The 57128-nt window shown below is 73.7% G+C and carries 48 protein-coding genes and 1 pseudogene (2 of these 49 running past the window's edge); 29 read left to right on the top strand and 20 right to left on the bottom strand.

Going from position 1 to position 57128, the window contains the following annotated elements; all coding sequences use genetic code 11:
• Positions 1-420, bottom strand: a pseudogene (locus O7625_RS02045) (TetR/AcrR family transcriptional regulator) (its annotated part extends 230 nt beyond the left edge of the window); the annotation flags it as partial.
• A 106-nt stretch (positions 421-526) separates the two neighbouring features.
• On the opposite strand from O7625_RS02045, the gene O7625_RS02040 reads away from it, so the two are divergent.
• Positions 527-2113, top strand: a complete 1587-nt coding sequence (locus O7625_RS02040; RefSeq protein WP_282343890.1) for an MDR family MFS transporter — start codon at positions 527-529, stop codon at positions 2111-2113.
• A gap of 166 nt (positions 2114-2279) precedes the next feature.
• Here O7625_RS02040 and O7625_RS02035 read toward each other — a convergent pair whose 3' ends face one another.
• On the bottom strand, positions 2280-4112 hold the full coding sequence (locus O7625_RS02035; RefSeq protein ID WP_282343888.1) for a tetratricopeptide repeat protein: 1833 nt from the start codon (positions 4110-4112) through the stop codon (positions 2280-2282).
• 188 nt (positions 4113-4300) lie between these two features.
• Between O7625_RS02035 and O7625_RS02030 the strand changes: the two genes are divergently transcribed.
• The 5 genes from O7625_RS02030 to O7625_RS02010 all read left to right on the top strand — a co-directional run bounded on the left by O7625_RS02030 (position 4301) and on the right by O7625_RS02010 (position 11343).
• A complete protein-coding gene (locus tag O7625_RS02030) occupies positions 4301-5332 on the top strand; it encodes an SIS domain-containing protein (RefSeq protein ID WP_282346778.1) in 1032 nt (343 codons plus the stop codon).
• Positions 5333-5381: 49 nt separating this feature from the next.
• On the top strand, positions 5382-6905 hold the full coding sequence (locus O7625_RS02025) for a PAS domain-containing sensor histidine kinase (protein WP_282343886.1): 1524 nt from the start codon (positions 5382-5384) through the stop codon (positions 6903-6905).
• 261 nt (positions 6906-7166) lie between these two features.
• Complete coding sequence (locus O7625_RS02020; RefSeq protein WP_282343884.1) at positions 7167-8819, top strand: glycosyltransferase family 2 protein; 1653 nt, start codon at positions 7167-7169, stop codon at positions 8817-8819.
• On the top strand, positions 8816-9811 hold the full coding sequence (locus O7625_RS02015; protein ID WP_282343882.1) for a glycosyl hydrolase: 996 nt from the start codon (positions 8816-8818) through the stop codon (positions 9809-9811). Before O7625_RS02020 ends, O7625_RS02015 begins: the two co-directional genes overlap by 4 nt.
• Complete coding sequence (locus O7625_RS02010; protein ID WP_282343880.1) at positions 9808-11343, top strand: glycosyltransferase family 39 protein; 1536 nt, start codon at positions 9808-9810, stop codon at positions 11341-11343. The genes O7625_RS02015 and O7625_RS02010 overlap by 4 nt, the downstream gene beginning before the upstream one ends.
• 16 nt (positions 11344-11359) lie before the next feature.
• On the opposite strand, the gene O7625_RS02005 is transcribed toward O7625_RS02010, so the two are convergent.
• Positions 11360-13000 carry a glycosyltransferase family 39 protein gene (locus tag O7625_RS02005; protein ID WP_282343878.1) on the bottom strand — a complete coding sequence of 547 codons (1641 nt, stop codon included), beginning with the start codon at positions 12998-13000 and terminating at the stop codon, positions 11360-11362.
• 344 nt (positions 13001-13344) lie between these two features.
• On the opposite strand from O7625_RS02005, the gene O7625_RS02000 reads away from it, so the two are divergent.
• The 4 genes from O7625_RS02000 to O7625_RS01985 all read left to right on the top strand — a co-directional run bounded on the left by O7625_RS02000 (position 13345) and on the right by O7625_RS01985 (position 16866).
• Positions 13345-15066, top strand: coding sequence for a nitrite/sulfite reductase (locus tag O7625_RS02000; RefSeq protein ID WP_282343876.1), 1722 nt, complete (start codon positions 13345-13347; stop codon positions 15064-15066).
• A complete protein-coding gene (locus O7625_RS01995; RefSeq protein ID WP_172898451.1) occupies positions 15063-15221 on the top strand; it encodes an IS1 family transposase in 159 nt (52 codons plus the stop codon). The genes O7625_RS02000 and O7625_RS01995 overlap by 4 nt, the downstream gene beginning before the upstream one ends.
• Entirely contained in the window at positions 15218-15982 is a 765-nt protein-coding gene (locus tag O7625_RS01990; RefSeq protein ID WP_282343875.1) for a phosphoadenylyl-sulfate reductase, read from the top strand. The genes O7625_RS01995 and O7625_RS01990 overlap by 4 nt, the downstream gene beginning before the upstream one ends.
• Before the next feature lie 125 nt (positions 15983-16107).
• Positions 16108-16866: a CbiX/SirB N-terminal domain-containing protein gene (locus O7625_RS01985; RefSeq protein ID WP_282346777.1), complete on the top strand. Its 759-nt coding sequence runs from the start codon at positions 16108-16110 to the stop codon at positions 16864-16866.
• A 132-nt stretch (positions 16867-16998) separates the two neighbouring features.
• On the opposite strand, the gene O7625_RS01980 is transcribed toward O7625_RS01985, so the two are convergent.
• Positions 16999-17256 carry a WhiB family transcriptional regulator gene (locus tag O7625_RS01980; protein WP_067311984.1) on the bottom strand — a complete coding sequence of 86 codons (258 nt, stop codon included), beginning with the start codon at positions 17254-17256 and terminating at the stop codon, positions 16999-17001.
• Positions 17257-17699: 443 nt separating this feature from the next.
• Positions 17700-18650 (bottom strand): diacylglycerol kinase family protein, encoded by a 951-nt coding sequence (locus tag O7625_RS01975; protein WP_282343874.1) that lies wholly within the window; start codon positions 18648-18650, stop codon positions 17700-17702.
• Between the two features lie 42 nt (positions 18651-18692).
• Between O7625_RS01975 and O7625_RS01970 the strand changes: the two genes are divergently transcribed.
• Positions 18693-19082 (top strand): hypothetical protein, encoded by a 390-nt coding sequence (locus O7625_RS01970; protein WP_067311987.1) that lies wholly within the window; start codon positions 18693-18695, stop codon positions 19080-19082.
• A gap of 67 nt (positions 19083-19149) precedes the next feature.
• On the opposite strand, the gene O7625_RS01965 is transcribed toward O7625_RS01970, so the two are convergent.
• The 3 genes from O7625_RS01965 to sodN are packed head-to-tail and all read right to left on the bottom strand — an operon-like array spanning position 19150 to position 20515.
• Positions 19150-19557 carry an ATP-binding protein gene (locus tag O7625_RS01965; protein ID WP_282343872.1) on the bottom strand — a complete coding sequence of 136 codons (408 nt, stop codon included), beginning with the start codon at positions 19555-19557 and terminating at the stop codon, positions 19150-19152.
• A complete protein-coding gene (locus O7625_RS01960) occupies positions 19554-20114 on the bottom strand; it encodes a GNAT family N-acetyltransferase (protein WP_282343870.1) in 561 nt (186 codons plus the stop codon). The genes O7625_RS01965 and O7625_RS01960 overlap by 4 nt, the downstream gene beginning before the upstream one ends.
• Entirely contained in the window at positions 20111-20515 is a 405-nt protein-coding gene (gene sodN / locus O7625_RS01955) for a superoxide dismutase, Ni (protein ID WP_067311955.1), read from the bottom strand. Before sodN ends, O7625_RS01960 begins: the two co-directional genes overlap by 4 nt.
• 84 nt (positions 20516-20599) lie before the next feature.
• Here sodN and O7625_RS01950 point away from each other — a divergent pair, with 84 nt between their 5' ends.
• The 3 genes from O7625_RS01950 (at position 20600) to O7625_RS01940 (ending at position 23316) form a co-directional block, all read left to right on the top strand.
• Positions 20600-20950 carry a S24/S26 family peptidase gene (locus O7625_RS01950; RefSeq protein ID WP_282343869.1) on the top strand — a complete coding sequence of 117 codons (351 nt, stop codon included), beginning with the start codon at positions 20600-20602 and terminating at the stop codon, positions 20948-20950.
• 148 nt (positions 20951-21098) lie between these two features.
• The gene (locus O7625_RS01945; RefSeq protein WP_282343868.1) at positions 21099-22277 is read left to right on the top strand and encodes an NADP-dependent malic enzyme; all 1179 of its coding nucleotides are present in this window, start codon (positions 21099-21101) and stop codon (positions 22275-22277) included.
• Between the two features lie 76 nt (positions 22278-22353).
• Positions 22354-23316, top strand: a complete 963-nt coding sequence (locus O7625_RS01940) for a zinc-binding dehydrogenase (protein WP_282343866.1) — start codon at positions 22354-22356, stop codon at positions 23314-23316.
• Between the two features lie 7 nt (positions 23317-23323).
• On the opposite strand, the gene O7625_RS01935 is transcribed toward O7625_RS01940, so the two are convergent.
• From O7625_RS01935 to pta, 4 genes are all read right to left on the bottom strand, one after another.
• Positions 23324-24286: a chlorophyllase gene (locus O7625_RS01935; protein WP_282343865.1), complete on the bottom strand. Its 963-nt coding sequence runs from the start codon at positions 24284-24286 to the stop codon at positions 23324-23326.
• 106 nt (positions 24287-24392) lie between these two features.
• Positions 24393-25295, bottom strand: a complete 903-nt coding sequence (locus O7625_RS01930) for an alpha/beta hydrolase (RefSeq protein ID WP_282343864.1) — start codon at positions 25293-25295, stop codon at positions 24393-24395.
• 88 nt (positions 25296-25383) lie between these two features.
• Positions 25384-26505 carry an acetate kinase gene (locus O7625_RS01925; protein WP_282343863.1) on the bottom strand — a complete coding sequence of 374 codons (1122 nt, stop codon included), beginning with the start codon at positions 26503-26505 and terminating at the stop codon, positions 25384-25386.
• A complete protein-coding gene (gene pta, locus O7625_RS01920) occupies positions 26502-28577 on the bottom strand; it encodes a phosphate acetyltransferase (RefSeq protein WP_282343862.1) in 2076 nt (691 codons plus the stop codon). The genes O7625_RS01925 and pta overlap by 4 nt, the downstream gene beginning before the upstream one ends.
• Positions 28578-28911: 334 nt before the next feature.
• Here pta and O7625_RS01915 point away from each other — a divergent pair, with 334 nt between their 5' ends.
• Positions 28912-29496 (top strand): hypothetical protein, encoded by a 585-nt coding sequence (locus tag O7625_RS01915; RefSeq protein ID WP_282343860.1) that lies wholly within the window; start codon positions 28912-28914, stop codon positions 29494-29496.
• Complete coding sequence (locus O7625_RS01910; protein WP_282343858.1) at positions 29489-31675, top strand: glycosyltransferase; 2187 nt, start codon at positions 29489-29491, stop codon at positions 31673-31675. The genes O7625_RS01915 and O7625_RS01910 overlap by 8 nt, the downstream gene beginning before the upstream one ends.
• A gap of 147 nt (positions 31676-31822) precedes the next feature.
• On the opposite strand, the gene O7625_RS01905 is transcribed toward O7625_RS01910, so the two are convergent.
• From O7625_RS01905 to O7625_RS01885, 5 genes are all read right to left on the bottom strand, one after another.
• Positions 31823-32002 (bottom strand): DUF6104 family protein, encoded by a 180-nt coding sequence (locus tag O7625_RS01905; RefSeq protein ID WP_088645992.1) that lies wholly within the window; start codon positions 32000-32002, stop codon positions 31823-31825.
• A gap of 501 nt (positions 32003-32503) precedes the next feature.
• A complete protein-coding gene (locus O7625_RS01900) occupies positions 32504-36274 on the bottom strand; it encodes a multifunctional oxoglutarate decarboxylase/oxoglutarate dehydrogenase thiamine pyrophosphate-binding subunit/dihydrolipoyllysine-residue succinyltransferase subunit (protein ID WP_282343856.1) in 3771 nt (1256 codons plus the stop codon).
• Between the two features lie 348 nt (positions 36275-36622).
• Positions 36623-37447: an ABC transporter permease gene (locus O7625_RS01895; protein ID WP_282343854.1), complete on the bottom strand. Its 825-nt coding sequence runs from the start codon at positions 37445-37447 to the stop codon at positions 36623-36625.
• Complete coding sequence (locus tag O7625_RS01890; RefSeq protein ID WP_282343853.1) at positions 37444-38376, bottom strand: ATP-binding cassette domain-containing protein; 933 nt, start codon at positions 38374-38376, stop codon at positions 37444-37446. The genes O7625_RS01895 and O7625_RS01890 overlap by 4 nt, the downstream gene beginning before the upstream one ends.
• 150 nt (positions 38377-38526) lie before the next feature.
• On the bottom strand, positions 38527-39192 hold the full coding sequence (locus O7625_RS01885; RefSeq protein ID WP_282343852.1) for a hypothetical protein: 666 nt from the start codon (positions 39190-39192) through the stop codon (positions 38527-38529).
• Between the two features lie 167 nt (positions 39193-39359).
• Here O7625_RS01885 and O7625_RS01880 point away from each other — a divergent pair, with 167 nt between their 5' ends.
• Positions 39360-40139 (top strand): GNAT family N-acyltransferase, encoded by a 780-nt coding sequence (locus O7625_RS01880; protein ID WP_282343851.1) that lies wholly within the window; start codon positions 39360-39362, stop codon positions 40137-40139.
• A complete protein-coding gene (locus tag O7625_RS01875) occupies positions 40136-41116 on the top strand; it encodes a lysophospholipid acyltransferase family protein (RefSeq protein WP_282343849.1) in 981 nt (326 codons plus the stop codon). Before O7625_RS01880 ends, O7625_RS01875 begins: the two co-directional genes overlap by 4 nt.
• 353 nt (positions 41117-41469) lie before the next feature.
• Here O7625_RS01875 and O7625_RS01870 read toward each other — a convergent pair whose 3' ends face one another.
• Both O7625_RS01870 and O7625_RS01865 read right to left on the bottom strand, forming a co-directional pair.
• Positions 41470-41658 carry a DUF397 domain-containing protein gene (locus O7625_RS01870; RefSeq protein ID WP_282343847.1) on the bottom strand — a complete coding sequence of 63 codons (189 nt, stop codon included), beginning with the start codon at positions 41656-41658 and terminating at the stop codon, positions 41470-41472.
• A complete protein-coding gene (locus tag O7625_RS01865) occupies positions 41649-42416 on the bottom strand; it encodes a DUF5753 domain-containing protein (RefSeq protein ID WP_282343845.1) in 768 nt (255 codons plus the stop codon). The genes O7625_RS01870 and O7625_RS01865 overlap by 10 nt, the downstream gene beginning before the upstream one ends.
• A gap of 252 nt (positions 42417-42668) precedes the next feature.
• On the opposite strand from O7625_RS01865, the gene O7625_RS01860 reads away from it, so the two are divergent.
• The 7 genes from O7625_RS01860 to O7625_RS01830 all read left to right on the top strand — a co-directional run bounded on the left by O7625_RS01860 (position 42669) and on the right by O7625_RS01830 (position 50113).
• Entirely contained in the window at positions 42669-42965 is a 297-nt protein-coding gene (locus O7625_RS01860; RefSeq protein WP_282343843.1) for a flavin reductase, read from the top strand.
• 167 nt (positions 42966-43132) lie between these two features.
• A complete protein-coding gene (locus tag O7625_RS01855) occupies positions 43133-43963 on the top strand; it encodes a DUF4097 family beta strand repeat-containing protein (RefSeq protein WP_282343841.1) in 831 nt (276 codons plus the stop codon).
• Positions 43960-44589 carry a PadR family transcriptional regulator gene (locus O7625_RS01850; RefSeq protein WP_282343839.1) on the top strand — a complete coding sequence of 210 codons (630 nt, stop codon included), beginning with the start codon at positions 43960-43962 and terminating at the stop codon, positions 44587-44589. Before O7625_RS01855 ends, O7625_RS01850 begins: the two co-directional genes overlap by 4 nt.
• A 140-nt stretch (positions 44590-44729) precedes the next feature.
• The gene (locus tag O7625_RS01845; RefSeq protein WP_067312683.1) at positions 44730-45431 is read left to right on the top strand and encodes a response regulator transcription factor; all 702 of its coding nucleotides are present in this window, start codon (positions 44730-44732) and stop codon (positions 45429-45431) included.
• Positions 45428-46981 carry a HAMP domain-containing sensor histidine kinase gene (locus O7625_RS01840; protein WP_282343837.1) on the top strand — a complete coding sequence of 518 codons (1554 nt, stop codon included), beginning with the start codon at positions 45428-45430 and terminating at the stop codon, positions 46979-46981. The genes O7625_RS01845 and O7625_RS01840 overlap by 4 nt, the downstream gene beginning before the upstream one ends.
• Positions 46982-47065: 84 nt before the next feature.
• Positions 47066-48733: a trypsin-like peptidase domain-containing protein gene (locus O7625_RS01835; RefSeq protein ID WP_282343835.1), complete on the top strand. Its 1668-nt coding sequence runs from the start codon at positions 47066-47068 to the stop codon at positions 48731-48733.
• A gap of 318 nt (positions 48734-49051) precedes the next feature.
• Entirely contained in the window at positions 49052-50113 is a 1062-nt protein-coding gene (locus O7625_RS01830; RefSeq protein ID WP_282346776.1) for a glycosyltransferase family 4 protein, read from the top strand.
• A gap of 112 nt (positions 50114-50225) precedes the next feature.
• Here the strand turns inward: O7625_RS01830 and O7625_RS01825 are convergent, their stop codons facing one another.
• Positions 50226-51926, bottom strand: coding sequence for a serine/threonine-protein kinase (locus tag O7625_RS01825; protein ID WP_282343833.1), 1701 nt, complete (start codon positions 51924-51926; stop codon positions 50226-50228).
• A 191-nt stretch (positions 51927-52117) separates the two neighbouring features.
• Here O7625_RS01825 and O7625_RS01820 point away from each other — a divergent pair, with 191 nt between their 5' ends.
• The 4 genes in view from O7625_RS01820 to O7625_RS01805 are tightly spaced (at most 52 nt apart) and all read left to right on the top strand, a layout consistent with a single transcriptional unit that may run on beyond the window.
• A complete protein-coding gene (locus O7625_RS01820) occupies positions 52118-52948 on the top strand; it encodes a patatin-like phospholipase family protein (RefSeq protein WP_282343831.1) in 831 nt (276 codons plus the stop codon).
• A complete protein-coding gene (locus tag O7625_RS01815) occupies positions 52948-53967 on the top strand; it encodes a 1-acyl-sn-glycerol-3-phosphate acyltransferase (RefSeq protein ID WP_282343829.1) in 1020 nt (339 codons plus the stop codon). Before O7625_RS01820 ends, O7625_RS01815 begins: the two co-directional genes overlap by 1 nt.
• Positions 53968-54019: 52 nt before the next feature.
• Positions 54020-54340, top strand: coding sequence for a divalent-cation tolerance protein CutA (cutA, locus tag O7625_RS01810; RefSeq protein ID WP_282343827.1), 321 nt, complete (start codon positions 54020-54022; stop codon positions 54338-54340).
• A 48-nt stretch (positions 54341-54388) separates the two neighbouring features.
• Positions 54389-57128, top strand: the 5' portion of a protein-coding gene (locus tag O7625_RS01805; RefSeq protein ID WP_282343826.1) for a hypothetical protein. The gene runs 1052 nt beyond the window's last position; the window shows 2740 of its 3792 coding nt (coding positions 1-2740); it begins with the start codon at positions 54389-54391; its stop codon lies beyond the right edge, outside the window.

The following is a 57128-nucleotide window of genomic DNA, read 5'->3' as shown; positions in this document are numbered from 1 at the left end:
GTCGTCGCCGAGGCAGATGGCGTCGGCCAGCCGGTACATCCGTTCCCGCATCTGCTGGCCGGCGGTGAGGCTCTTGAGCACCGTCTGGTTCTGCTCGAAGAAGCGCATCACCGGGGGCTGCCCGGCGGCGAACATCGTGTCGGCGTACTGGCTGACCAGGGCACGTCGGGTGGCCCGGGTGGCCGGTTGCCCGTGCGCCCAGTCGATCAGCTCGTCCATCCGGTGCAGCCGGTCCTCGACGTAGCTGTTGACGATCTCCTCTTTGCTCTTGAAGTGGTAGTAGAGGGCGGCCTTGGTCACGCCGAGCCGTTCGGCGATCTCCCGCAGCGAGGTCTTCTCGTAGCCCTGCTCGGTGAAGAGCTCCAGTGCGACGGCCTGGATGCGCTCCCGTGTGCCGCCTGTGCTCTGACTCACCTGCACCACCCAACTCACTTGACGGGCCACTGCTGCCCAACTTACCGTGCGGCTAGTAAGGTGACTAGCCGGGCGGCAAGTAAGTGCGACAGATCTCCGGGGGAGCTTACCCATGACTCAGGAAACTCAGGCGACGGCGAAACCCAACATCAGGGTGGTGCTGTTCGGTCTGATGATCGCGATGATGCTCGCGATGCTCGACAACATGATCGTCAGCACGGCGCTGCCGCGGATCGTCAGCGAGTTCGGCGGCGTCAACCACTTCACCTGGGTGGTCACCGCGTACGTGCTGGGCACCACGGTCTCCACCCCGATCTGGGGCAAGCTGGGCGACCTGTACGGCCGCAAGGCGGTCTTCCTGACCTCGGTGGTCATCTTCCTGATCGGGTCGATGCTCTGCGGGATGTCCGGTTCGGAGCTGCTGGGCGGCACCGGCAACGGGATGGTCGAGCTGATCGCGTTCCGCGCCCTCCAGGGCCTCGGCGCGGGTGGCCTGATGGTCGGCGTGATGGCGATCATCGGCGACCTGGTGCCACCCCGGGAGCGGGGGCGTTACCAGGGCATGATCGCCGGGATCATGGCGGTCGCCATGGTGGCCGGCCCGCTGGTCGGTGGCTTCATCACCGACAACCTCTCCTGGCGCTGGGCGTTCTACGTCAACCTGCCGCTCGGCGGCCTGGCGCTGCTGATCCTGGCCACCACCATGCACCTGCCGAAGTACCGGACCGAGCACAAGATCGACTGGCTGGGTGCGGCCTTGCTCTCCGTCGGCATCACCGCCATCGTGCTGGTCACCACCTGGGGCGGCAACGAGTACGACTGGACCTCCCCGCAGATCCTCGGGCTCGCCGTGCTGGCGGTGGTCAGCCTGATCGTCTTCGGCCTGGTCGAGCGGCGGGTCGTCGAGCCGATCCTGCCGCTGGGCCTGTTCGCCAACCGCAACTTCACGCTGATCTCGGCGATCGCCTTCCTGCTCGGCTTCGCGATGTTCGGCGCGATGAACTTCCTGCCGCTCTACCAGCAGACCGTGCAGGGAGCGTCGGCCACCAACAGCGGCCTGCTCCTGCTCCCGCTGATGTTCGGGATGCTGGTGGTCTCCCTGGTGGTCGGCCGGGCCATCACCAAGACCGGTCGCTACCGGATGTACCCGATCGCCGGCGGCGTGCTGATGGCCGCCGGGATGGCGCTGCTGTCCCGGCTGGAGGTCGACACCGGCAAGGTCGAGACGTCGCTGTACATGCTGGTCCTCGGGGCCGGCATGGGTTTCCTGATGCAGACCTCGATGCTGATCGCGCAGAACAGCGTGGAGCAGAAGGACCTCGGCGCGGCCAGTGGCGCGGCCACCTTCTTCCGGTCGATCGGTGGCTCGTTCGGCATCTCGCTGTTCGGCGCCATCTTCGCCAACCGGCTCGCCGGCTCGACCGCCGGCGGCGCCTTCGGTGGCGGCACCGGCGAGGGCCGGGGGCTGGATCTGGAGAAGCTCGGGGAGCTGCCGGCGCAGGCCCGCGCGGCGGTGCTCGGTGGCCTCTCCGACGCCATCTCACACGTCTTCTTCTGGGCGATGATCATCACGATCGCGGTGCCGGTGCTCGCCTGGTTCATCAGGGAGATCCCGCTCCGTACGGCGAACGACGTCCCGGCGGCGGACGCCACGCCCGAGGAGCAGGCCGAGGTCGCCCTCGGTAAGGCCCCGGTCTGACCGACCCACCCCACCGACCCGTCCGTCGCGGCCGGTCCGCTCCCAGCCGGGGGTGGACCGGCCGCGCGCCGTTCCCGACCCCACCCACTCCATGATCGACTCGCCTGGGCCGAGGTGGCGGCGTTCCGGCGCGGCGGAAACCGCTACCTCGCCTCCCGAGAGCGGATCATGCGGCGCGGCGACGGCGCAGCACGGCGGTGAGGCGACGCCAGGCGCGGGCCAGCCGACCGGGTCGGCCGGTCCGGGCCGGGGCGACGAGCAGCCGGTGGGCCAGCGCGGTGGTGGTCGGATCCACGGCCGGGGTGGCCAGCGCCAGGTGGGCCAGGGAGACGGCGATCGGCACCGGCCGGCCCTGCGCGACGGCCGCCACGTCGGCGAGGCGCTCGGCCACCAGCCCGGCCACGTCGGCGCGTACCTCCGGGTCCACCCAGGCGGCGGTGACCAGCGCGAACAGCGCCGCCTCGGTGATCCAGTCCTCGACGCCCCAGATCAGTTCGACCAGCACCCGGCGGCGGGTCGAGCTGGCCCACGCCTCGTCGGTGCGGTGGTGCAGCAGGCCGAGGCAGGCCCAGACCTGCACGCAGCGCACCCAGAGCGACGGATCCTGGCCGGTGAGCACCCGGCCCAGCGCGGTGGGCGGCGCCTCGGGCGGGTGCACCAGCAGGCCCAGCAGGTCGGCCAGCTCCAGGGTGGCCAGCCCGACCGCCGCGTCGTACGCGGCCGGCGGGTGTGGCCACGCCGGGTGGGCGAGCTGGCGTACCCGATCGGCGGCGGCGGTGGACGGGGTCGGCAGGGTCGGCGCGGCGGTGGTGCCGTCGTAGCGCCAGAGCCGGCACTCGGTGGCCCGGCGCGGCTCCCGCGGATCCGGGTCGGCGACCCCGGTCACCTCGACGTAGAGGCCGGGCACGGCGGCGGTGACGGTCCGCATCGCGCTCGGCGGCTCCAGCGTGTCGAGGTGGACCGCCGCGTCGGGGAGGCCGTCGGCGGCGAGCGCCCGGCGCAGCGCGTCGACCATCGCGCCGGTGGCCGGGGTGACCTGCCCCAGCCAGGGTCGGCTTCGGCAGGATTCGGCGAGGTCGGTGTGCTCGTGGCTGTCGTCGGGGTGGTCCCGGGTGAAGTCGGCCAGGGCGACCAGGTGGTCGACGTCGCCGTCGCGCAGGAAGCGCAGCCGGTGCGCGGTGTGCACCGCGCAGTCGAAGGTCGGGTCGCGGGCCAGCGCCCGGTCGATCCAGTCGAGGGCCTGGTCGAGCCGGCCGTGGTCGGCCAGGGTGCCGGCGATGTCCGCGTAGACGGCGAGGTCGTCGGGGTCGTGCCCGACGGCCCGTTCCAGCGCGGCCAGGGCCTCCCGGGTCCGGCCGGCGCTGCGGTACGCGTACCCGAGCCAGACCTCGCCGAGCTTGGACGGCGCGAGGCGTACCCCCCGGCTGGCCCAGGTGACCGCCAGGGTGACCTCGCCGAGCCGCCGGGCCAGCGCGGACGCCGCGCCGAGCAGGAGGGCGTGCCGGGGGTACGCGGCGACCGCGTGCCGGGCGAGGGTGAGGTAGGGCTGTAGCGGCGCCCGCCCGATCCGGGGCACCGGGTCCGGCGCGGCGGCGCAGACCTGCATCAGGATCCGGGCGCACCGGTCCGGATCGAGCCGGCCGGCGAGCTCGGGATCGGTCACCCAGGGCACTGCGGCCCAGTCGACGCCGGGCGCGTGACCGGTGGCGGCGACCAGCAGGTCGAGCCCTTCGGCCGGGCGGCCGGCGGCGGCGAGCAGGTGGGCGCGGGCGACCACGGCCCCGACGTGTGCGCGCTGGCCGAGCGGGAAGAGGTCGAGGTCCCCGCCGGAGGCGGCGGCGATCCGGGTGAGCGTCTCGTGCGTGTCGGGCAGGGTCGGTGCCAGCACCAGCGCGGCGGCGAGGTGGTCGGCGGCGTGGGTCAGGTCGCCCTCGTCGAGGGCGAGCCGGGCGAGGGCGAGTTCCTCCGCCGCGGTCAGCGCGGGTGGCTCCTCCGACACGTCGGCCTCTCGCTCGCAGGGGGTTGCCAGGGCTGGGCAAGCGTAGGGGATGCCGGCAACATGTGTGGATCTTCTGCGCGTTACTGCTCACATGGATGGTAAGGGCGACTGGATCGTGCAAGAATGAACATGAATTGCGCGTCGATCGCGCAGCGAGAGGAGTCCCCGTGACACAGCCAGGGGCCGGGATGGCCGCCGACATCGACGAGCAGCCGGCCGGTTACGCCCGCCTGCTCTCCGCCGGGCACGCCGGGGAGATCGCCCGGGTCGCGGCGGCCGTCGCGCGCCGCCGCCCCCGGCACGTGGTGTTCACCGCCCGGGGCACCTCGGACCACGCCGCCCTCTACGGGGCGTACCTCACCGAGATCCGGCTCGGGCTGCCCGCCGGCCTCGCCTCGCCCAGCGCGGTCACCGTCTACGGCGCCCGCCCCGACCTGTCCGGGGCGCTGGTGGTCGGGGTCAGCCAGAGCGGCGGCTCACCCGACCTCACCGAGGTGCTGCGCACCGCCCGCGAGGCCGGGGCGCTCACCCTGGCGGTCACCAACGCCCCCGACTCGCCGCTGGCCCGGGCCGCCGAGCTGAGCGTGGACATCGCCGCCGGGCACGAGCGGGCGGTCGCCGCGACCAAGACGTACACCGCCGAGCTGCTCGCCCTGCTGCTGCTGGTGGAGGGGATCCGGGCCGGCGACGGCGTGCTGCCGGCCGACCAGCGGGCCGCCCTGGAGCGCCTGCCCGAGCTGGCCGAGCGGACCCTCGCCGACCCCACCCCGACCCAGCTCGCCCCGCGCTACCGGTTCGCCGGTCAGCTCGTCACCACCGGCCGGGGGTACGCCTACCCGACCGCCCGGGAGGCGGCGCTGAAGCTGATGGAGACCTCCTACCTGCCGGCGCTCGCCTTCTCCGGCGCCGACCTGCTGCACGGTCCGCTGGCGATGACCGACCCGGACGTTCCGGTGCTGGCCGTGGTCGGCTCCGGCCCCGGCGGCCGGTCCATGGGCGAGGTGCTGCCCCGACTCGGCGAGCGGCGGGCCGACGTGGTGGTGGTCGGCTCGGCCGAGGTCGAGGGGGCCACCCGGATGGCGGTGCCCGAGGTCGACGAGCGGTACGCCCCGCTGCTGGACATCCTGCCCCTGCAGCGCCTCGCGCTGGCCCTGGCGCTGGCCCGGGGCGAGGACCCGGACGCCCCACGCGGCCTGAAGAAGGTCACCGCGACGATGTGACCGGTCGGCCAGCGGGACGGGACACCGGCGGCCGTGGCACGCTGTGTCCGTGTCCACGCTGCGCGACCTCGCCGAGGAGCACACCAAGCTCCGCCCGGCCGACATCGACCACCTGCACCGGATCGCCGGCGACTGGCAGTTGCTGTCCGACCTGTCCTTTGCCGACCTGCTGCTGTGGGTGCCGGTGGACGACGACGGCACGTTCCTCTGCGTCGCCCAGGTCCGCCCGACGACCGCGCCGACGGCCTACCTGGACGACCAGGTGGGGCGGATCGTGGGCGGGCCGGAGGTGGCCCACCTGGAGGTGGCGTACCGGCAGGGCCGGATCTGGCGGGAGGGCGACCCGGTCTGGTACGGCGACGTGCCGGCCCGGCACGAGGCGATCCCGGTCCGGCTGCGCACCGCCGAGGGGGAGGCCGGCGAGGTGATCGCGGTGGTCGGCCGGGACACCAACCTGTCCACCGCCCGCACCCCCAGCCAGCTGGAGCTGAACTACCTCACCACCGCCGACGACCTGGCCCAGATGATCGCCGACGGCACCTTCCCGCCGCCCCGGCACCCGGGCGAGACCACGTCCGCGCCCCGGGTCGGCGACGGGCTGGTCCGGCTCGACGCGGGCGGCAAGGTCACCTACGCCAGCCCGAACGCGCAGTCGGCGTACCGCCGGTTGGGTTACGCCTCCCACCTGGTGGGCGAGGATCTGGCCAAGCTGCACCGCCGGCTGGCCAGCGATCCGCTGGACGGCACCGAGGCGGCCAACGGCATCCTCGCCGCGCTGCGCGGCGAGGGGCCGCCGCGCCGGGAGATCGACGCCCGGGGGGCGACCATGCTCACCCGTGCCCTGCCGCTGATGCCCGCCGGGGTGCCGATCGGCGCGCTGGTCCTGGTCCGCGACATCACCGAGGTACGCCGCCGCGACCGGGCCCTGATCACCAAGGACGCCACCATCCGGGAGATCCACCACCGGGTGAAGAACAACCTGCAGACCGTCGCCGCGCTGCTGCGCCTGCAGGCCCGCCGGGTGTCGATGCCGGAGGCCCGGGTCGCCCTGGAGGAGTCGGTACGCCGGGTCGCCTCCATCGCCCTGGTGCACGAGACGCTCTCCATGTCCAGCGACGAGGCGGTCGAGTTCGACGGGATCGTCGACCGGGTGGCGAGCGCGGCGACCGAGGTGGCCGCGACCGAGGTGAGCGTCGGGATGCGCCGGACCGGCAGTTTCGGGGTGCTGCCCGCCGAGATCGCCACCTCGCTGGTGATGGTGCTCAACGAGCTGCTGCTCAACGCGGTCGAGCACGGCTTCCCACCGGTCGAGGAGGGCGGCGAGGCGGCCGAGCCGGACGTCCGGCCGGAGGTGGTCGTCTCGGCGCACCGGCAGCGCAAGCAGTTGCACGTCTCGGTGACCGACAACGGGCGCGGGCTGCCGGCCGAGTTCGACGCCGACCGGGGCGGGCGGCTCGGGCTCCAGATCGTCCGGGCGCTGGTCACCGGGGAGCTGCGCGGCAGCATCGAGCTGCGCCCCGGTCCGACCGGCGGCACCGAGGCGGTGCTGGTGCTCCCGCTGGCCAAGGTCTGAGCCGGGCCGCCCGACGGCCCGGTTGCCCGCCGGTGACGCCGGGATGAAGGTGAGTGGACTGACGTGCGATCTGCGGTCCGATACGCCTTTCAGGCGATTCGCGGGCATTGACACCATGCGGCCGACTGAATAGTTTTCTAGCTTCACCACCAAGCAGACACGGCCAGTTCACCGTGCCCGGCTTCCCTGGACGCGTCCGGCGACATCCCGCTCGCCCTGTCAGGGGAGTGCCTGCGGCCGGCGGACGGGGGAGACGAAGCGATGACCTCACCGCCTGCGGTCGATCCGGCCGCGGTGCTGTCGCCGACCGCGGAGTTCCGGGTTCCGCGCCAGGTCTCGAAGTGGACCCCCCGCAAACCCTCCGACGCGACGCACCGGCCCGCGTACGCCCCGGTGCCGCTGCCGCCGACCGACGCCGAGCTGGTCTCCTACCGCAAGCGGCGGCTGGCCGCGCTGATGGTGCCGTCGCTGGTCAGCTTCGGTTGCCTGATCACCAGCCAGCTGCTCTTCGTCCGGCTCACCCCGTGGCTCTGGCTGCTCGCCCCGCTGCTGTTCTTCACCATCGCCTACTACCTCGTCTCGCTGGCGGTCAACCTCTTCACCCCGGGCTTCGACCTGGCCCGCCACCAGGAGCTGGTCCGTACCTGGCGACCGGCCCGCTACCCGAGCGTCGACGTCTTCCTGCCGGTCTGCGGTGAGCCCGCGCACGTGCTGCGCAACACCTGGGAGCACGTCCGGGCGATGGGCCGCCACTACCGGGGCGAGGTGACCGTCTACGTGCTCGACGACTCGCCCAACGAGGCGATGGAACGGATGGCGCTCGCCTTCGGCTTCGTCTACCAGCGGCGACCCAACCGGGGCTGGTTCAAGAAGGCCGGCAACATGCGGTACGCCTTCGAACGCACCATGAGCGACTTCATCCTGGTGCTGGACGCCGACTTCGTCCCCCGTGCGGACATGCTCGACCAGATGCTGCCCTGGTTCGACGCCGAGCCGCAGGCGGGCATCGTGCAGTCGCCGCAGTACTTCCGGGTGCACCTGGGGCAGACCTGGGTGGAGCGCGGGGCCGGCGCGGTGCAGGAGCTGTTCTACCGGTCGGTGCAGGTGTCCCGGCAGGCCCACGACTCGGCGATCTGTGTGGGCAGCTGCGCCGTCTACCGCCGCGACGCGCTGTTCTCCATCGGCGGGTCCACCCTGATCGAGCACTCCGAGGACGTGCACACCGGCTTCGACCTGCGGATGAAGGGGTGGAACCTGCGCTACGTCCCGGTCGTGCTGGCCGCCGGGTTGTGCCCGTCGGACGTGGACTCGTTCTTCACCCAGCAGTACCGCTGGTGCGCCGGCTCGATGAGCCTGCTCGGGTCGCGGAAGTTCTGGTCGACGAAGCTGCGGCTGCGGGCCCGGCTCAGCTACGTCTCCGGGTTCTGCTACTACCTGCACACCGGGCTGTTCACCTTCGTCGCGCCGGTCATCCCGGTGCTGATGCTGACCGCGTTCGCGCATCAGATCGCGCTCGCCAACTACCTGCTGATCCTGCCCAGCGTGGTCTACAACATGGTCATCTTCCCGCTCTGGCACCGCAGCCGCTACCGCCTGGAGAGCTGGACGGTCAAGATGATCTACGGCTGGGCGCACGCCTTCGCCATCATCGACATCGTCCGGGGCCGGCGGATGGGCTGGCAGCCCACCGGCGGCACCGCCAAGAAGAGCAAGACCCGGCGGCTGTGGACCGGCATGACGGTCTGGACCGCCGGCACCGGGCTGGTCTGGGCCGGCGTCGCCGGCTGGCGGATGCTCGTCGAACCGGAACCGTGGATCTTCGTACCGGCCCTGCTCAGCGCCGTGTTCTACCTGGCCGTCGTCGGGCAGGCGCTGCTGGTCGACCCGGCACGCGACGTCGAGGTCGTGCGGTGAGGACGAAATACCTGGTCACCTTCCTGCTGGTGCTCGCGCTGGCCTTCACCGAGTTCGCCGTGCTGCGCCGGGTCGACATCACCGTCGCCGGGTCGGTCGGCGGACCGGGCGGGGCCGCCGCCGAGGAGCCGGTCCCGGCGTACGACGTCACCGCGCTGAAGGCGCCGAAGGGCAGGTACCTCGGCGTCACCGTGGCCGGCGGCGCGGAGATGGAGCTGGTCCGCAAGTTCGCCGCGGAGACCGGCAAGCCCCCGAACCTGGTGGCGATCTTCGAGAGCTTCGACGACAGGTTCGCCGCCAGCGAGGTCCGCGAGCTGCACCAGTACGGCGCGCTGGCGGTGATCCGCTGGGAGCCGTACGACGTGCCGCTGCGGGACATCGCCGCCGGTAAGCACGACGCGTACGTCAAGGAGTTCGCCGCCGCCGTCCGCACCCTCAACCTGCCGATCGCCCTCACCTTCGCCCACGAGATGAACGGGCACTGGTACTCCTGGGGGACGAAGCAGACCAGGGCCGCCGAGTACGTCGCCGCCTGGCGGCACCTGCACGACATCTTCACCCAGCAGGGCGCCACCAACGTGATCTGGACCTGGACCCCGAACGTCGTCAACTACCTGCGCAAGGTCAGCATCAGGGCGCTCTACCCCGGGGACGCCTACGTCGACTGGGTGGGCATGGACGGCTACTACACCAACCGGGGGCCCAAGACGTTCCAGGACCTCTTCGTCCCGACGATCACCCAGATCCGCACCTTCACCCGGCGTCCGCTGCTGATCGTGGAGACCGGGGCCGAACCGGGCAGCCGGCGACCCGCCCAGATCACCGACCTGCTCACCAACGTGGCCCGGCGCAAGGACCTGCTGGGGGTGGCGTACTTCAACATCAACGGCTCCGGGAAGTGGAACATCGACCGGGACGACGCGGCGCTGCGCGCGTTCCGCCGCTCCGCCGCGAAGGACACCTTCGGGTTCGACATCCGGACCGCGAAGTGACCGCGCCGACGATCCAGTGGACCGGGCGGGCCGACCCGGCGGAGGTCACCGGCCGGGCGGCGCCGGTGCGGGCCGGGGGCCGGGGCGGCTGGTGGGCGCTGCTGCCGACCGTCGTCGCGCTCGGCCTGGGCTGGTGGCGGCTGGACGCCCGGGACCTGTGGAACGACGAGCTGGTCACCTGGCACGTCACGTCGCTGTCGGTCGAGCAGTTCCGGATGCTGGTCGGCAACATCGACCTGGTGCACGCCGGCTACTACCTGGTCATGTCGGCGCTGACCACGGTGACCGGGGACTCGACGACCGCCCTGCGGCTGCCCTCGGTGCTCGCGGTCGGGCTCACCGCCGGGCTGGTCACCCTGATCGGCCGGCGGCTCTTCGACACCCCGGTCGGGGTGCTGGCCGGGCTGGTCCTCGCCCTGCTGCCCACCGTCTCCCGGTACGCCCAGGAGGCCCGGTCGTACGCGCTGGTCACCCTGGCGGCGGTGGCGGCCACCTGGCTCTTCCTACGCGCGGTGGACCGGCCGACCCGGGGCCGCTGGTGGGCGTACGGCGTGCTGCTGGTGCTGGTCGGCTGGCTGCACTTCGTCGCGTTGCTGGTGCTGCCCGCGCACCTGTTCCACCTGTGGCGGTCGGTGCGCGGCGAGGAACCGCGCTGGCGGTGGGCGGCGTCCACCGCGATCGCCGGGCTGTTCGTCCTGCCGGTGCTGATCCTCGGCAGCCGGCAGTCCGGGCAGATCTCCTGGGTGGAGAACGACGCCGACGCCGTGCTCCGCTTCCTGGCCAACCTGACCGGCACCACTGCCGTGCTGGCGCTGGTCGCGGCGCTCGCCGTGCTCGCGGTGGCGGTGGCCGGGGCCGACCGGCGGGCCACGGTGCTGATGCTGCTGGTCTGGGCGGTGCTGCCCCCGGTCGCGGGCTACCTGACCTACAGCGTGGTGCACCTCTTCCTGGCCCGGTACTTCCTGTTCACCGCCCCGGCCTGGGCGCTGCTCGCGGCGTTCGCGGTCTGCCGCACCGCGCGGCTGGCCACCCGGGATTGGTTGCCGGCCGCCTGGCTGGCCGGGGCGCTGGTGCTGCTGCCGGTGCTGGCCTGGCAGACCCTGCCGGCCCAGGAGCGGGTGCGGTCCAACGAGGCCGACGGGCAGCCCCACTACCTCGACGCGGTGCGCTACCTGGGTAAACAGGTCAAGCCGGGCGACGGGGTGGCGTACAACGACGGGTTCGGCGGCTCCAGTGACGTGGCCCGCAAGGCCACCGACTACGGCCTGCGCGACCAGGCGCGTCCCCGGGACGTCTTCGTGGCCGTGCCGGCCCGGCAGACCGGTTGGCTGACCGCCCGCGAGTGCCGGGAACCGCTGCCCTGCCTCGGCGACACCAGGCGGATCTGGCTGGTGGAGACCGGGCACCTCGACGACCCGCTGGCCGGTCTGCCGCCGGCCCGGGAGGCGCTGCTGCGGCAGCGTTTCCTGATCCGGCACGTCGAGCGGTTCGACCGGGTCCGGGTGGTCCTGCTGGAGCGCAAACCGGCCTGACCGGCAACGGCGCCGGTCAGCCTCGGCGGACGAGCAGCGCCACGGTCACCCCCGGCCGGGGCCGGACCTGGGCGACGGCGAAGCCGGCCCGCAGCGCCTCGCCGCTCGCCCCGGGCACCGCGGCGAGCGGGTCGTCACGTCGCCCGGCTACCACCAGCCAGACCCGGTCGACGCCGGCCAGGCACTCGGCGGGTCGGGCGCACTCGCCGACCCACAGGTCGGCCCGCTCCCGTCGTCCCTCGGTGACCAGGACGTCCCGGGGGTGGACCCCGCCGGCCGGGTCGCCGGCCGTCCGGGCCAGGTGGTAGTCGACCCCCAGGTCGAGGAAGAGCCAGCCGTCGCGCGGGGCGTAGACCACCGCGTCACCGGGCCGCTGGCCGGCGGCGATCACCGCCGCCGCCCCCCGGTAGTCGACGGTGGCGCTGCGCGGCCAGCCGTGACCGTGCCGTACCGCGGCCTGGTCCGGCAGTCCGAGCAGCCCGGCCAGCGCCACCACCGCCAGCCCCGCGCCGGCCGCCGGCCGCCACCCCGTCGGCGGCGGCCCGGTCGGCACCGGCCCTGTCGGCCCCGGCCCCGGCGGTCCCGGCGGCGGCCCAGGCGGGCCGGGCGAGGGTCGGGCCGCCGGGGTCGGCCCGGCCAGGGCGGCACCGGCGAGCAGGCAGCCGAAGGGCACCGTGAAGAACAGGTAGCGCGGCACCCACAGCGGCACGGCCAGCGCGGCGACGAAGAGCAGCAGCACCGGCAGCAGCGCACAGACCCCGGGCAGCAGGCCGCGCCGCCCCGAGCGGGCCGCCCCGAGCGCGGCGAGCCCGACCAGCATCCCGCCCACCACACCGCTCTGCGCCAGGCCGCCGGGCAGGGCCGCGAGGTCCGCCGGCCGGGCCGGGGCGATCCAGTCGAGTTGGTGCGACCGCTGTCCCGCTGCGGTGACCAGCAGTGGTGTCAGCAGCAGGACGGCGACCAGCACGGCCAGCGCCCAGCCGGCCGACTGGCGGTCCCGCCACCGCGGGGTGCCCCCGCCGGGCTGGCCCGGCTCGGCCGTCCCGCCCGGGCGGGCGGGGTCGGCCGCCGGTCGGCCGGTCAGCACCGCCACGGCGTGCGCGGCGACCAGGCCCAGGGCGAGCAGGTGCGCCAGGCCGAGACCGGCCACCGCCGCCGCGTAACCGGCCCAGCGCCACCGGCCGGGGCGGTCCAGCGCGCGGACCAGCAGCACGGTGGCCAGCACGGCGAGGAGGGTGACCAGCGCGTACGGCCGGGCCTCCTGCGCGTACCGGGAGGTGCCCGGGAGGACGGCGAAGAGCAGGCCGGCGAGCAGGCCGGCAGCCGACCCGAACAACCGTCGACCGAGTACGGCGGTGAGGCCGGCCGCCGCCGCCATGGCCAGCACCGAGGGCAGCCGCAGCGCCGCCTCGGAGTCGCCGGCCAGCCCCGTCCAGGCGTGCACCGACAGGTAGTACGGGCCGCTCGCCGCGTCGATGGTGCGGGTGAGCCGCAGCAGGTCCCCGACCGGTCGGGTGGCCGCGCTCCAGGTGGCCAGCTCGTCGCGCCAGAGCTGGGCCCGGCCGATCCCGTAGCCGCCGACGAGCAGGGTGGCCAGCAGCGGGACCAGCCAGACCAGCGCCCGCGACAATCCCGCCGAATACCTCTTTCCGGACATTGCGCCCACTGATCGAGGATTCCACACCCGGTGGCGACGGTCACGGCGGGGATGCGGCCCGTGATGTGGGATGCCGCACCTAGTCATTGGCCGGTCTCCGGTGGGTGTGGGAGCATAGGCCCATGACCGCCGCTGTCGTCCGCCGCTTCGTGGCCCGCCGCCACGTCGACTACGGCCGCGTACGCAGCGCGCTCTGTCCGGCCTACTGACGACGCCCGACCCATCCGTCTCGGGCGCGCACTCCGCGCCGGCCGTTCCGACACCGTTGTCCTCGGCCCTCCCAGGGCACAGCCGCCGCGCCCGCGCTCCCACGAGGCACCGCAGAGACAACGGAGGACGCCGCGATGGCGGTCAGCAGCACCCCGGCCCGCCCCGGGAACCCGACGCCCACCGCCGGCCCCGTCACCCGTGCCCCCCGTCGTCCCCGTGGCGAAGGACAGTGGGCACTCGGGCACCGCGAGCCGCTCAACCCCAACGAGCGGATCAAGAAGGACGACGACCCGCTGAACGTGCGGGCCCGGATCGAGAACATCTACGCCCACGGCGGGTTCGCCTCCATCGACCCGCAGGACCTGCGCGGCCGGTTCCGCTGGTGGGGCCTCTACACCCAGCGCAAGGCCGGCATCGACGGCGGGCGCACCGCCGTGCTGGAGCCGCACGAGCTGGAGGACGAGTTCTTCATGCTCCGGGTCCGGGTCGACGGCGGTCAGCTCTCGCTGGCCCAGCTCCGGGTGATCGCCGACATCTCCCGGGAGTTCGCCCGGGACACCGCCGACATCACCGACCGGCAGAACATCCAGTACCACTGGATCCGGGTCGAGGACATGCCGGAGATCTGGCGTCGGCTGGAGTCGGTCGGCCTGCAGACCACCGAGGCCTGCGGCGACTGCCCCCGGATCGTGCTCGGCAGCCCGGTCGCCGGGGTGTCCGAGGACGAGGTGCTCGACCCGACCCCCGCGCTCGACGAGATCGTCCGCCGGTACGTCGGCGACAAGGCGTACTCGAACCTGCCCCGCAAGTTCAAGACCACGATCTCCTGGCTGGTCGACACCCCGTACGAGGCGAACGACATCGCCTTCCTCGGGGTCGAGCACCCGGAGCACGGCCCCGGCTTCGACGTCTGGGTCGGCGGTGGCCTCTCCACCAACCCGATGCTGGCCAAGCGGCTCGGTGTCTGGGTGCCGCTGGCCGAGGTTCCGGACGTCTGGGCGGGCGTGGTCGGCATCTTCCGCGACTACGGCTACCGCCGGCTGCGCAACCGGGCCCGGTTGAAGTTCCTGGTCGCCGACTGGGGCGTGGCGAAGTTCCGCGAGGTGCTGGAGAAGGAGTACCTCGGACGCACCCTGCTCGACGGCCCCGCCCCGCAACTGCCCGACAAGCCGGTCGACCACATCGGCGTGCACCGGCAGCGCGACGGGCGCAACTACGTCGGGGCCGCCCCGGTGGTCGGGCGGGTCTCCGGCGGGCAGCTCGCCAAGCTCGCCGACGTGGTCGAGGCGCACGGCAGCGACCGGGTACGGCTCACCCCGTACCAGAAGCTGCTGGTGCTGGACGTGCCGTCGGAGCGGACCGAGTCCCTGGTCGACGAGCTGCGCGGGATCGGTCTGGAGGCCCGGCCGTCGGCGTGGCGGCGCGGCACCATGGCCTGCACCGGGATCGAGTTCTGCAAGCTGGCCATCGTCGAGACCAAGGCGCGCGGCGAGGAGCTGGTGGCCCGGCTGGAGGAGCGGCTGCGCGACTTCGACGCGGACATCTCCATCCACCTCAACGGCTGCCCGAACGCCTGCGCCCGCACCCAGGTCGCCGACATCGGCCTCAAGGGTCAGCTGGTGGTCGGCCCGGACGGCCAGCAGGTGGAGGGCTTCCAGGTGCACCTGGGCGGCGGGCTGGGCATGGCCCAGGGACAGACCGCCGGGTTCGGCCGCAAGCTGCGCGGCCTGAAGACCACCGCCGACGAGCTTCCCGAGTACGTGGAACGACTGGCCCGCCGCTACCTGGCCGGCCGGACCGAGGGCGAGACGTTCGCCAACTGGGTGATCAGGGTCGACGAGGAGGAACTCCGATGAGCGAAACCCGATCCGCGCCGCTGCACTGCCCGTACTGCGGCGAAGAGGACCTGCGACCGAACGAGGCCGGACACGGCGCCTGGGAGTGCCACGCCTGCGCCCGGGTCTTCACCGTGAAGTTCAACGGCCTGCTCAGCCGGGCGGTGGCCCGATGACCGGCCTGCTCTCCGCCACCGATCTGGGTCTGGTCGGCCCCGGCGGGCCGGTGTCGGCCGATCCGGCCCGCCGGGACCGGGCCGAGCTGCGGGCGTTGGCCGAGCGGGCCGGCCGTGAGCTGGAGGGCGCTCCGGCGCTGGAGATCGCCCGCTGGGCGGCCGACACCTTCGGCGACCGGCTCTGCGTGACCAGCTCGATGGCCGACGCCGTGCTCGCCCACCTGGTGTCCCGGGTGGCTCCCGGCGTGGACGTGGTCTTCCTGGACACCGGGCTGCACTTCCCGGAGACGCTGCGGGTCCGTGACGAGGTGGCCCGCCGGCTGCCGGTGAACGTCCGGTCGATCCGGCCCCGGCAGACCGTCGGCCAGCAGGACGGCGAGTACGGCCCCCGGCTGTTCAACCGCTCGCCGGACGACTGCTGCCAGCTGCGCAAGGTCGAGCCGCTGGAGCGCGCCCTGTCCGGGTACGACGCCTGGGCCGCCGGGCTGCGCCGGGACGAGTCGCCGACCCGGGCGAACACGCCGGTGGTCACCTTCGACCCCCGGCGCGGCAAGGTGAAGGTGAACCCGATCGCCGCCTGGTCCCAGGCCGACGTGGACTCCTACGTCTCCCGCTACGACATCCCGGTCAACGAGCTGCTCAGCCGGGGCTACGGCTCGATCGGCTGCTGGCCCTGCACCCGTCGGACCAAGGCGGGGGAGGACCCGCGCGCCGGCCGGTGGGCCATGTTCGAGAAGACCGAGTGCGGGCTGCACGTCTGACCGGGCCGGAACACGTCCCGGCGACCGGCGCGGTGACTGCCGTACCGGCCGCCGGGCCGGCGCTACCCGGCTCCGGCGTGCCGGTGGTGCCCGACTGCGGCGGGTCGGTGGCACCCGACTCCGGCGTGCCGGTGGTGCCCCGTTCCGGCGTGCCGGTGGTGCTGGTGGCGCACGGCAGCCGCGATCCGCGCGCGGCGGCGGCGACCCGGGCGCTGGCCCGGGCCGTCGAGGCGGCCCGTCCCGGTACCCCGGTGCTGCCCAGTTGGCTGGACCACACCGATCCGGGGCCGACGGAGGTACTGCGAGGGCTGGCCGCCACCGGTCACCGTACGGCGGTGGTGGTGCCGCTGCTGCTCACCGCCGCGTACCACCGGCGGGTGGACGTCCCGGCGGCGGTGGCAGCCGCCCGGGAGGCCGCGCCGGAGCTGACGGTACGGGTGACCGACGTGCTCGGACCGGCCGACGGCACGGTGGACGCCGGGCTGCTGGCCGGGCTGGGTCACCGGCTGGCCGAGGCGGGTCCGGGACACGTCGACGCGCTGGTGCTGGCGGCGGCGGGGACCAGGGACGCGCGGGCGCGTGGTTCGGTGGGGCGGGTCGCCGCCGCCCTCTCCGCCGGGTTCGGGGTGCCCTGCACGGTGGCGTACGCCTCGGCCGCCCCACCGGTGGCCGGGGTGGCGGTGACCCGGTGGCGCGCGGCGGGCGCCCGGCGGGTGGCGGTGTGCGCCTACTTCCTCGCCCCGGGGCTCTTCCACGACGCGGTGGTGACGGCGGCCCGGCGGGCGGGTGCGGTGGCTGTCAGTGCGCCGCTGAACGACTCGCCGGACCTCGTGGACCTGGTGCTGCGGCGGGTCGACGCGACGGTCGGCGACAACCGGGAGTAACTGCGCCAGTATTACTGTGCGTGAATGTTCCGCCACGCGCACCGGTCGGGTTGCGGTAACGGAGAGTAGAGAATGCGGAACGCCCCGGCAGGGTGGACCCGGCCGGGGCGAACAGCGTGTGGGATCGGTTTTTCAGGCGGAGTGAGCGCGCAGCACCCGGAGACCGCCACGGCGCTTGACCGCGCGGCGCTCCTCTTCGCTCATCCCGCCCCAGACGCCGGCGTCCTGACCGGACTCCAGTGCCCACTGAAGGCACTGGTCGGTCACGGAGCAGCGCCGGCAGACGGCCTTGGCCTGCTCGACCTGCAGGACAGCCGGACCGGACGTCCCGATCGGGAAGAACAGCTCCGGGTCCTCGTCGCGGCAGACGGCATTGTGACGCCAGTCCATGGCGGCAACACTCCTCATTCTGGATGGGCGGCAGATAACGCTGGTGCTTTTCTTATATCCGTCCGCAGTGCCAATCGTGACGGTTCGCGTACGACTATTCAGCATTGCGTGAGCAGACTCGTTCAGCGCCTGGGCCTGCTGGAAAAGCTCGGCCCGCCGAGCGTATCCAGGCAATGTCCCGGTAACTCAAGTTCGCTTGTGAATACTTTCACGAACGAACGCGATGTCAAGGGGTGACGCGCGGAAAAACTCCGCTCGGTGAGCAAGCTCACGACCCTTTTGTCCGTTTTCCGGGCTTCCCCGTTACCCGGCGTACCACAGTCGAGGATCAATATAGTACAGTCCGCGTGACATTGCTGACATTTCCGGCACTACCTCCTCGGTGTGGCGGCCACCGCGCCGCGCGGTGTCCCGACCGCTCGACCTAGGGCGTTACCCGAGACCTAACAGATTACTCTCAGTGCGCCGGAAACGGAGGTGAATCTGACTTTGTGTCGCTCGCCGAGGTAGTCCCCGTCCAGCTGGAAGGCCTGCGGACGGGCCGAGACCAGCGTGAACTCCTCCAGATCGTGCAGTCGGAGCACCTGCTTGCCGTGCGGGTCGGGGTGTCGGGACAGGAGCTGGGTCACTGTGCGTGTTGTGCTGGCGACGCGTAGCTGACGAAGTGCCAGCACGTCCAGCCCGAGATCGAACGACGCCTCCGGGTTCGGGTTGACCTCCCGGTCGCCCAGGTACGTCCACGGCGCGGTGTTCTGGATGATCACCGTGCCCAGCTCGCCCTCGGCCGACTCGCCGGGCCGCTCCAGGCTGATCGCCGGATGACGGCGGTGCGCGCCGAGGAAGTAGTGGCTCAGGGTGGACCGGAAGTAGAGCGACGGTGACGACACCCGTCCCCGCCGCCGGGCCTGCTCCACCCGGTTGATCACCGCGGCGTCCAGGCCGAAGCCGGCGCAGAAGGTGAAGTAGCGGTCGTCGGCCCGGCCCAGCCCGATCGTCCGGGACCGGCCCAGCCGCAACCCCTCCAGGATCATGCTGGTGCCGTCCGCCCACTCCCGGGGCAGGCCGAGGGCGCGGGCGAAGACGTTGGTGGAGCCGCCCGGCACGGTGGCCAGCGCCGGCAGCCGATCCGCCGGGGAGCCACCGGTGCGGATCGTCGGTGGCTCGGCGGTCATCAGGCCGTTGACCACCTCGTTGACCGTGCCGTCACCACCCAGGGTGACCACCAGGTCGACGCCCTCCTGGGCGGCCTCCCGAGCCAGGTCGGTGGCGTGACCCCGGCGACGGGTGTACCGCACCGACAGGTCTACTTGGCTGCGCAGTGCCCGGACCAGGACGTCCCGGCTGCGTTCGCTGGTGGTGGTGGCCTTCGGATTGACCACCAGGACGGCCCGCATGGCCGGCACTTTACGTGATGGGGCAGCGGTATCGTGGCCCGCGTGACGATCGACTCCGCGCCGGTTCCCGACACCCTGCGGTGGGCGGTACGCCTGCTGCGGGCCGAAGCGGTCGCCCTGGCGCTGCTCTCCGGATGGCTGGTCTGGGCCGACCTCACCGCCACCAAGACCGACCTCGTCTCGGCACTCTTCGTGACCGGCTTCGCCGTTGCCGGTGCCGTCGCCCTCTGGGCGCTGGGCGGGGCGCTGACCCGCCGTCGGGCCGGTGCCCGGGCCCCGGCGATGGTGCTGGAGCTGATGCTGCTGCCGGTCGGCTGGTTCATGGTCTCCGGCGGGCTGGGCTGGCTCGGCGTACCCCTGATGGCGCTCGGCCTCGGTGTCTGCGCGCTGCTGGTCAGCCCGCCCACCACCCGGGCGCTGGGCTTCGACTGACCCTCGGTCACCGGCCCGGAACGGCCGGGCGGCCGGGGGTCAGTAACCGCCGGAGCGGCGGCGGGGGTCAGTAGCCGCCGGAGCGGCGGGTGAGCAGCGAGATGGTGGCCCGCCCGTCGGCCGATTCGGCCGCCGCCGAGGTGGTCAGCGCGGTGAGCACCTTCCAGGCGAACGAGGACTCGCCCGGCAGGGCCGCGCCGCGCACGGTGGGCACCGTCACCTCGACGGTCAGCGCGTCCTCGGTGACCGAGAAACGGCACTCCAGCTCGGCGTCGCGGGTGGCGATGGCGAGCAGCATGGCGCACGCCTCGTCGACCGCGATCCGCAGATCCTCGATCTCGTCGAGAGCGAACTGGAGGCGGGCCGCGAGCCCCGCCGTGGCGGTGCGCAGCACGCCCAGGTAGCCGCCGTCGGCGGGCACGGTGAGGTGCACGACGTCGTCGTCGGTCGCTGGCTGGCCGGTCAGTTGAGTCACGCCTCATCCCCCCGGTCCGGGACTCTACCCGGCCGGGCCGACACGTGCGTGGCCGCCGTCACCCCGCGCCCGGCGAGGCCGCGCAGGGCCGCTCCACTGAGCCGGTACGGCACCCACTCGGTCATCGGATCGGCGTCGATCGAGGCGTAGAACCGGGCGGCCGGATTCCAGTGGATCATGGACCAGTCCAGCCGCTGGTAGCCGCGCTCCACACAGATCCCGGCGAGCGCGGCGAGCAGCGCCCGGCCCGCCCCGGTGCCCCGGTGGGCCGGGCGGACGTACAGGTCCTCCAGGTAGATGCCGTGCACGCCGGCCCAGGTGGAGAAGTTGAGGAACCACAGGGCGAAGCCGACCGGCCGGTCGTCGTCGTCCACCGCGACGTGACCGAACAGGGCCGGAGCCGGACCGAACAGGGCCCGGTCGAGCTGCGCCACGGTGAGCAGGCACTGGTCGGCGGCCCGCTCGTAGTCGGCCAGTTCGTGCACCATCGTGACGACGGCCGGCACGTCCCCGGGACGTGCCGGCCGGATCGCCGGTGCCGTGGCGGGCAGGGTCACGCCTGCTTGGTCTCCCAGAAGATCTTGGAGATCTCGTCGATCTTCTGGAGCAGCTCGTCGGCCTTGGCCGGGTCGGTCGCGCCCTTGGCGCCGGCCGCGCCGGCGGCCTTGGTGGCCTCGTTGAAGAGCTGGTGCAGGTGCGGGTACTTCTCGAAGTGCGCCGGCTTGAAGTAGTCGGTCCAGAGCACCCACAGGTGGTGCTTGACCAGGTCGGCGCGCTGCTCCTTGATCAGGATGGCCCGGGTGCGGAACTCCGGGTCGGTGTTCGCCTGGTACTTCTCGCAGATCATTTTGACCGACTCGGCCTCGATCCGGGCCTGGGCCGGGTCGTACACGCCGCACGGCAGGTCGCAGTGGGCGCTGGCGGTCACACGGGGCGAGAGGATGCGGGCAAGTCGCATCAGGGTCCTCCATGGGATGTTTGCGATGATCCGAGACGACACTACTCCTGAGGACGTCCCCGGCAGGGGCGGAGGGGAAACCTCGTGACGGTCGGCGGGCCCGGTTCCCTCCCACGGCTGCGTGCCCCGGTCACCGCCGTCGGCGTCGTCGGCCCGTCCATGTCGCCGACGCTGCGCCACGGCGACGCCGTGCTGGTCCGCCGGGGTGGCCGACCGGTCCGCCCCGGCGACGTGGTGGTGGCCGTTTTCCGCAGCCGCCCGGAGCTGCTGGTGGTCAAGCGCGCGATCCGTCGGCAGGGCGACGGTTGGTGGTTGCGCGGTGACAACGAGTTCGGCACCGACGACTCCCGGGCGTACGGGGTGGCCGACGTGCTGGGTCGGGTGGTGTTCCGCTACTGGCCCCGCCCCGGCCGGCTGCCGGCGGTGTCGATATGACCCTCCTCACATGCGGCACCGGTGGGCTGACTATGCTCGGGAGGTGCCCGGGTGACCCCCGTACCGCGTACCCGCGTGTCGCCGCTCCGCCTCACCTCGCGCCATCGCGCCGGCCGCTCCGTCTGCTTCGACAGATCCTGGAGTCACCATGTCCGCATCCACAGTGGATTCCGCCGATCCCGTCTTCCGACTGCACCGCGGCGGCAAGCTGGCCGTCACCTCGACGGTGCCGCTGACCACCCGCGAGGACCTCTCCCTCGCGTACACCCCGGGGGTGGCCCGGGTGTGCGAGGCTATCGCCGCCGACCCGGCCCTGGTCGACGACTACACCTGGGTGTCGCACACCGTCGCGGTCGTCACCGACGGCTCCGCCGTGCTCGGCCTCGGCAACATCGGCCCGCGCGCGGCGCTGCCGGTGATGGAGGGCAAGGCGGTGCTGTTCAAGCAGTTCGCCGACGTGGACGCGGTGCCGATCTGTCTGGACACCCAGGACGTCGACGAGATCGTGGCCACGGTGCGCGCCCTCGGCCCGTCGTTCGGCGGGATCAACCTGGAGGACATCAGCGCCCCCCGCTGCTTCGAGGTGGAGCGGCAGCTCGACGAGGCGCTGCCCATCCCGGTCTTCCACGACGACCAGCACGGGACCGCGATCGTGGTGCTCGCCGCGCTGCGCAACGCGGCCACCCTGCTCCACCGCAAGCTCGGCGACCTGCGGGTGACGGTCAGCGGGGCCGGTGCCGCCGGGATCGCGGTCACCCGCATGCTGGTCGCCGGGGGAGTGGACCCGGAGCAGGTGGTGGTCTGCGACTCCCGGGGCATCATCGGCCGGCACCGGTCCGATCTGACCGAGACCAAGGCGCACCTGGCCGGGACCACCAACGCCCAGGGCCGCCGGGGCGACGTCACCGAGGCGCTGCGCGGCGCGGACGTGCTGATCGGCGTCTCCGGCGGGCGGATCGACGAGGCGGCGGTCGCCGGGATGGCCCCCGGGGGGATCGTCTTCGCCCTGGCCAACCCGACCCCGGAGGTGGACCCGGCGGTGGCCGCCCGGTACGCGGCGGTGGTCGCCACCGGGCGCAGCGACCATCCCAACCAGATCAACAACGTGCTCGCCTTCCCCGGGGTGTTCCGGGGCGCGCTGGACGCCCGGGCCACCCGGATCACCGACGGGATGAAGGTGGCCGCCGCCGACGCGATCGCCGGGGTGGTCGCCGGGTCGCTCAGCGCGGACGCCGTCGTGCCGTCCCCGCTCGACCCCCGGGTCGCCCCGGCGGTGGCGGCGGCGGTCGCCGGAGCCGCCCGCCACGACGGCGTGGCCCGCGCCTGAGCCGGCGGCGGATCGGCGTCGCCGGCCGGACAGTGGCCGGCCGGAACCCTTCGTGAACGATCGTTCCGCTGTTACGGTGCGGATCATGCGTGCCGCCTATGCCTCCCGGTTCGACGCCGACAACCCGCTCGCCGCGCTCACCGTCGGCGACCGTCCCGAGCCCGCCCACCCGGACGACGACTGGGTGACCGTGCAGGTCCGGGCCAGCTCGCTCAACCACCACGACCTGTGGTCGCTGCGCGGGGTGGGGCTCGCCGACGGCCAGCTGCCGATGATCCTCGGCTGCGACGCGGTCGGCACCGACCCGGACGGCAACGAGGTGGTCGTCTACCCGGTGCTGCCCACCCCGGGCGACCCGCGTGGCGTCTCCATCCTCTCCGAGCACTACCAGGGCACCCTCGCCGAGCGGGTGGCCGTACCCCGGATGAACCTGCTGCCGCTGCCGACCGGCCTGTCGGCGACCGACGCGGCCTGCCTGCCGACCGCCTGGCTCACCGCCTGGCGGATGCTCACCACCCGCGGCCGGGTCGCCGACGGCGAGTCGGTGCTGGTGCAGGGGGCCGGCGGCGGCGTCGCCACCGCGGCGGTCGCGCTCGGCGTGGCGCTGGGCAAGCGGGTGTACGCCACCAGCCGCGACGCCGGCAAGCGGGAGCGCATCGCCGCGCTGGGGGCGACCGCGGTGGAGCCCGGCGCCCGGCTGCCGGAGCGGGTCGACGTGGTGATCGAGACGATCGGCGCGGCCACCTTCGACCACTCGTTGAAGTCGGCCGCTCCGCTGGCCCGGATCGTGGTCGCCGGGGCGACCTCCGGGCACCTGCCGGCGGTGAACCTGCGGCGGGTCTTCGCCATGCAGCTGGAGATCCTCGGCACCTCGATGGGCACCCCGGACGAGCTGACCGAGCTGCTCGCGTTCTGCGCCGAGCACGAGGTGCGCCCGCTGGTGGACAGCGTGGTCCCGTTCAGCCGGGTGGCCGACGCCTTCGCCCGGCTGCACTCCGGTGACGTCTTCGGCAAGGTCGTCGTCGACCACACCGCCTGACCAGGGGTCAGAGCCGGTCGTCGAGGGTGGCGATGTCACCCCGGGCCGCCGAGACGGGGAGCCGGCCCTTGGCGGCCTCGTCGCCGTAGAGGGACCAGCGGAGGAACTCGATCGTGGTGTCGGAGACCACCCGCAGGGCCGCCCCGTCGCCGAGCAGCGCGCGGCCGTGGTCGCCCCGGGGCAGGCTGAGCATCGCCTTCGGCCAGGGCACCGCGTCGTAGGCGGCCTTGCCGGCGGCGTAGTCGACCACCTCGTCGGCCCGGCCGTGCACGAAGAGCTGCGGGGCGGCGGTCCCGGCGAAGGCGGTGCCCACCCCCAGCCCCGTCCCGGCGAGCACCACCCCGGCGCGCAGCCGCTCGTCCCGCCCGGTGGTGAACAGGCCGATGGTGGTCACCCCGCCGGCCGAGTGCCCCGCCGCCGCCACCCGGTCGGTGGCGAGCCGGCCGCGCAGCGGGTCACCGGCCCGCGCGTCCAGCGCGAGCACCTTGTCAAGTACGTACGACACGTCGGCGGGCTGGTTGAGCACGTCGAGGACGCTGCCGTCGGTGCCCTTGCCGGTGTGCGGGAAGGTCGGCGCGGCCACCACGAAACCGGCCGCCGCCCAGCGGGTCAGCAGCGCCTGGTAGTCGGTCGGCCGGCCGTCCAGGCCGTGGCTGAACGCCACCACCGGGAACCGTCCGGTGGCCACCGTCGCGTCGCGCTGCGCCGCCGCACCGGCTCCGCCCCGGGCCGGGTACCAGAGGGTCACCGGCAGCGGGCGGTCGCCGCCCCGGTTCAGCTTGAGCTGTCGTACGCCGACCGCGAACGCCTCGGCCGGCGCCGTGCCGGCGGGCACGCGTGGAGCCGGCGTGGTGGCCTTCGGTGGCGTCGGCGGTGCCGCGGTGGGGGCGGGAGCCGGCGTCGAGCAGCCGGCGAGGCCGCCGACGAGCAGCGCGGCGGTCAGCAGGACCGGGGTACGGCGACGGAACATGAACCCGATTGTGCCCTGCCGGCCGGAGCACCCGGCCGGCTACGGCCCGTCGCGGCCCGGCAGAATGCCCCGGTCGCTACCCGGTCGACACCCGGCCGGGCGGCGGTCACGGTGCCGGGCCGGCCAGCCGGTCGTCGAAGGTGGCGACGCCGGGTCGGGCGGCGTCGGCGCGCAGCCGGCGGCCGGCGTCCCGGTCGTCGTAGAGGGTCCAGCGGAGGAAGTCGGTGGTGGCGGCGAGGACCTGGTCGAAGCCGGGCCGGCCCGGGGTCAGGTACTCGCCGTGGCCCTGCCCGAGCAGGCCGAGGAACGCCTTCGGGCCGGTCGCCCGCCGGTAGCCGGCCTGCCCGACGGTCAACGGCACCACCGGGTCGGCGGTGCCGTGCACGAAGAGCAGCGGGGCGGCCGGGCCGGCGAAGGCCCCGGCCAGCCCGCCCCCGGCGATGATCACACCGGAGCGCAGCCGGGCCGGGTGGCCGGAGGTGAACATGCCGGCGGTGGTGAAGCCGCCCGCCGAGTGGCCGGTCGCGGCGAACCGGCCGACGTCCAGGTGCCCGGCCAGCGGGTCACCGGCGCGGGCGTCCAGCCGGACCAGGTGCCGGATCAGCCGCCAGGCGTCGGCGGGCTGGTTGCGGACGTCGGCGCGGCTGAACCGGGTCGCCCGCCGGCTGGTGTACGGGTAGGCCGGCGCGGCCACCACGAATCCGGCGGCGGCCCACCGGGTGGCCAGTGCGGCGTGCAACTCGGGCAGGCTGAGCAGGCCGTGGCTGTGCACCACCACCGGGAACCGGCCCGGGGCGACCCTGCCGCGTTCGGTCGGGTACCACAGCGTCACCGGCAGCGGGCGCGGCCCGGTCGGGTCGACGGTGAGGGTGCGGACCGCGACCGGCCGGGCCTGGTCCGGGGCATGCCGGGCCGGCGGCGGTGGCGGTGGCTCGGTGGCGGCGGTGGCCGGGGCGCAGCCGGCGAGCGACGCGGCCAGCAGCACGACGCACAGCCGCCTCACCCCCATCCCCCGACGGTAGGTGGTCGGTGGCCCGTCCCGGCCCGGCCGTCCGGACCGATGGTGGTCACCACCCCGGTCGGTCCGCCTCCACCGGTCAGTCCCTGCCGGACAGCACCGCGTGGGTCTGCCGGGCGATCTCCCGCTCCTCGTCGGTGCCGACCACGCAGACGCTGACCGCCGCGCCGGCCGGGGAGATCACCCGGTCGCCGGTGCCGGCGTTGCGCTCCGGGTCGACGGCGATGCCGAGCCGGTCCAGCCCGGCCAGGGCGGCGGCCCGCACCTCGGGGGAGTGCTCGCCCACCCCGGCGGTGAAGGTGATCGCGTCCGCCCCGCCCAGCAGCGCGTGGTACGCCCCGACGTAGCCGGTGATCCGCCGGCAGTAGACGGCGAAGGCGAGGACGGCGGCGGGATCCCCGGCGGCCCGGCGGGACTGCACCTCCCGCATGTCGTTGGCCCCGGTCAGCCCGAGCAGCCCGCTGCGGTGGTTGAGCAGATCGTCGATCTCGTCGACGCCCATCCCGCCCTCGCGGCGCAGGTGGAAGATCACCGTCGGGTCGAGGTCCCCGCTGCGGGTGCCCATCACCAGCCCCTCCAGCGGTGACATCCCCATCGAGGTGGCCACGCTGCGGCCACCGTCCACCGCGCAGGCGCTCGCCCCGTTGCCCAGGTGCAGGCTGATCGTGCGCAGCCGGTGGTACGGCCGGTCGAGCAGCTCGGCGGTGCGCCGCGACACGTACCCGTGGGAGGTGCCGTGGAAGCCGTACCGCCGGATGTCGTGGCGGCGGGCGGTGTCCAGGTCGATGGCGTAGGTGGCGGCGGCCTCGGGCAGGGTGTGGTGGAACGCGGTGTCGAAGACCGCCACCTGGGCGACGTCCGGCAGCAGCTCCCGGGTGACCGCGATGCCGGCCAGGTTGGCCGGGTTGTGCAGCGGAGCCAGCGGCACCAGCTCGCCGATGGCGGCGAAGACCGCGTCGTCGATCCGGACCGGCGCGCTGAACCGCCGGCCGCCGTGCACCACCCGGTGCCCCACGGCGGTCAGCCCGGTCAGGTCGAGCCGGCCGAGGACGTCCCGGACGGCGGTGGCGTGGTCGGCCGGTCCCCGGCCCGGCTCACCGACCCGCTCGACGGTGCCGGAGTCGACGGTCGACCCCCCGGAGTAGAGCCGGTACTTGACCGACGACGATCCGCAGTTGAGCACCAGCACCCGGTCGGTCACGACCCCTCCTCCGGCGATCCGGCCGCCTGGATGGCGGTGATTGCCACCGTGTTGACGATGTCGGCGACCTTCGCGCCCCGGGACAGGTCGTTGACCGGCCGGCGCAGGCCCTGCATCACCGGCCCGACGGCCACCGCCCCCGCCGACCGCTGCACCGCCTTGTAGGTGTTGTTGCCGGTGTTGAGGTCCGGGAAGACGAACACGGTGGCCCGGCCGGCGACCGTGCTCTGCGGCAGCTTCGTCGCCGCGACCTGCGGGTCGATCGCCGCGTCGTACTGGATCGGCCCCTCGACCAGCAGGTCGGGCCGGCGCTCGCGGACCAGCCTGGTGGCGGCGGCGACCTTCTCCACGTCGGCCCCCGCGCCGGAGTCCCCGGTCGAGTACGACAGCATCGCCACCCGGGGTTCGATGCCGAACCGGGCCGCCGTGTCGGCCGAGGAGATGGCGATGTCGGCGAGCTGGGCGGCGTCCGGGTCGGGGTTGACCGCGCAGTCGCCGTAGACGAGCACCCGGTCGGCGAGCAGCATGAAGAAGACGCTCGACGCCACCGAGACACCCGGCACGGTACGGATGATCTCGAAGGCGGGGCGGATGGTGGCGGCGGTGGTGTGGGTGGCCCCGGAGACCATCCCGTCGGCGTGCCCGGTGGCCACCATCATGGTGCCGAAGTAGTTGGGCTGGGCCACGATGTCGTGCGCCAGCTCGACGGTGACGCCGCGGTGGGCGCGCAGCGCCGCGTACCGGGTGGCGAACTCGTCCCGCCAGGCGCTGCCGGCCGGGTCGACCACCTGCGCGCCGGTCAGGTCGATGCCCAGCTCACGGGTGCGGCGGGCCACGTCGTCCGGGCGGCCGAGCAGGGTCAGGTCGGCCACCCCCCGGCGGAGCAGGATCTCGGTCGCCCGCAGGATCCGCTCGTCGGTGCCCTCCGGCAGCACCAGCCGGCGGCGGTCGGCGCGGGCCCGGTCGATCAGGTCGTACTCGAACATCAGCGGGGTGACCCGCTCGGAGCGGCTGACCCGCAGCCGGCGGGCCAGGTCGACGGTGTCCACGTGACCCTCGAACGCGCCGAGGGCGGCCTCCACCTTGCGCGGGTTGGCCGGGCCGGGCCGGCCCTCGATGTGGCTGGACGCCTCGACCGTGTCGTAGCTGTCGCTGGTCACCGAGAGCACGGCGAAGCCGGTGTTGAGCCGTTCGACCAGGCGCATGACCCGGGGGTCGGGCTGCTCGCCGAGGGTGAGCACCACCCCGGCCAGCGAGACCTGACCGGCGACGTGCGCGGTGCTCGCCGCGACCAGCAGGTCGGCCCGGTCGCCGGGGGTGATCACCAGGGCGCCCTCGGTCAGGTGGTCGAGCAGGATCGGCACGTGTGCCGCGCCGACCACGTAGTCGAGCACGTCCCGGCCGAGGGCGGCGTCGTCCCCGGCCAGCAGGGTCGCGTCGAGGGCCGCCGCCACCTCGGCCACCGTCGGCGCGGACACGCTCGGCACCTCCGGGATGGCGTACGCGGGGACCGGCAGCTCCGGCAGGGTCAGCGCCCCGGTCACCCGGTTGGCGATCACCGCCAGCACCGTCGCGCCCAGGTCGGCCAGATCGTGGTACGCCCCCCGCGCGGCGGCCGTGATCGCCTCCGGCTGCTGCCCGAAGCCGTCCACCACCGGCACCACCACGCTGCCGAACTCGGTGGCCAGCCGGGCGTTGAAGGCCAGTTCCCGGGGGCCGGCGGTGTCCCCGCCGTCGGCGAAGTCGCTGCCCACCACGATCACCGCCGGGCAGCGTCGTTCGACCGCCCGGTACCGCTCGACGATCCGGGAGATCAGCTCCTCCCGTCGTCCGTCGGCGACCAGGGCCGCCGCCTCGGCGTACGTCACGCCGGTCAGGTCGGCCTCGGGCAGCTCGATCCGGTAGCGGTCGTGCAGCAGGGCGAGGATCGGGTCGGGGCCGGCGTCGGAGACCAGCGGTCGGAACACGCCGATCCGTTCGACCTGCCGGGAGAGGAGTTCCGCGAGGCCGAGGGCGATGGTCGACTTACCCCCGCCGGACCCCACGCTGGTCAGGTAGACGCTGCGGGCCACGCCCCCACCCTAGAAGATCAGGTCGCGCCCCGCCCGGGACCTTCGCCCCGAACCGGCGCGGCCCGACGGTGCCGGCCCGGTGCGGGCCAGACGGTGCCGGTCCGGTGCGACCCGACGGGGCCGGCCCGGTGGGCGTCAGCGGGACGGCGAGCGTCCGCCAGTGCGACCCGAGTCTCATTAGTGGGACAGGCTAGGAGCTGAGTGATCCTCGTGCCTAGACTCGCATCCTATGGCTGCCGACCGTCTGAGCAGGGAAAATGCACACTCCGGGAAATCGAAGCCGGCAGGTGCAATCGGCGGTCAGTCTGCTGCTGATCCACATTGTATCGACGGCGTGACGGAATTCGATGGGCCGACCGTGGTGATCAGCCGCGCCGACGGCCCCACCGCGACGATCGCCGCCGTCACCCCACCGACCCCGGTGTTCGTCGACCCCAGCGGCCGACGCCACTCCCGGCTGCGCTGGTTCGCGTACGCCCTCGGGCTGGTGGGCCTGATCTACACCGGGCTGGTGGGCGTCAGCTTCGCGGGCGGCATCGCGCCGCACGCGGTGCTCCCCTTCGTCGACGAGGTGGCGCAGCCCGAACGGTCGCCGGCACCGTCGGCCGAGGCGACCACCCGCGCTCCCGCCGCCACCGCCGTCGCGCCGCCGACCGTCGCCTCCCGGCGGCCGGCGGCGGGCACCCCCGCCGCCGTCCCGGTCACCCCGTCCACGGTCCGCTCCACCGGCACCCCGTCGCCGTCCCCGAGCGCCAGCCGGTCGCCGAGCCGCAGCCCGGCCACCGGATCGGCCTCGCCCCGGCCGACCCGGCCCGTCCCGACGACCACGACGCCGCCGGCACCGGAGCCGACGGACGAGCCGCCGACCCTGCCCGACCCGGTGCCCGGCGGGGGCGACGGCGGACGCGTCGATGGGTGAGCCGCCCGTCCGGGTGGGACGCCGTCGCGTGGTCGGGTCGGCCCGACGCCGCCGGGCGGTGCCACCACCGAGCTGGATCCTGCTCGGCACGGTGCTGTCGCTGCTGGCCGGCGTGCTGCTCGTCGGCGCGTACGCCAACGCGTCCTTCGCTCCGGACCGCCGGCAGAGCACCGGCGGGCAGCGGGAGGTGCCCACCTCGGTGGTGACCGGGGGGCCGATCATCAGCGCCAGCAGCGAGATGGTCCGCTCCTACCGGCTGCCGCCGCGCACCATCGCGTTGACCTTCGACGACGGCCCCGACCCGGTCTGGACCCGCGAGGTGCTGCGGGTCCTGGACACCCACCAGGTCAAGGGGACGTTCTTCGTGCTGGGGTCGCAGGTCGCCCGGCACCCCGGGGTGGCCCGGGAACTGGCCGACGGCGGGCACCAGCTCGGTGTGCACACCTTCACCCACCCCGACCTCGCCGAGCTGCCCGGCTGGCGGCAGCGCCTGGAGTACGCCCAGACCCAGCTCGCCGTGGCCAGCGCCACCGGCCTGCGGACCTCGCTGGTGCGGTTCCCCTACTCCTCGCACCCGGGGGCGATCGACAACCGGGACTGGCCGGTGCTCACCGCCGCCGGTGACCTGGGCTACCTGACGTTCCTCAACGACACCGACAGCCAGGACTGGTCGCTGCCCGGGGTGGACCGGATCATCGAGAACGCGGCCCCGGAGGGCGACTCCGGTGCGGTCACCCTCTGGCACGACGCCGGTGGCGACCGGTCGCAGACCGTCGCCGCCCTCGACCGGTTCATCCCGATGATGAAGCAGCGGGGATACCGGTTCGTCACCGCCACGGAGGGGCTGAACCTCGCCTTCGCCGCCGCCGGGGTGGACCACCGGGTGGACGCCGCCGTGCCCGCCTCCGCCGCCGACCGGTGGCGCGGCCGGATGCTGATCTGGGCGGTGCAGGGCGCCGACGACATGCTGACCGTGTTCGGCGGGCTCTTCGTCGTCGTCGGCCTGCTCACCGTCGGCCGTACGTTCGTGCTGTTCGTGCTGGCCGGGCGGCACGCCCGCCGTCGACGGCGCAGGGACTGGAGCTGGGGGCCACCGGTCACCGCCCCGGTCTCGGTGATCGTCCCGGCCTACAACGAGAAGGAGGGGATCGCCGCCGCGGTCCGCTCGCTGGCCGGTGGCGACCACCCGGGCGGGATCGAGGTGGTCGTCGTCGACGACGGCTCCACCGACGGCACCGCCGACATCGTGGACGCGCTCGGCCTGCCCAACGTCCGGGTCGTCCGCAAGCCCAACGGCGGCAAGCCCAGCGCCCTGAACACCGGTCTGGCGCTGGCCCGCCACGACCTGGTCGTGATGGTCGACGGGGACACCGTCTTCGAGCCCGACGCGGTCCGCCGGCTGGTGCAGCCCTTCGCCGACCCGCAGGTGGGCGCGGTGGCCGGCAACGTCAAGGTCGGCAACCGGCGCAGCCTGATCGCCAAGTGGCAGCACATCGAGTACGTCATCGGGTTCAACCTGGACCGGCGGCTCTACGAGACGCTGCGCTGCATGTCGACGGTGCCGGGCGCGATCGGCGGGTTCCGGCGGGAGGCGCTGCGCTACGCCGGGGGGATGACCGACGACACCCTGGCCGAGGACACCGACATCACCATCGCCCTGGGCCGGGCCGGCTGGAAGGTGGTCTACGAGGAGACCGCCCGCGCCTGGACGGAGGCCCCGGCGACCATCGGTCAGCTCTGGAAGCAGCGCTACCGGTGGAGCTACGGCACCATGCAGGCGATGTGGAAGCACCGCCGCTCGGTGTTCGACCGGGGCGCGTCCGGCCGGTTCACCCGGCGGTGCATGCTCTTCCTCAGCCTCTTCGGGGTGCTGCTGCCCCTGCTCGCCCCGGTGATCGACCTGCTGGCCCTGTACGGCCTGTTCTTCCTCGACCGTCAGGCCACGGCGGTGGCCTGGCTGGCCATGCTCGGGGTGCAGACCGCCACCGCCGTGGTGGCGTTCCGGCTGGACCGGGAGAAGCTGGGGGTGCTCTGGGTGCTGCCCCTGCAACAGTTCGTCTACCGGCAGCTGATGTATTTGGTGCTGGTCCAGGCGGTGGTCACCGCGGTGACCGGGGGCCGGCTGGGCTGGCAGAAGCTCCGTCGCACCGGCCTGGAACCGGCCGTCCGCAGTGGCTGACCCGTAGGGGGTTGCCGTGGGCGGTCCCGGCCAGCGGTACGCCCGACGGTACGCCGTGGACGGTCCCGGCCAGTGGGTAGGCCGTGGGCGGTGCCGGGCGGGCGGTACGCCGTGGGCGGTCCCGGCCGGTGGTACGCCCGGCCGGGATCAGTCCTCGTCGAGGTCGTCGAGGCGGGCCAGCCAGGTGGCGAAGCGCTCGACCGGCGTCTCGAACTCGGGGTTGAGGTCGACGAAGTCGCGCAGCCGCTCGCCGAGCCACTCCAGGGTGACCTGCTCGTCGCCCCGGCGCTGCACCAGCTCCTCGATCCCACGATCGGTGAAGTACATCGTGCCTCCTCACTGCTGAGTTCCGGGCCTCGGGCCAACCCGGAAGTGGACATGATCCCTCCCGCTCGGGACCGCTTCGCCACCCGGGTGGCGAAGCGGTCCCGACCGGTCACCCTGCACCATCCGCCACGTCCACGGCGCAGCGGGTTCGGTCCGTGACGGGGGAGAACCGTCGGAGGCGGCCTTTGACGCCACCCGCTGTGCCCACCGCGCAGCGGGTTCGGCCCTTTCGGGGAGAGTTGTTGTCGCTGGGGCGACAACAACTCTCCCCGAAGGTGTGGTCCGTGCCGACCGCTGCGCGGGGGAGCCTCGCCCGGTGCGGTGCGGTGCGGTGCGGTGCGGTGCGGTGCGGTGCGGTGCGGCGGTGCGGCGGTGCAGGGCAGGGCAGGGCGGTGTGGGGCGGGGCGGCACGGGACGGCCAGGGCTGGGCGGGGCGGCAGGGGACGGCCCGCGCCCCGGGGAGGGGCGCGGGCCGGGTGGATCGAGTCGGGACGGTCGCGGTCAGGGGCGGGGGAGGGCGGCGTCGATCAGCGCGGTCTGCTCCACCTCGTGCATCTTGGCCGAGCCGACCGCCGGGGCGGCGGCGGCGGGCCGGGAGATGCGGCGCAGCCGGACGTCGGCCAGGTGCTCCAGCAGGTTGAGCGCGACGAAGCTCCACGCCCCCTGGTTGGCCGGCTCCTCCTGCACCCAGGCGAAGTCCTCCGCGTTGGGGTACGCCGCCAGCGCGGCCCGGATCTCCTGCACCGGCAGCGGGTAGAGCTGTTCGAGCCGGACGATCGCGGTGTCGGTGACCCCCCGCTCCTGCCGAGCCTGGAAGAGGTCGTAGTAGACCTTGCCGGAGCAGAGCAGCACCCGCTTGACCTGCTCGGGCGCGGGCGCGGCGGTGTCGGCGAGCACCGGGGCGAAGGTGCCGGTGGTGAAGTCCTCCACCGGGCTGACGCAGAGCTTGTGCCGCAGCAGCGACTTCGGCGTGAAGACCACCAGCGGCTTGCGCTTCGGCGACAGGGCCTGGCGACGCAGCAGGTGGAAGTAGTTGGCCGGGGTGGTCGGGATGGCCACCCGCATGTTGTCCTCGGCGCACATCTGGAGGAACCGCTCGGGGCGGCCGGAGGTGTGGTCCGGACCCTGTCCCTCGTGGCCGTGCGGCAGCAGCAGGGTGACCGCGGAGCGCTGGCCCCACTTCACCTCGCCGGACGAGATGAACTCGTCGATCACCGACTGGGCGCCGTTGACGAAGTCGCCGAACTGGGCCTCCCAGCAGACCAGCGCGTTGACGTTCTCCACCGAGTAGCCGTACTCGAAGCCCATCGCGGCGTACTCGCTGAGCAGCGAGTCGTGTACGAAGAACCGGGACCGCTCGCCGTCGGCGGTGAGCGACTTGAGCGGGAGGTGGTCCTCGCCGGTCTTCGCGTCGACGATCGAGGCGTGCCGCTGGACGAAGGTGCCCCGGCGGGAGTCCTGACCGGCGAGCCGGACGGTGATCCCGTCGTGCAGCAGCGAGCCGAACGCGATGATCTCGCCGTACCCCCAGTCGATGTTGCCCTCGACGGACATCTTGGCCCGCCGGTCGAGCAACTGCTGGATCCGCTTGTGCGGGGTGAAGCCCTCGGGCAGGTTGACGTGCGCCTCGCCGATCGCCTTGACCACGGCGGCGTCGGTGGCGGTCTCCACCTGCGGCTCCGGCTGGTCCTCGGGGCTCGGCCGGCTCACCTGGCGGGGGGTGGTGGCGGCGTCCCGGGTGGCCTTGAAGACCCGCTCCAGCTGCGCCTGGTAGTCGCGGAGCAGCTCCTCGGCGTCCTCGACGGTGATGTCGCCCCGGCCGATCAGCTCCTCGGTGTAGAGCTTGCGGACTGAACGCTTCGAGTCGATGATCTTGTACATCTGGGGGTTGGACATCGACGGGTCGTCGCCCTCGTTGTGCCCGCGCCGGCGGTAGCAGACCATGTCGATCACGACGTCCTTGTTGAACGCCTGCCGGTACTCGAAGGCCAGCCGGGCGACCCGCACGACGGTCTCCGGGTCGTCGCCGTTGACGTGGAAGATCGGTGCCTGGATCATCCGGGCCACGTCGGTGCTGTAGAGGCTGGACCGGCTGTACTCCGGCGCGGTGGTGAAGCCGACCTGGTTGTTGACCACCACGTGCACGGTGCCGCCGGTGCGGTAGCCGCGCAGCTGGGAGAGGTTGAGCGTCTCGGCGACCACGCCCTGGCCGGCGAAGGCGGCGTCACCGTGCACCGCCAGCGGCAGCACGGTGTAGCCCTCCAGCTTGAGGTCGATCCGGTCCTGCTTGGCCCGGACGATCCCCTCCAGCACCGGGTCCACCGCCTCCAGGTGCGACGGGTTCGCCACCACCGAGACCTTGACCGAGTGGTCGCCGTCCGGGGTGGTGAACTTGCCGTTCTGGCCGAGGTGGTACTTCACGTCGCCGGAGCCCTGGGTGGAGCGCGGGTCGAGGTGGCCCTCGAACTCCGAGAAGATCTTCTCGTACGGCTTGCCGACGATGTTGGCCAGCACGTTGAGCCGGCCCCGGTGGGCCATGCCGATGACGACCTCGTCCAGCCCGTCCTCGGCGGACGCCTCCAGCACCTCGCCGAGCAGCGGGATCAGCGACTCGCCGCCCTCCAGCGAGAACCGCTTCTGGCCGACGTACTTGGTCTGCAGGAAGGTCTCGAACGCCTCGGCGGCGTTGAGCCGGTTGAGCACGTGCTTCTGCTCGTCGGCGGCCGGCTTCTCGTAGCGGCGCTCGATCCGCTCCTGGATCCAGCGGCGCTCCTCCGGGTCCTGGATGTGCATGTACTCGATGCCGAGCCGCCGGCAGTACGAGTCGCGCAGCACGCCGAGGATCTCGCGTAGCTTCATCCGCTGCTTGCCGGCGAAGCCGTTGACCGGGAAGGTGCGGTCCAGGTCCCACAGGGTCAGCCCGTGCTGGAGGACGTCCAGGTCGGGGTGCTTGCGGATGGCGAACTCCAGCGGGTCGGTGTCGGCCATCAGGTGGCCCCGGACCCGGTATGCGTGGATCAGCTCGTGCACCCGCGCGGTCTTGTTGATCTGGCCCTCGGAGTCGACGGCCACGTCCCGCACCCAGCGCACCGGCTCGTACGGGATGCGCAACGAGGTGAAGATCTGGTCGTAGAAGCCGCGCTCGCCGAGCATCAGCTCGTGCATGACCTTGAGGAACTCGCCGGACTGCGCGCCCTGGATGATCCGGTGGTCGTAGGTGCTGGTCAGCGTGATGATCTTGCTGACCGCCAGTTCGGCCAGGGTCGCCTCGCTCATCCCCTGGTACGGCGCGGGGTACTCCATCGCGCCGACCCCGATGATCGCGCTCTGCCCCTGCATCAGCCGGGGGATGGAGTGGACCGTGCCGATGCCGCCCGGGTTGGTCAGCGAGATCGTCGTGCCGGCGTAGTCCTCCATGGTCAGCTCGTTACGGCGGGCCCGCCGGACCACGTCCTCGTACGCCTGCCAGAACTGCCGGAAGTCCATCTGCTCGCAGCCCTTGATGGACGGCACCACCAGGTTGCGGGTGCCGTCGGGCTTGGTCAGGTCGATGGCGATGCCCAGGTTGACGTGCTCCGGGCGGACCATCGCCGGCTTGCCGTCGACCTCGGCGAAGGAGTTGTTCAGCTCCGGGTGCTCCACCACGGCCCGGATCAGCGCGTACCCGATCAGGTGGGTGAAGCTGACCTTGCCGCCGCGCCCCCGGGCGAGGTGGTTGTTGATCACGATGCGGTTGTCGACCAGCAGCTTGGCCGGGACGGCGCGCACGCTGGTGGCGGTCGGGACCGAGAGCGAGGCGTCCATGTTCTGCACGATCCGGGCGGCCACCCCCCGCAGCGGCGTGGTGCCGGCGGCGCTGGCCGTCGGGGCCTTCGCCGCCGGCTTGGCCGGGGCGGGCTTGGCGGTCGTGGCCGGCTTCGCGGTCGCGGCGGGCTTCGCGCTGGTGGCCGGCTTGGCCGGGGCGGCCTTCGCGGTCGTGGTCGCCTTCGTGGTCGCGGTCGGCTTGGCGCCGGCCGCCGGTGCGGCCGGCTGCTCCGGGGCGGCGGCCGGCTGCTGCGGCTCGGCCGGCTCCGGTGTGGCGGCCGGCGTGCCCCTACCCTCGGCCGGGCGCGGGGTCGTGGTGCCGGGGCGGTAGTCGGCGAAGAAGTCGTGCCAGGCCGAGTCGACGCTCGATGGGTCGGCGAGGTAGCGCTGGTACATCTCCTCGACGATCCACTCGTTCGGGCCGAAACCCGCCAGTGGGTTCTCCTGCGAAGTCTGCTGGGTCGACACGGCCGGTAATCGCCTCTTTCACGCGGGTTTGTGTGTCACGCGGTGTCCGCCGTCGTCCGGAAGTGCGCGTGGGCGGGGGACGGCTCCCAGGCTACGCCGTGAGATTACGGTAGGCATTTCCACCTCCGTTGGGTGGCCGGATTCACAGAAGATGCCAGAAGTCAATCACCTCTTCGTGTCCTGTCGACTCCGGGGCGGAGCGGGGTCCGGGATGCCGGACCGGCACCGGGTCGGCCGGCGGCACCCCGGACACCCGCCGCAGCCCGGACACCCGCGGCACCCCGGACAGCGGCCGGCCCGGCGCGACAGTCGTCACGCCGGGCCGGCACGGTCCGCGGGCGGGTCGGGTCAGGAGATGTCCCGCCGCCGCATGGTGAGCGTGCCGATCGCGCCGGCCACCACCGCGTACCCGATCAGGACCACCGCACCCGCCCAGCGCGGCGGGTTGCCCGGGATCTCGGTCCCGCTGACCATCAGCGACGACGCCAGCGACGGCACCAGCACCTGGAGGTCGTTGATCCAGTCGCCCCACCGGGCGGCCAGGATGCTGATCGCGATGGCCGCGCCGACCGCGCCGCCCAGGTAGAGCAGGATGCCGGTGACCGTGGCGCCGATCTGGCTGCGGATCAGCACCCCGATCCCGACGCCGAGCACCGACCAGAGCAGGTAGGCCAGGCCGTTGAGCGCGGTGGCCCGCCAGACCGCGCCGCTGCCGAGCTGGGATCCCAGGTCGACGCTGTTCATCACCAGGGCACCGAAGGGCAGGTTGAACAGGGTGGTGACCAGCCAGAACAGCACGGCCAGAATGGCCGCGGCGGCCAGCTTGGCCAGCATCACCGCAGTGCGGTGCGGCACGGTGAGGAAGGTGGTGGTGACCGTCTGGTGGAAGAACTCGCTGGTCACCACGATGATGCCGAGCAGCATCACGATCATCAGACCGAAGAACTGCCCGTTGGTGTAGACGTTGGCGGCGAGGCTGTCCACCGACTGTGCGGCCTGGATCTGGTCGGCCTGGTCGGCCGGCACGTCACCGAAGGTGTTGCTGGCCAGCGCGTCGGTCTGCAACCAGTTGATCAGGGCGGTCAGCGCCCACAACGGCAGCGTGATCAGCCCGAAGATCCACCAGGTGCTGGTGGTACGGATCTTCAGCAGCTCGGATCGGACCAGGTTCATCGGATGCCCGCCTTCCCGGCCGTCAGCTCCAGGAAGACCCGTTCCAGGTCGGGCCGTTCCGGGGTCAGTTCGTGCAGCTCGACCTTCGCGGCCAGCGCGGCCCGGCCGATCGCCGGGGCCTCCAGCCCGCTGACCAGCAGCACGCCGTGCTCGTCGGTCTCCACCGTCGCGGACTGCTCGCGCAGCGCCACGGCCAACTCCTCGGCCTGCGGGGTGCGTACCCGCACCCGGCCGCCCTGCGCCATCGAGCCGAGCACCTGCTCCACCGGCCCCTGCCGGATCAGCTTGCCGGCCGCGATGATCACCACGTCGTCGGCGAGGAGCTGCATCTCGGAGAGCAGGTGGCTGGAGACCAGCACCGTGCGCCCCTCGTGGGCCAGCCCCTTGAGGAAGCCCCGCATCCAGCGGATGCCCTCCGGGTCGAGACCGTTGGCCGGCTCGTCGAGGATCAGCACCCGGGGGTCACCGAGCATCGCGGCGGCGATGCCGAGCCGCTGCTTCATGCCCAGCGAGTAGCCCTTGAACTTGCGCTTCGCCGCCGGGGTGAGCCCGACCAGGGCCAACGCCTCGTCGGCCCGGCTCCTGGGCAGACCGGCCGCCGCGCAGATCACCCGCAGGTGGTTGATGCCGGTACGCCCCTTGTGCGCGCTGGACGCCTCCAGCACCGCGCCCACGTGCCGCAGCGGGTCGGTCAGGTCGGCGTACCGCTGGCCGCCGATGGTCGCCGTGCCACCGCTCGGGGTGACCAGGTTCAGCAGCATCCGCAGGGTGGTCGTCTTGCCTGCCCCGTTCGGGCCGAGGAAGCCGGTCACCCGACCGGACTCGACCGTGAAGGACAGGTTGTCGACCGCCCGTACGTTCTTGTACTGCTTGGTCAACCCGGACACGACGATCTGGCCGGTGCTGGGGCTCCACTGCCCGTCGGACATCGTTCTCCTCCCGTGCGGCGGCGCGTCGCGCGCCGCATCCTGCGGCGCCGTTGCGGAACGCGCCGCTGCCAGCCTGGCTGGTCAGGTCAAGTTACGCCATCAGCCCCGGTCGGTAAGTCGTACTCCGCCTCAGGCAGGAGCGGGTCGTCCTCAGGGACGAGGCGTGGGCGGCAGCGCGACCCAGGTGGCGCGGGCCCGGCCGAGCAGCCGGCCGGTGCCGTCGTAGAGGCTGGTGTGCACCACCGCCAGGCGTCCCTCGGCGCTGACCACCGCCCCGGTGACCACGCACTCCTCACCCGGCCCGGGTAGCGCGTCGAGGGTCACCGCGATCCGGCCCAGCACGTACGGCCGGCCGGGAGCGATCACCGCCCAGCCGCCGGGGCAGTCCAGCGCCGCCCAGACCGTCGGCGCGGTCACCCGCGTCGGCGTCCGCCACGCCGCGGCCGTCCGGCCGTCCGGCAGCCGGCCGGGGAAGATCCGCAGGCCGTCCGGGTGCTCCGGGCCGCAGACGTAACAGCCGGGGAAGGGGTGGTCGCGCAGGCCCGGGTAGCCGGCCGAGGCGGCGCGCGCGGTCGCCGGGTCGACCGGGGAGACCGGGGCGGGCGGGTCGCCGGCCGGGCGCACCTCGGCGACCAGCTGCCCGTCCGGGTCGTACACGTCGCCGTCGGTGAGGGTGAGCGGGGTGTCCAGCGGCGGCGGGCGACGCAGCGTCACCTCGACGGGCCGGTCCGGGTCGTACGCCCCGGCGAAGACTCCGGCGCTCCAGCCGCCGTTGCCCGAGCCGGGCGGCCCGTTGTACCGGGATTCGACGATCATCGCCCCTCCACTGCCTCATCGTCCGACCCCGGGACGGCCGGACGCCCGCAGGCAGCCTCGCACGTGCCCACGCAGGTCACCCTGGCGGGCCGGTCCGCCGACCGGCGTTCACCGGATCGACACCCGTCCCCGGGCACCCGGCAACCCGGGGCACCTACACAGGTCTCATGGCTGTTCTGCATGCCGCTGGCGCACCCCTGACGACCAGTGGATACACCCTGCTGATCGCCGACGACCCGAACCAGGTCGCGGCCGCGCAACGCCTGCGCCACGAGGTGTTCGCCACCGAACTCGGCGCGACCCTGCGCCCGGGCGTCGCCGGACTCGACGCCGACGACCTCGACGTCCACTGCGACCACCTGATCGTCCGGGAGGAGCGCACCGGCGCGGTGGTCGGCACCTACCGGCTGCTGCCACCGGGCCGGACCGACCGCCGGTACGCCGCCGGTGAGTTCGACCTGACCGCGCTGGACCCGCTGCGCGACCTGCTGGTCGAGACGGGTCGCTCCTGCGTCCACCCGGACCACCGCTCCGGCGCGGTGATCAACCTGATGTGGGCCGGGCTGACCCGCTACCTGCACCTGCGCGGCTCCAACTGGCTCGGCGGCTGCGCCTCGGTGCCGGTCGACGACGGCGGCCGGGCCGCGGCGGAGGCGTGGGCGCTGGCCCGGGCCGGGCAGCTCGCGCCGCCACTGCTGCGGGTCCGCCCGCTGCGGCCCTGGTTCGCCGAGCCGGGCGCGGCGGCTGCGGAGACCGCCGTCGGGGATTCCGCCGGCCGGGCGCGGATCCCGTCCCTGCTGCGCGGTTACCTGCGGCTCGGCGCGTGGATCGCCGGTGAGCCGGCGTACGACCCGGATTTCCGCTGCGCGGACTTCTACGTGCTCTTCTCGCTGGACCGGATGAACCCGCGCTACCTGCGGCACTTCCTGGGCGGGGCGGCGCGGTGAGCGCCGAGTTGTGGCGGCCGACCGCCGGCTGTGGCCCGGCCTGCCTGCCCGGGGTCCGGCGGGCGCAGGTGTCGCCGGCCCGCCGGGTGGCCCGGCTGCTGGGGGTGCTCGGCATGGTGCTGGTCGGGGCTGGCATGGTCGTCCTGCTGCCGGTGCTGCCGGCGGCGGAGCGGGCGGCGGTGGTCCGGGGCTGGGCGCGGGGGACCGCCGGGGCGCTCGGGGTGCGGCTGGCGGTGCGCGGCCGGCTGCCCCGGCGACGGGCGCTGCTGGTCGCCAACCACGTCTCCTGGCTGGACATCCTCGCGGTGCTGGCGGTCGCGCCGGCCCGGCTGCTGGCCAAGCGGGAGGTCCGGCGCTGGCCGGTGCTGGGGCTGCTGGCCCGTGCCGGCGGCGCGCTCTTCGTCGACCGGTCGCGGCCCCGGGACCTGCCGCACACGGTGGCCCGGATCGCGGCCACCCTGCGGGCCGGTCACCCGGTCGCCGTCTTCCCCGAGGGTACGACCTGGTGCGGCGTCGTGCCGTCGGCCGACTGCCGGCCGCGCCGGGGGTTCCGCCCGGCGGCCTTCCAGGCGGCGATCGACGCCGGGGCGCCGGTGGTGCCGCTGCGGATCAGCTACCGCTCTGCTACCACCGGGGCGACGACCACCACCGCCGCCTTCCTCGGCGACGAGACCCTGTGGCGCTCGGTGCGGCGGGTGCTGGCCGCCCGGGACCTGGTGGTCGACGTCGCGGTGACCGCCGCCCTGCACCCTGCCCCCGGCGCGGACCGCCGGTTGCTGGCCCGGACCGCCGAGTCGGCCGTGCACCTGCTCCCGCCCCGCCCGGTCGCCAGCCGTCCCACCCTGACCGCCGTCGGCCCGGTGGGCGTGACTGGCCCGGTAGGCGTGCCCGGTTCGGTGGGCGTGCCTGGTTCGGTGGCCGTGCCTGGTTCGGTGGGCGTGCCGGCCGCCGGGGCGGGGCTCGGCCTGGCCGCCTGAGGGACCGCCGAGGTGTGGCGGGCCGTCGGGCGGGTGCTGATGATCGCTCACCGGTGGGCGGGACGGGCCGGCAGCCCGGAGACGGCCCTTCCCGCTCCGTTACGCAAGGTGCCCCCCACAGAGATCAACGGGCCAGCGGAAGGTCACAACCTTTCCCACTCAGTTACGCAAGGTGACCCCGACAGGTCTACTTCCGCGCGAGGGCGGTATGACGCTGTGGCATATATATGACGGACAGGAATACTCGTTCGCCGGAGTGAGGCTCCCCCTGCCGACTACGGGTCAGGCCGCCGGGAGGAAAACGCAAGGGACCACCCGCCAGCGTGCCGGGAGGTCCCTTCAGCGTTGGTCGGTCAGGACCGCTTGGTGAATCCGAGGAAGGAGCGCCAGGTCTCCGGGTCGAAGGCCAGGACCGGGCCGGTCGGGTCCTTGCTGTCGCGGACGGCCACGACGCCGGCCAGGTTGTCGGCCACCTCGACGCAATCGCCGCCGTTGTTGCCGCTCTTGGTGCTCTTGCGCCACTGCGCGCCGGTCAGGTCCATGACGTCGCCGCTTCTCTGATGAGTTCCAGGGATTGCGCTCGGGAAAAAGCCTCGCCGCGAACGCACTCCCATCGTCGTTCAAGCGTAGCAATGTCCTCTGTCCGCTGAAGGATCTGCGCAGGGGCCTGGCTGTCGACGTGTGCCAGTCGCGTGCCGTCCGGCATTTCAGCGACGATGAAGGGTCCGCCGAGCCCGGGGTAGATGCCGGCAGAGGAGGGCACCACGTAGAGCTGGATCGACGGCATCGCCGCGCAGGTGGCCAGGTGGTGGAGCTGTTCCGCCATCAAGGCGCGATCGGCGGCGGCGGTACGGCGTAGCGCGGACTCGTCCACGATCGCGATGAGCAGGGGCGCGCGTTCACGGGTCAGGATCGCTTGTCGGGCCAAGCGGGCGGATACCAGGTCGTCCACCTCGGTGGGGGTGAGGGCCTCCCAGGCCAGCGTCGCTCGGGCGTACGCCTCGGTCTGGAGCAGGCCAGGTATCCAGGCGAGTTGGAAGGCGCGCAATGCGACGGCCTCGCGTTCCACGTCGACCCACCGACGGAACCATGCTGGTTCTCGCCGTTTGAGTACGTCCGGCCACAGGTGTTCCACCTCGCGACCGAGGATCGATGCGACCTGGGCGCGGTGGCGTGTCTGCGGGATACGTCCGGGGTTCGCCCACTTGGCTGCTGTCTTCGGGTCGACGCCGATCTGGGCTGCGAGGCTGTCTGCGGTCTGGCCCGTCGCCGCCATCGCCTCGACCACCGCGTGGTTCATCCGTTGCCTTCCTGAAACGTCCTGAACGTCTACAGAAGATAGTGCAACGCTGTGTGATGGTTCCACAACCCTCGGCAAGGTGTGTGGAGAGCGGCGCGGTCGGTGGAGGTGGAACCCGGCGACCGCGTACGTCGGGGTTGGTTCCGCACCGTGGGGTGTCGGGGTCGACTTCGCGGGGGCCGCTCCTCTCCCTCACGAGGAGCGTCCCCCTTTCCCGTCGCGCGAGGAGGTCGAGATGGTGGTTCCGGTGACATGGTGGAGGTTGCGAAGGGTTGGCGGGGCGGGGGTGTGGTGATGGTGGTGCGTCCGCCGGTTCCGCACGTGGCGATGCGTCCGTTGTGGCGGTGTCGTAACTGTGGTGGGGAGTGGCCGTGTCAGCCGGCCAAGCTCGCGTTGCTCACCGAGTACCGGGGTGACCGGATGTCGTTGCTGATCTATCTCGGCACCCTGATGCACGAGGCGACGAACCAGCTCGCCCAGCTCCATCCGGCGCACCCGCCGACCGGGATGACCGAGCGCTTCCTGTCCTGGGCCAGAGCCCGGCGCTGACCGGCTCCGGCCCGTTGCGTACCCCGGTCGGGGCGGTGGCCGGCGGGGTGCGCGGGCCGGACGGGTTCACGACTCGCGACAGTCTTGTTCTATCGCGATGTATCGCGTTACGATTCCTTCGTGCAGTGGCGCGGCCAGTCGGCCGCGACCCATCGAGGGGAGTCGCCATGACCAACTGGACGGTCGACAGACCACAGCAACTCACCATGGAGGAGCCGGTCACCCAGCTCGACGTACGACTGGTCACCGGTCGGCTCAACGTGGTCGGCACCGACGGCCCGGCCCGGGTCGACGTCACCCGGGTCAGCAGCCGGCCGGTCATCGTCGAACACCGCGACGGCGTACTCCGGGTCGGCCACGAGCGCCACCCCCGCTGGCCCGGCTTCCTCTGGTGGCTCGGCCAGCTCGGTCGCCGGTTCCGGGCCGAGGTGTCCATCGCCGTCCCGGCCGACATCGCGGTCAACCTCAACCTGGTCGACGGCGCGCTGGTCGCCTCCGGGCTGGTCAACGACACCAACGTCAACGTCACCTCCGGGCAGATCACCCTGATGGGCCTGGCCGGGCGCACCAACGCGCGGATCGTCTCCGGCCCGGTCGAGGCGCTCGGGGTCACCGGTGACCTGACCCTGGACACGGTCTCCGGTGAGGTGACCCTCGCCGAGAGCTCGGCGGGCCGGGTGCACGCCAACACCATCTCCGGGGCGATCACCTGCGACCTGGACAACCCCCGGCGCAGCGAGATCCGGCTCAGCACCATCTCCGGGCCGATCACCGTACGGGTCCGCGAGGACAGCGACCTCGCCGTCCACCTGCACACCGCCTCCGGCCGGATCACCAGCGGCTTTCCCCAGATCTGCGGTGGGATCGGCGCCGGCCCGGTCAAGGACAGCCACGGGGTGCTCGGCGCGGGCGCGGGTAAGCTCTGGGCGTCCGCCACCTCCGGCAGCATCGCGCTGCTCGCCCGGCCGGTGGACGACGACCTGGAGGAGCTGCCGTGACCGCCGTGTTCAGTCACGGGCGGCTCCGGCTCTATCTGCTCCGGCTGCTCGACGACGGCCCCAAGCACGGCTACGAGCTGATCCGGCTGCTGGAGGAGCGCTTCCTCGGCCACTACGTCCCCAGCGCCGGCACCATCTATCCCCGGCTGCAACGGCTGGAGGCCGACGGCCTGGTCACCCACACCGCCGCCGGGGGCCGCAAGGTCTACGAGATCACCGGGGCGGGGCGGGCCGAGCTGCGCCAGCGCGCCGACGAGGTGACCACCCTGGAATCCGACATCACCGCCTCGGTGGAGGATCTCTCCGCCCTGGCCGGGGAGATCCAGACCGAGGTACGCGGCTCGGTGCGCGACCTCAAACGCGAACTGCGCGAGGCCACCCGGCAGACCCGGCAGACCCGCTGGGACCGGTCGGCCCCCACCCCGCAGCCCCACCCGGCGGCCCCCACCCCGCCGACGCGCCCCGCCGACTCCCCGCTGCTGGCGGAGTTCGACCGGCGGCTGGCCGAGTTCACCGTCGAGGTCGGGTCGCTGGTCCGGGCCGGACGGCTCAGCGACACCCAGCTCCGTACCGCGATCCGGGTCCTCGACGGCGCGTTGGACGGGCTGAGCCGGCTGCTGCGCTGACGGCCACGCGTCGCGGGCACCGCCCCGGTCGCCGGCCGTCGCCCCGGTCGCCGGCTACGACCGGGGCGCCGGACGGCTTCACAGGAATTTTGCAGGAACCGTCCAGCGCCGCCGCAGCGACGTCACGGATGATGGCCAGCATGGCCGCTACCCAGACCGAGGCGCGACTGCTCGTCGTCGAGGACGATCCCAACATCCTCGAACTGCTCTCTGCCAGCCTCCGCTTCGCGGGGTTCGACGTGGCGACCGCCACCAACGGCAGCGCGGCCCTGCACGCGGCCAAGGACCACCGCCCCGACCTGGTGGTGCTCGACGTGATGCTGCCCGACCTCGACGGCTTCGAGGTCATCCGGATGCTCCGGGAGGGCGGCACGCGTACCCCGGTGGTGTTCCTGACCGCCCGGGACGCCACCGACGACAAGATCCGTGGGCTGACCCTGGGTGGTGACGACTACGTCACCAAGCCGTTCAGCCTGGAGGAGCTGACCGCCCGGATCCGGGCGGTGCTGCGGCGTACGGCCACCGGCGAGCACGCCCCGTCCCGGCTCACCTTCGCCGACCTGGAGCTGGACGAGGAGACCCACGAGGTGCACCGGGCCGGCCAGCGGGTGCAGCTCTCGCCGACCGAGTTCAAGCTGCTGCGCTACCTGATGCTCAACGCCAACCGGGTGCTGTCCAAGGCGCAGATCCTCGACCACGTGTGGAACTACGATTTCCGGGGCGACGACAACATCGTCGAGTCCTACATCTCCTACCTGCGCCGCAAGGTGGACAACACCCAGCCCCGCCTGATCCACACCCTGCGTGGCGTCGGCTACGTCCTGCGCAAGCCGGCGGCGTGAGCCCGCTCGACGAGGCGAAAGGGCGGATCCGGAGCGTCCCGCTGCGGGTGAAGCTGGTCGCGGCGGTCCTCACCCTCGTCGCCGTCGCGCTGGTGGTGATCAGCTCGCTGACCACGTACTTCCTGCGTGAGTACCTGATCGGGCAGGTCGACGGGGAGCTGCAGTCGGCCAGCGTCCAGGTCGGTCGGCAGCTGCCCAACCTGGAGGCCGGGCTGGTCAGGGCGACCCTGCCCACCGACTACGTCGTGGCGCTCGGCGACGGGGACAGCTCCCGGTTCATCGGTTACGACCCGGCGCTCGAACCGGACGACCTGCCACCGATCCCCGCCGACGCGGCCGGTTTCCGCAGCGCGGAGGGCGAACCGTTCACGGTCCGGTCCCAGGACGGCCGGGAACGGTGGCGGATGCTCTACCGGGCACTCCCCGACGGCCGGGTGCTCGCCGTCGGGCAGCACCTCACCGACGTCGACCTGGCCGTCAAGCGGCTGATCTGGATAGACATGCTGGTCGGCGGGGCGGTGCTGATCCTGCTCGCCTCGATCGGCGCGGCCATCGTGCGGACCAGCCTGAAACCGCTGGTGGAGATCGAACGGACCGCCGCCGCGATCGCCGGTGGTGACCTGACCCGTCGGGTGCCCGACCCGGAGGAGGGGCAGGAGTGCGCCACCTCCGAGCTGGGCCGGCTCTCCCGGGCATTGAACGCGATGCTGGCCCAGATCGAGGCCGCCTTCACCGCCCGCGCCGCCTCCGAGATGGCGGCCCGGACGGCGGAGGCCGGTGCCCGGGACGCGGCCGACGCCGCGCTGGCGTCCGAGGCCCGCGCCCGGCGGTCGGAGGAGCGGATGCGGCAGTTCGTCGCGGACGCCTCGCACGAACTGCGGACCCCGCTGACCACCATCCGGGGCTTCGCCGAGCTGTACCGGCAGGGTGCGGCCCGTGCCCCGGAGCAGACCGCCGACCTGCTGCGCCGCATCGAGGACGAGGCGTCCCGGATGGGGCTGCTGGTGGAGGACCTGCTACTGCTCGCCCGGCTGGACCGGGAGCGCCCGCTGTCGCTCGCCCCGGTGGAGCTGCCGGTGCTCGCCTCCGACGCGGTCGAGGCGGCCCGGGTGGTCGCCCCGCAACGGCGCATCGAGCTGGAGATCGCCCCGGGATCCGGCCCGCTGGTGGTGCACGCCGACGACGCCCGGCTGCGGCAGGTGATCGGCAACCTGATGACCAACGCGCTGACCCACACCCCACCCGAGGCGTCGGTGACCCTGCGGCTGCGGTCGGAGACCGGGCACCTGGCCGTGATCGAGGTGGCGGACACCGGCCCGGGGCTCGCCCCGGAGCAGGCCGAGCGGGTCTTCGAGCGGTTCTACCGGGCCGACGCGGCCCGGACCCGGCGGGCCAGCGGAATCACCAGCACCGGCCTGGGGCTGGCCATCGTCGCCGCGCTGGTCACCGCGCACCAGGGCACGGTGGAGGTGGACGAGACGCCGGGTGGCGGGGCGACCTTCCGGGTCCGGCTGCCGCTGCTGCCCGAGCCCGACGGTGACGCCGAGTGAGGTTCCGCCGGTAGCGGTGTGACTTTCAGAAAACTTCCAGGCAGGATCCAGGCTGGTGACAGTGCTGCGGGGAAAACTAGGGTCATGACCGAGTTCGAGACCGACCCGCAGCGTCGGCCGGCTGCCACCGACGCCGAGCCGTCGCACCCCTCCGCCGAGCCGTCCCGCGCCGCGCGCGGCGAGTCCGACACCACCCCCACCACCGCCGGCACCGAGCAGGCCGGCAGCGGATCGCCGTACGCGCCGCCGCAGTCGTCGTCGCCGTACGCGCCGCCCGCGTACCCGCAGTCCTCGTACCAGTCGGGTGGCCAGGGCTACCGGCCCGGCTATCCGGCGTCCACCGGCTACCCGGGTTACCCGCAGGCGGGCCCGTACCCGTCGGCCGGTAACCCCCAGCCCGGCCAGCAGCAGCCCGGCTCCGGGTGGTCCGCCGGGCAGTCCGGCCAGCACCACCCCGGCACGTCGGGTCAGCCGGGTGCCGGCACGTCGTCCGCGGGTTACCCGGGTCAGCCCGGTGCCGGCACGTCGTCCGCCGGTTACCCGGGTCAGCCGGGTGCCGGCGGCACCGGGCAGCCGGGCGTCGGTTACCCGGGCCAGCACGGTCAGCCGTCCGCCGGGTATCCCGGGTCGGCCGGTCCCGGCGGCCCGCAGCACCCCGGCCCGCAGCAGCCGTGGGCTCCCGCCCCCGCGCCGCAGGCCGGCAGGGTGGCCAAGTTCGTCGGCGCCGGGGTGGCGGTCTTCGCCCTGATGCTCGGCTCCGGTGTGGCCGGCGGCGCGCTGGCCCTGGCGGTGGACGGCGACCGGGGCGGCATCACCCGCACCTACTCCGCCGCGCCGGTGATCAACAGCGCCGATCTTCCCAAGATCGCGGCGTCGGTCCAGGACAGCGTCGTCTCGATCATCACCGACAACGGTGAGGGGTCGGGCGTGATCCTCAGCTCCGACGGCTTCGTGCTGACCAACAACCACGTGGTCGCCTCCGCCTCCGGGGACGCCGTCCGGGTGGTCTTCGCCAACGGCAAGTCCGCCCCGGCCAAGATCGTCGGTACCGATCCGAAGACCGACCTCGCGGTGGTCCAGACCAGCGGCATCAGCGACCTCAAGGCGGCGAAGTTCGGCGACAGCGACGCCATGCAGGTGGGTGACCAGGTGCTCGCCCTGGGCAGCCCGCTCGGCCTCCAGGGTTCGGTGACCGCCGGCATCCTCAGCGCCCGGGACCGCACCATCCAGGCCGGCAGCGGCAACAGCCCGCAGCAGTCCCCGCAGGGCGGTGCCAGCTCGATCGCCGGCCTGCTCCAGACCGACGCCCCGATCAACCCGGGCAACTCCGGTGGCGCGCTGGTCAACACCCGGGGCGAGGTGATCGGCATCAACACCGCCATCGCCACCGCCGGGCAGGGCAGCACCGGCAACATCGGGGTCGGCTTCGCCATCCCGAGCAACAAGGCCAAGGACGTCGCCGAGAAGCTCCAACGGGGCGAGAAGATCAGCCACCCGTCCCTCGGCGTCAGCGTCAACGCGGCCGAGGACGGCGGAGCCCTGGTCGCCGCCGTCACCGGGGGCAGCGCCGCCGAGAAGGCCGGCATCCAGCGGGGCGACGTGATCACCAAGTTCGGGGACAAGGTGATCAACGACTCCAACGATCTGGTCGGCGCGGTGCAGGCCGGCAAGGTGGGCGACCGGGTCCAGGTGACCTACAAGCGAAATGGTGCCGAGGCGACCGCAACCGTGACGCTCGCCGAAACGTCATAGCCATCAGACCTGCCTCCTCCGGGGCGGCGGGCGGCGGAGCCAAGGGGGTTGGCTCCACCGCCCGCCGCCCTTCTTCCTGCCCGGGGTGCCCCACCCCGGGCAGGCGCGTCCCGCCCGGAGTGGCGGCCGGGCGTATCCGGTCCGGGGGGCCGCCGGGCGCGTCCCGCGGGGGGTGGCCCGGCCGGCCGGGCGCGTTTGACCGCCCGGTCGACGGGAAATCGCCGCCGGTCCCGCTTCACCGGGACGACGGGAGGATCCGTGACCGTGACCCACCGCCTGTCGGAGCGGCCGCCGCCGGAGCGACCGTTGCGGATAGCGATGCTGGTTCCGCCGTGGCTGTCGGTGCCGCCACCCGGGTACGGCGGGCTCGAACAGGTGGTGCACGGACTGGTGGACGCGCTCGTCGGGCACGGCCACGAGGTGACCCTCTTCGGCGCCGGACGGCAGCACGGGACGGCTGCCGAGTACGTCTGGACGATCGACGAGCTGCAGTACGACCGGCTGGGCGAGTCGCTGCCCGAACTGGCCCACCTGGCGCGCGTCCGGCAGTTGATCTCCGCTGCCGACTTCGACGTGATCCACGACCACACCACGATCGGGCCGCTGATCGCCGGCCGGCGCGCGGTGCCCACCGTGGCCACCGTGCACGGCAACCCGGTCGGGGAGTACGGGGCGGTGCTCGGCGACACCGACCACGGGGTGGGCCTGGTGGCGATCTCGCACGCCCAACGCCGGGCCAACCCCGGCCTGCCCTGGGTGGGCACCGTGCACAACGCCCTGGACGGCCGGGACGTACCGGCCAAGCGGGAACCCGGTCGCGGCCCGGTGCTCTGGCTGGCCCGGTTCAGCCCGGACAAGGGTCCGGACCTGGCGATCCGGGCGTGCCGGGCGGCGGGGTTGCCGCTCACCCTGGCGGGCAAGTGCAACGAGCCCGCCGAGCGCCAGCACTTCGCCGAGGCGGTCCAGCCGATGCTGGGTGAGGACGTCGACGTGATCCTGAACGCGGACCGGGAGGCGACGCTGCGGCTGCTGGTCGACGCCCGGTGTCTGATCATGCCGATCCAGTGGGAGGAGCCGTTCGGCATGGTGATGGTGGAGGCCATGGCGACCGGTACGCCGGTGGTGGCGCTGCGCCGGGGCGCGGTGCCGGAGGTGGTGGTCGACGGGGTGACCGGGCTGATCTGTGACGGTGCCGAGGAGCTGCCGGCGGCGCTGCGCGAGGTGGACCGGCTCGACCCGGCGGCCTGCGTCGCGCACGTCGCCGAGAACTTCTCCACCGAGCGGATGGCGCGCGGCTACGAGGCGATCTACCGGGCCGTGGCGCACTCGGCCCGCCGCCCCCACCACACCACCGGGTCCGTCCCGCTGCGCACCCGCTGACCGACCGCCGGGCGGCCGGAGGAGCACCCGGGCCGGTGGGCGCACCCGGGCCGGCGGGCGGCCGGTGACGGCAGCGCCACGGCCGGCGGGTCGACCCGGGTGGCGTGGGGGGTCAGGTGGTGGTCGCGGCGAGGTCCCGGGCGGCGGATTCGAGCTGGCGGCCGTACGTCGCGGTGATGCCGCCCTCGTCGACCCGCCGGGTGACCTTCTCCCGGAGCGCGACCGCCTGGGCGGGCACGTCCGGGCTCCCCGCGGCGGCGGCGCGGGTCAGGTTGGCCAGTACGTTGCGCAGGTCGATACCGACGTCCTCGCGGATCTCACCGGTGCGGACCCCGTCGTCGACCAGCCGGCGCATCCGGTCGGCCGCCTCGGTCAGCCCACCGGCGCCCTGCCCGCCGTCCGGGGTCGACGTGGTGCGGGGTGGCGTGGGCGTGCCGGTGGCCCGGCGGGGCGCCGGTGGCGGGGTGGGGTCCGCCGGTGGCTGGGTGCGCGGTGGTGGCGGTTCGGTCGTCGGGCTCTCGGTGGGCCGGGCGACCGGCGGGGTGTGGGTTCCCGGCTCCAGGAGCGGGGCGAGCAGCAGGACCGCCGCGACCGTGAACACGACCAGTGCACCCACCGCCACCAGCGGCCGCCGCGACGGTGGCAACTCCGGCTCGGGGGGCGGGCCGCCGTCACCGGCACCGCCCGCGCGGCCGGTGGGCCGACCGCCGCCCACCACCCCGACACCCGCCGTCGCGTTGCCCGTGGCCCGGTCGCCGGCCCCGCCGGCCCCCGCGACACCGCCGCGCCCCGCCCCGGTACCGGCTGTCGTGCCGGCACCGGGGCCGGCCGCCGGCACGGCACCGGCGTCCGCCGCGACCCGGGCGGTGGCGGTGGTCCGGGCGCCCGTGCCGGCTGCCGCGGCCCCCGGCGCGCCGGGTGGACCGGCGAGCGCCGGCAGGCTGACCGTCGGGGAGAGCATGGTGGCCGCCTGCGGGTCGCCCGGCAGCAGTTGGTCGCGGAGCGCGGTGGCGACCTGGTGCGCGGTCGGCCGTTCGTGCGGATCCCGGGCCAGGCAGCGCAGGCAGACGTCGACCACCAGCGGCGGCAGCCCCGGTACGCCGTCCAGCGACAGCGGTGTCTCGTCGGTGATCGCGGCGGCGAGCTGTTCCCAGGTCTCCGCCGGGTAGGGCGGCTGGCCGGTCAGCGTCTCGTAGAGCAGCACCCCGAGGGAGTAGACGTCGGTCGACGGCTGGGCCGGTGCGCCGTCCAACCGCTCCGGTGCCACGTACGCCGGGGTGCCGAAGGTGCCCCCGTCCTCGTCGTCGTCGGGGGTGCCGACCTGGGTGGCGATGCCGAAGTCCAGCACCTTCGCGCCGACCCTGGTCATCATGACGTTCGCCGGGGTGATGTCCCGGTGCACGATGCCCAGCCGGTGCGCCGCCGCCAGCGCCTCGGCCACCTGGGCGCCCACCTCGACCGCCTCCGGCCAGGGCAGCGGCCCCTCGGAGAGCCGGTGCTCCAGCTCCTCGCCGGTGAGCAGCTCCATCACCACGAACGAGGTGATCTCGCCGTCCGGGGCGAGCGCCTCGCCGTAGTCGTGCACCGCTGTCACGTGCGGGTGGACCAGTTGCGCGGCGGAACGTGCCTCCTCGCGGACCATGTCGCGGAACCGGGCGTCGGCGGCCAGCGACGGCGCGAGCACCTTGACCGCGACGACCCGGTCGAGCACCTCGTCGCGGGCCCGCCAGATCACCGACATCCCGCCGGCCCCGATCCTGTCGAGGAGCCGGTACCTGCGGGCCAGCAACCTACCGGCGTTCAGGGTTGCCATCAGTGTTCGCACCTGCCTGAGGGTCGGGGTGGTGTCAGGTTGCGGGAATGTGTCCTCACTGTCAACGGTTGTCCAGTTGCCCGGTGACCCTGTGCGACGGACTGTGTTCCCACCGCCACACGGCGGCGGTCCGGGTCGGCGGCCAGCGGCTGCGCCGCAGGTGCGGGCGGCGGCGTGCCAGGATGAACGGCATGAGTGGCGGTCCGGTGGCGTTCGTGCTCGGCGGCGGGGGAGTGCTCGGCGCGGTCGAGGTGGGCATGCTGCGCGCCCTCTTCCGGGCCCGGATCCGCCCCGACGTGGTGCTCGGCACCTCGATCGGCGCGGTCAACGGCGCGCTGGTCGCCGCCGACCCGTCCGAGGCGGTCACCGACCGGCTGGTCCGGCTCTGGGCCTCCCCGGAGGCGAGCGAGGTGTACGGCGACTCGGTGGCCCGGCAGCTGCGCCGGTTCGCCGCCCGTACCCACCTGCACTCGCCCCGGCCGCTGCGCAAGCTGTTGGAGGGCGAGCTGGGCGCGGAGACCACCTTCGCCGACCTGAAGGTCCCGTTCCGCTGCTGTGCGGCCAACATCGAGCGGGCCGCCGAGCACTGGTTCCACACCGGACCGCTGGTGCCGGCGGTGCTCGCGTCCGCCTCGGTGCCCGGCCTGCTGCCCCCGGCCCAGATCGACGGCCAGCACTACATCGACGGCGGGATCGTCAACTCGATCCCGATCGGCGAGGCGGTGGCGGTCGGCGCGACGCAGATCTTCGTCCTCCAGGTGGGGCGGATCGAGCGGGAGCTGACGCCGCCCCGACGGCCCTGGGAGATCGCCCAGGTCGCGTTCGAGATCGCCCGCCGGCACCGGTTCGCCCGGGAGCTGGCCGCGCTGCCCGAGGGGGTACGGGTGCACGTGCTGCCGACCGGTGGGCTGGAGCCGCGCGACGACAGCCCCTGGGCGTACCGGGACATGGCGGCCGTGGGGCGGCGGATCAGCCGCGCCTACACCGCGTCCCGGGCGTACCTGGCGACGCTGGACCGTTGATGCCGTTGCCCCCACGCTGGGTACGCCGGCTGCTGTTCGCCCCCGCGGTGGTCCTGCTCGCGGTCACGGTGCTGACCACCGTACCGGTGTGGGCGCTGCTCGCGCTCGCCGTGTCGCCGTTCGTGCCGGGCCGGCTGCGCCCGCTGCGGCTGCTCTGGATCGGCTGCGTCTACCTGGTCTGGGACGCCGCCGCGCTGGTCGCGCTCTTCGTGCTCTGGCTGGCCTCCGGGTTCGGCCGGTGGAAGCGGTCGCCGGCCTTCCAGCGGGCGCACTACGTGCTCGCCGGCTGGTTCCTCCGGGCGCTGTTCTGGCAGGCCCGTTGGACGCTGCGGCTGAGCATCGACGTGGTCGGCACCGACCCGGACACCGCGCTGCCCGGCCGGCCGGAGCTGGTGCTCTGCCGGCACGCCGGCCCGGGTGACTCGTTCATCCTGATCCACTCCCTGGTCAACTGGTTCCAGCGGGAGCCCCGGATCGTGCTCAAGGAGGCACTCCAGTGGGATCCGGCGATCGACGTCCTGCTCAACCGGCTGCCCAACCGCTTCGTCGCCGCCGGTGACGGCCGGGACGCGGCGGTCCGGCAGATCGGCCACCTCGCCACCGGCCTGGACGACGACGACGCCTTCGTGATCTTCCCGGAGGGCGGCAACTTCACCCCCGGCCGGCGGGTCCGGGCCATCGACCGGCTCCGCGCGCTCGGCCTGGAGCGGATGGCGGTGCGCGCCGAGCGGATGCAGCACGTGCTCGCCCCGCAGCCCGGCGGGGTGCTCGCCGCCCTGGACGCCGCCCCCGAGGCCGGAGTGATCTTCGTGGCGCACACCGGTCTGGACCGGATGCTCACCGTCGCCGACGTCTGGCGCGAACTGCCGATGGACAAACGGATCGTGATGCGCTTCTGGTCGGTGCCGCCGGAGGACGTCCCGACCGGCCGTCAGGAGCGCATCGACTGGCTCTTCGACTGGTGGGACCGGATCGACCGGTGGATCGCCGCCAACCGGGACGGGGTGACCGCCGAGTGAACACAGCGTCACGGTCGACCGGTTCGCCACCATTCCCACGTAGGGTGCGCAGGTGGACCAGATCTGCGTGGTGACGACGGTGGTGGACTCGCGCTCCGTCGCCGACCTGATGGCGGCCGCCGCGGTGGCCGGACGACTGGCCGCCTGTGCGCAGGTCGGTGGCCAGGTGGACAGCACGTACTGGTGGCGGGCCGGGGTGGAGACCAGCACCGAGTGGTCGGTGCAGTTCAAGACCGCCCCCGACCGGGCCACGGCGCTGGTCGGCCAGATCCGCGCCAACCATCCGTACGAGGTGCCCGAGATCCTGGTCACCCAGGTGGAGAGCGGCGACCCGGCGTACGCGCTCTGGGTGCACGAGAACACCCGTACCTAGGTACGGGCACTCTGGCCTGCGGTTGCGGCCCACCGGCAGGATGGCCGGGTGGAGAACACCGGTTACCCCTGCCCGCGCTGCGGTGCGCCCGCCGAGTTGACCCGGGGGTGTGCCCGCTGCGGGCTCGGGCCGTACCCGCCCGCCGCCGAGGTGGTCCGGTTGGACCGGGAGATCGTCACTCTCGGTCGTGAGGTCGAGCGGGCGCGGGAGGCGTACCAGGGACTCGGCACGCGGCTGCTCGCGGCGCAGCGCCGCCGGGCGGAACTGGCGGCGGGTATCCGCCGCGAGATCCCCGCCCCCACCCGGGTCGGCACGACCGCCCGGCCGGTGCCGTCGGCGGCGCATCCGGGCCTGCCGGCCGCGCATCCGGTGCCGTCGGCGCTCCGCCCCGCTACTCCGTCCACCCCGGCCGTGCCCGCCGGCTACCCGTCCACCCCGGCCGCGCACCCGGCCGCGCCGGCCGCGCACCCGGCCGCGCCGGCCGCGCACCCGGCCGCGCCGGCCGCGCACCCGGCCGCGCCGGCCGCGTATCCGGGGCGTCCGGCCGGGACCGTCGCGGCCGGTGGGACCGTGCCGCCGGCCGGGTTCGGTGCCCTTCCCGCGACGGGGGAGACGCCGGGCCGGCCGGAGACCTCGACCCGGACGATCCAGTGGCTGCTGTTCGTCCTCGGTGGCCTCCTGCTCGGTACGGCGGCGGTGGTCTTCACGGCGGTCGCCTGGGCGACGGTGGGGGTGGCCGGCCGGGCGCTGATCCTGGCCGCGTTCACCGCCCTCGCCCTGGCGGTGCCGCTGGTGGCGAGGTGGCGCGGACTGCGTGGCACCGCCGAGACGTTCGCCGCGGTGGGTCTGCTGCTGGTGGTCCTCGACGGGTACGCCGCCTGGTCGGTGAACCTGCTGGGCACCGCCGACTGGCCGGGTACCCGCTACGCCGCCCTGGTCGGCGGGGTCAGCGCGGCGGTCGCCGCCGGATACGCCCTGCTCAGCCGGCTCACCGTGCCGTGGTTCGCGGCGTTGCTCGTGGTCCAGCCGGTGCTGCCGCTGGCGGCGGCCCAGTCCCGGCCCGGTGCCACCGGCTGGACGCTGGTGTTCCTCGGGGTGGCGCTGCTCGACCTCGTGGTGGTGGCCGCGCTGCGCCGCCGCCCGTCGGCGCCCGCCGTGGCGGGTCCGGGGGGAGAGGTGGTGGTGCCCGCCGGGGGGTCGGGCACCGCCACCGCCCCGGCGGCCGGAGGACCGGCGGAACCGGTCACCGGTGGGGGACCGGCTGCCGGTGGAGGGCCGCTGGCCGGCGGGGGACCGGTGGCCGGACCGGCCGGGTCCACCGCCGTGCTCGCCGGCCGGGTGCTCGGCTGGCTCGGCTTCGGCGCGGCGGTGACGGTCGCCGCGAGTTGCGCGCTGGTGCCGCTGGCGCTGGGTCGGGCCGGCGGTCAGCCGCTCCTCGCCGGCCTGCCGCTGCTCCTCGTCGGTCTGGTCCTGAGCGGCGCGGCACGGGTCGCCGGTGCCCGGGTGTTCCAGCAGATCGCCGCCGGGTTGCTGGTGCCGTTGCTGGCCGTCGTGCTGCTGCGGCCGGTGGGTGAGCTGCGGGCCGGGTTCCTGCTGCTCGCCGTGGGCCTGGTGGCGGCCGTCCTGGCCGGTGCCGTCCGGCTGCTGCCGCAGCGGCACCGCAGCGGTCCCCGGGTCGGGGCGCTGCTGGTCGCGGCCGGGGCGGCCCAGGTCGTCGTGCTCGCCACCGGGGGCGTCGCCGCGCTCGCGGTGGACCGGTCACTGCCCGCCTGGCGGGGTGCCGGGGCCGGCCCCGACCTGCCCTGGGGCTGGCAGCTCCCGCTCACCGTGCTGCTCACCGTCACCGCCGGGTTCCTGCTGTTGCCGAGGGCGGCCCGCCCGGTGACCGCGCTGCTGGGGGTGGCGGTCACCGCCATGGCGCTGCCGGCGGTGACGGTCACCCCGTGGCCGGCGACCCTCGCGGTCGACCTGGCCGTCGGTGCGGCGCTGCTGCCGGTCGCGGTGCTGTGCGGCCGGCGTACCGCGACCGTGCTGGTCGGTGCCGGGGGCGCGGCGGCGCTGCTCGGGCACGGGCTGCTGGTGGCGGCGGCCGACCCGGTGGGGCTGCTGGTGGCGCTCGGGGTGGTGCTGGCCGTCGGGCTGGCGGTGGCGCTGCCCGGCCGCCCGGTGAACGCCGCCGCGCGCCGGGTCGCCGGGCTCGCGCTGGCGGTCGCGCTGCTCACCGTGCCGGCCGGTGCGGCGGTCGCGCTGCGGGTCGCCGGGTCGCCGCCGTGGTGGCAGCTGCGGGCCGGGCTCGTCGCCGCCGTGCTGCTGCTGGTCCCGCTGCTCGCGCTGCGTCGCCGCCGACCCGACCTCGACGGGTACGCCGGCACCGCGCTCGCCCTGGCGCTCGCCGCCGTGGTGCTGCCGACCACCGTCCCCGGTGGGGAGCCGGTGGCGCTCTACGCCGCGTTGGCGCTGGTCGCCTTGGCACTGGCCGACCGGGGTACCGAGCCGGTGACCCCGGGACGGGTGGTCGGCGTCGGGTTGGCCGGGTGCGCCGTGCTCGCCGCCGCCCCGGTGACCCTGACCGCGCTGTTCGCCCCCTACGGTGGGCCGGTCCGCCCGTGGGCGGGGGTGCCGACGGGGGACGGACCGGCCGCCGCCCCGGTGGTCGGATTGGCGCTGCTGGTCCTCGCCCTCACCGTCGCGCTGGTCACCCACCGGCACACCGGTGGCCGGTCCGGTCCGGCCGTCGCCGCGCTGCCGTTCGCGGCGGCGGCGCTGCCGGTACTGCTGCTCGGCACGC

It is taken from the genome of Micromonospora sp. WMMD714, from assembly GCF_029581315.1.
Classification (GTDB): Bacteria; Actinomycetota; Actinomycetes; order Mycobacteriales; family Micromonosporaceae; genus Micromonospora; species Micromonospora rifamycinica.
The sequence above is the reverse complement of the archived record's forward strand: the minus strand, read 5'-3'. Positions and strand labels throughout refer to the sequence as shown.

What these genes read in the sequence shown, in the direction of transcription:
- O7625_RS02040 (WP_282343890.1), top strand. Translation starts at nt 527, where the DNA reads ATGACTCAGGAAACTCAGGCGACGGCGAAACCCAACATCAGGGTGGTG.
- O7625_RS02030 (WP_282346778.1), top strand. Translation starts at nt 4,301, where the DNA reads ATGGCCGCCGACATCGACGAGCAGCCGGCCGGTTACGCCCGCCTGCTC.
- O7625_RS02020 (WP_282343884.1), top strand. Translation starts at nt 7,167, where the DNA reads ATGACCTCACCGCCTGCGGTCGATCCGGCCGCGGTGCTGTCGCCGACC.
- O7625_RS02005 (WP_282343878.1), bottom strand. Translation starts at nt 13,000, where the DNA reads ATGTCCGGAAAGAGGTATTCGGCGGGATTGTCGCGGGCGCTGGTCTGG.
- O7625_RS02000 (WP_282343876.1), top strand. Translation starts at nt 13,345, where the DNA reads ATGGCGGTCAGCAGCACCCCGGCCCGCCCCGGGAACCCGACGCCCACC.
- O7625_RS01995 (WP_172898451.1), top strand. Translation starts at nt 15,063, where the DNA reads ATGAGCGAAACCCGATCCGCGCCGCTGCACTGCCCGTACTGCGGCGAA.
- O7625_RS01990 (WP_282343875.1), top strand. Translation starts at nt 15,218, where the DNA reads ATGACCGGCCTGCTCTCCGCCACCGATCTGGGTCTGGTCGGCCCCGGC.
- O7625_RS01980 (WP_067311984.1), bottom strand. Translation starts at nt 17,256, where the DNA reads ATGGACTGGCGTCACAATGCCGTCTGCCGCGACGAGGACCCGGAGCTG.
- O7625_RS01975 (WP_282343874.1), bottom strand. Translation starts at nt 18,650, where the DNA reads ATGCGGGCCGTCCTGGTGGTCAATCCGAAGGCCACCACCACCAGCGAA.
- sodN (WP_067311955.1), bottom strand. Translation starts at nt 20,515, where the DNA reads ATGCGACTTGCCCGCATCCTCTCGCCCCGTGTGACCGCCAGCGCCCAC.
- O7625_RS01945 (WP_282343868.1), top strand. Translation starts at nt 21,099, where the DNA reads ATGTCCGCATCCACAGTGGATTCCGCCGATCCCGTCTTCCGACTGCAC.
- O7625_RS01935 (WP_282343865.1), bottom strand. Translation starts at nt 24,286, where the DNA reads ATGTTCCGTCGCCGTACCCCGGTCCTGCTGACCGCCGCGCTGCTCGTC.
- O7625_RS01930 (WP_282343864.1), bottom strand. Translation starts at nt 25,295, where the DNA reads ATGGGGGTGAGGCGGCTGTGCGTCGTGCTGCTGGCCGCGTCGCTCGCC.
- O7625_RS01910 (WP_282343858.1), top strand. Translation starts at nt 29,489, where the DNA reads ATGGGTGAGCCGCCCGTCCGGGTGGGACGCCGTCGCGTGGTCGGGTCG.
- O7625_RS01905 (WP_088645992.1), bottom strand. Translation starts at nt 32,002, where the DNA reads ATGTACTTCACCGATCGTGGGATCGAGGAGCTGGTGCAGCGCCGGGGC.
- O7625_RS01895 (WP_282343854.1), bottom strand. Translation starts at nt 37,447, where the DNA reads ATGAACCTGGTCCGATCCGAGCTGCTGAAGATCCGTACCACCAGCACC.
- O7625_RS01890 (WP_282343853.1), bottom strand. Translation starts at nt 38,376, where the DNA reads ATGTCCGACGGGCAGTGGAGCCCCAGCACCGGCCAGATCGTCGTGTCC.
- O7625_RS01885 (WP_282343852.1), bottom strand. Translation starts at nt 39,192, where the DNA reads ATGATCGTCGAATCCCGGTACAACGGGCCGCCCGGCTCGGGCAACGGC.
- O7625_RS01880 (WP_282343851.1), top strand. Translation starts at nt 39,360, where the DNA reads ATGGCTGTTCTGCATGCCGCTGGCGCACCCCTGACGACCAGTGGATAC.
- O7625_RS01870 (WP_282343847.1), bottom strand. Translation starts at nt 41,658, where the DNA reads ATGGACCTGACCGGCGCGCAGTGGCGCAAGAGCACCAAGAGCGGCAAC.
- O7625_RS01865 (WP_282343845.1), bottom strand. Translation starts at nt 42,416, where the DNA reads ATGAACCACGCGGTGGTCGAGGCGATGGCGGCGACGGGCCAGACCGCA.
- O7625_RS01860 (WP_282343843.1), top strand. Translation starts at nt 42,669, where the DNA reads ATGGTGGAGGTTGCGAAGGGTTGGCGGGGCGGGGGTGTGGTGATGGTG.
- O7625_RS01855 (WP_282343841.1), top strand. Translation starts at nt 43,133, where the DNA reads ATGACCAACTGGACGGTCGACAGACCACAGCAACTCACCATGGAGGAG.
- O7625_RS01845 (WP_067312683.1), top strand. Translation starts at nt 44,730, where the DNA reads ATGGCCGCTACCCAGACCGAGGCGCGACTGCTCGTCGTCGAGGACGAT.
- O7625_RS01835 (WP_282343835.1), top strand. Translation starts at nt 47,066, where the DNA reads ATGACCGAGTTCGAGACCGACCCGCAGCGTCGGCCGGCTGCCACCGAC.
- O7625_RS01830 (WP_282346776.1), top strand. Translation starts at nt 49,052, where the DNA reads ATGCTGGTTCCGCCGTGGCTGTCGGTGCCGCCACCCGGGTACGGCGGG.
- O7625_RS01825 (WP_282343833.1), bottom strand. Translation starts at nt 51,926, where the DNA reads ATGGCAACCCTGAACGCCGGTAGGTTGCTGGCCCGCAGGTACCGGCTC.
- O7625_RS01820 (WP_282343831.1), top strand. Translation starts at nt 52,118, where the DNA reads ATGAGTGGCGGTCCGGTGGCGTTCGTGCTCGGCGGCGGGGGAGTGCTC.
- O7625_RS01815 (WP_282343829.1), top strand. Translation starts at nt 52,948, where the DNA reads ATGCCGTTGCCCCCACGCTGGGTACGCCGGCTGCTGTTCGCCCCCGCG.